The sequence below is a fragment of the Aeromonas sp. Y293-4 genome (assembly GCF_027705905.1).
Lineage (GTDB): Bacteria > Pseudomonadota > Gammaproteobacteria > Enterobacterales > Aeromonadaceae > Aeromonas > Aeromonas veronii.
The window spans coordinates 15,690-72,746 of record NZ_JAPDCI010000012.1 but is presented as its reverse complement, the minus strand read 5'-3'; the positions used below and the strand labels follow the sequence as shown (position 1 = coordinate 72,746).

The window sequence follows — 57,057 nt, the reverse complement described above, 5'->3', positions numbered from 1 at the left end:
CGACGTGGAGAACGAGATCCAGCGGGCGCTGGAGCGCAAGGTAGAGCTGAAATCCGGCGGCTACCTCATCATCGACCAGACCGAAGCCATGACTACGGTGGATATCAACACCGGCGCCTTTGTCGGCCATCGCAATCTGGAAGAGACCATCTTCAACACCAACGTCGAGGCGACTGCGGCCATCGCCCGCCATCTGCGCCTGCGCAACCTCGGTGGCATCATCATCATCGACTTCATCGACATGCAGTCGGAAGATCACCGCCGTCGGGTGCTGCACAGCCTGGAGCAGGCGCTCTCAAAAGATCGCGCCAAGACCAACGTCAATGGCTTCTCCCAGCTCGGTCTGGTGGAGATGACCCGCAAACGCACCCGCGAGAGTCTGGAGCATGTGCTCTGCTCCGAGTGCCCCGAGTGCAAGGGACGCGGCCGGGTCAAGACGGTGGAGTCGGTCTGCTTCGAGATCCTGCGGGAGATCATCCGGGTCAATCGCGCCTATGATGCGGATCAGTTCACCGTCTACGCTGCCCCGGCCGTGGCCGACTACCTCCATGGCGAGGAGTCCCACAGTCTGGCGGAGCTGGAAGTGTTCATCGGCAAGCAGGTGCGGGTAGTGAGCGAACCCCTCTGTGGTCAGGAGCAGTTCGACGTGGTGATGATGTAATTGGTCTATCGCTGGCTGAGTCGGGGCTGGTTGGCCCTGGGGGTCCTGTTCGTACTGATGGCCATGCTGGTCACGCTGGTACGGGTCGGGGGCCCTTTGCTGAATCAATACCGGGAGAGTCTGATCCACACTCTGCTGGGTGATTCACAACTCAAGGTCAGCGTGGAGCAAGTGGGGCTGGACTGGACACAGTCCGGGCCCGCCCTCGAACTGCAGCAACTCGCCATCGCCCCGGATTCGGGGCGTTTTGCCGTACAGCTCGGCAAAGCCTGGGTGCATCTCGACTTCTGGCGCACTATTAACGAGCTAAAGCCGGTGTTTGGCGAGCTGATCCTGAGCGATGGCGATATCACCATCGACTTGCGCCAACCGGCTGACGACAGCCCCTCCGGCGATCCCCAGCAGGGCGCCCTGCTGCGCTTTCTGCTGACCCAGCTATCTACCTTCGATGTGCACAATACCCGCCTCAGCGTCACCACCTCCCTCGGTGATCTGCGTGCCCTCGACATCGCCCAACTACGCTGGCAGAACCGTGGCAAGCGCCATCAGGGGGTCGGCAAGGCTTACCTCATCAACGGGGTGGGCGAGAGCACCCTCGATCTGATTCTGGATGTGGACGCCCCGACTGCCCGGCTCGATCGCCTCAAGGGTCAGCTCTATCTGGGGGCCCGCCAGCTCGATATCACCCCGACCCTGGCCAGGATCCATGCGGGCGAACCCAAGGTTGCCGGTCAGCTCGACTTCCAGCTCTGGAGCGAGTTTGACAGCGGCAAACTGGGCAATACCCTGCTGGCGTTTGGCAACAATTACCTGATCTGGAAGGATCCCAAGAAAGGGGAGATGCACCGTTTCGGCCTCGATGGAGGCAAGATCCAGCTGCGCCGTGAGGGCACCGACTGGCAACTGGCGAGCCATAACGTCACCTTCAAGCTGGATGGCAAGCCCTGGTTGCAGAGCCGCTTGCAGCTGGAGCGGATCGGGGATCGGGTGCAGGGCTATCTGCCCAGCATAGAGTTCGACAAGATCACCCAGATCAGTCAGCTGGTCTCGGCGCTCTACCCCACACTCTGCGAGACCCTGCGCCAGACCAATCCGCAGGGTTCGGTGCAGGATCTGACGCTGCTGGCCAACGCCGACTGGCAGGATCTCTCCCTCAGTGGCCGCTTCAGCAAGGTGCGCCTCAAGGCGTGGCAGGATATACCCGGGATGCAGGATCTCAACGGCGAGTTCTGGCTTACCCCGACCGGTGGTAGCGCCAGACTGGCGCTGGCGAACGACAAGGTGGATCCCGCCCGTCACTTCAAGATGCCGATCCCGGTCGACAACTTCTCGGCCCGCCTCGACTGGTGGCGCGAGGAACAGGGCTGGGTGCTCTACGGTCAGGATATCGCGCTGGATAACCCGGATCTGACCCTGGCCAGCCGTTTCCGCCTCGATCTGTTCGAGCACCCTTTCCTGGCCCTGACCGGCCGCATCGATGTGAAGAATGCGGGCCATGCGGATCGCTACTTCCCGCTGCAGGCGATGGACAAGGGGTTGGTGGATTACCTGAGCGGCGCCATCAAGGGGGGCAAGGCCAAGGGGGCCGACCTGCTCTGGTATGGCGAGTTCAGGGACTTTCCCTACGACAACGGCAAGGGCATCTTCCAGGTGGCGGTGCCGCTGGAGCAGGCCACCTACGAGTTCTTCCCCGGTTGGCAACCGCTCACCGACCTGCAGATCGACCTGTTGTTCCAGAATGCCGGCCTCGATATGCGCAGCCGATCCACCAAACTCGGCAAGGCGAGCTCTGACTCGGTGCATGCCTGGATCCCGGATCTCTCCCCCGGCGCCCACCTCTATGTGGATGCCAAGGTGCAGGGGGAGGGCAAGGCCATCAGCGACTACCTGCAGGACTCCCCGCTGGGCAGTTCGGTAGGTCAGGCGCTGCGGGAGATCGAGATCCGCGGCCCGATGGCTGGTTCGGTCAAGCTCGATATTCCTCTCGATGGCGAAAGCGAGGTCAAGGCGAGCGGTGATGCCACCTTCAGCAACAACAAGGTGCGGGTCGCCAGTCTGGACCTGCCGCTGGAGAAGGTGCAGGGGCGCCTCGAATATGACAACGAACAGACCCGCTTCAGCAACCTCAAGGCGAGCCTGTGGAACCAGCCGCTGACCCTCGACTATCAGGGGCGCCAGCATCCGGATCACTATCAGGTCGACCTCGATTTCAAGGGGCAGTGGGATAGCCGCCGCCAGCCCGCAGCCATCTCCTCGTACGGTATCCTCAACGGTCGCAGCAACTGGGGCGGCAAGCTCGGGTTGACCCTGCCCGACAGCAAGCCGTTCAGCTTCCAGCTGGCGCTCGACTCCAACCTGCAGGGGATGGCGCTGGATCTGCCGCTGCCGCTGGCCAAGAGCAGCGCCAGCCGGCTGCCGCTCAAGGTGATCGCCCGTGGCCGGGATGGCAGCGCCGACATTCGCGCCGTGCTGGGGGCTGATGTGGATATGCAGACCCGACTGGTCTACGGCGAAGGGGTGCCTTATCTCAGTCGGGTGCGGGTCGATGTGGGTCAGCCGGGCGCCCGGGTAATGCGCGATGCCCCCATGCTGCTCGCCATCAACCAGCAGGAGGCCGATGTCGGTGGCTGGCTGGCGCGACTCAAGCAGTGGCTGCCAGCGCAGAACCAGACTGGCAATGCGGTGGTTGGCCCCGCCTTCCTGCCGCAGGAGTGGTGGGTGGATGGACAGCTGGCTCGCGCCTATATCGGCAGTGCCACCCTCAAGGCGGCGCGTTTCACCGTGGGGCCGACCAATCAGGCGACCGAGGTGATGATCGACAGTCCCGATGTGATGGGGGTGATCCGCCTGCCCGCAGTGGCCAATCGCCCGGTCGACGCCAAGTTTGCCCGCATCTACTGGTCTGGCAAGAGTTCGGATCTCAGCCCGGATCCCGATGCCAAACAGGACAACGCCATCATGGCATCCATCCCCTGGTTGAAGGTGAGCTGTGTCGATTGCCGCTTTGGCGAGCTACCTCTTGGTGAAGTGAAAGGGGAGCTGGTGCCCGGCGCCAACAAGGTGACACTCAAGGGGCTGGATGTGCGGCTGGCGGGGAGTCAGCTCACCGGCAGCGTCGACTGGCTGGCCGATGGCAACCGGATGCAGACCCGCACCCGTGGCAAGCTGACCAGCAACAACAGCGAGCTACTGCTCAAGCGGCTCGGCTACACCTCGCCCATCGGCGATGCCCCCGGCTCCCTCGCTTTTGATCTGAACTGGCAGGATGTGCCCTATCGCCCGAGCCTGCCGACCTTGGGGGGAAGTGCCAACTATCAGCTGGAGGGTGGCACCCTGCGGGAGGTCAACGACAAGGGGGCGCGACTGCTCTCCCTGCTCAGCCTCGATTCCCTGCTGCGCAAACTGCGGCTCGATTTTCGCGATGTGTTCGACAAGGGCTTCTACTTCGAATCCATGTCCGCCTCTGCCACCATCAAGCAGGGGCAGGTCAGCAACGATGATTTCTATATGAAGGGGGCGGCAGGCAACCTGCGCGGCGAGGGGATCGCCGATCTGGTGCGCTGGCGGCTCGACTACGAGCTGAGCTTCTCCCCCAATCTGGGGGGCACCCTGCCAGTGGTGGCAGCCTTCTCCATCACGCCGGTCACGGGTCTCTATGTGCTGGCCCTCTCCAAACTGCTGGAGCCGGTGGTGGATGTGGTGACCCGCATCGATTTTCGCATCTCGGGCCCGCTAGACGCACCCAAGCTGATCGAGGCGGGGCGAGATCGCGCGCGCATCAAGCTCAACCAGCAGCAGAAAGAGGCGGTTGACGCCGTTGCCCCCGGCCTGCCTACCCAAGAGGTGACCCCTTTCCTGCTGAGCCCCAAACACGCGGGGCCCGCTCAGCGTTGAACGAGCGGCCCGGCACCATCACAAGGAGTGAGCCATGATCCGACATATCCTGCTGATCGCCTTCAAGCCGGGCACCCAGCCTGCCCGGATAGATGCGGTGCGTACCGCCTTTCTCGCCATTCCCCATCAGGTCAGCGGCGTGACCGCCGTGGAGTGGGGGGAGAATGACAGCCCGGAGGGGAGGGATGATGGCTTTACCCACTGCGTGCTGATGACCTTCGCCGACGAAGCAGCCCGCCAGCGCTATCTGCCCCATCCTGATCACGATGCCCTCAAGGCCATTTTCCGTCCGGTGCTGGAGCGCATCATAGTGCTGGATTACACCCTGCAGGCGGGGGATCGGGTTGTGTCAGAGGGGCCGTTATGATGGTGGATGAGCACTGGGCTGCCATCCCGCCACTGCAGCGCGCACTGCTGGAATCGGTTATGAAACATGGCACATCCCATCCTGCGATTGATGCCGGGGTAGTGGTTGGGTCGCTCGCCAAGGGCAAGGCAGACCGGGTGTCCGATGTCGATCTCTTGCTGCTGGCCGAGCCCGGCTTCCATAAGCAGGGAGACGAACTGGTGCGCACCATTGTGGGGGATCGGCCCATCTTTCACTGCTGGCAGGGAAGACATGAAGAGGTCTGTTCATACTGGCGGTTCATCTTCCTCGACATGTCCAGCATAGAGATCCATATCCTTGATCGGGGGGCTGAGTTCCCCCTTGCCAAACCTTACTTGCCATTGTTCGATAAAACCTCCTCCCTTGGTGCGCTTGAGGTAGCTGGCCCCGCCCCAAGCCATTGGGACTTTCCTGCCTATATGGCCGAAGGGGATGGGCTGGTGTGGGAGTTGTTCGATTGCCTCAAATGGGCGGAACGGGGCCAGCGTGGCTTGGTCAGGCATCATCTTCGCAAGCTGCTGGCCGAGATGGATAAAGACCCGAATATTGTGGATCGCGATTAACGCGGACAAGGAGAACGTCATGTGGTTAGCCGCAATACAGCTGGTATCTGGCCGTCACTGGCAGGATAACCGGGAGCAGATCGCCGCCGAGCTGGCAGCCTTGCCAAAAGAGCGGCCGCTGCTGGTGCTGCTGCCGGAGAACTTTGCCCTGTTTGGCGAACGACAGGGCTATCTGGATGGTGCCGAGGCAATCGTCTCCGATCCCAGCGCCACTCTGAGCGGAGCAACGCCCATTCAACAACAACTGGCCGAATGGGCCCGCGATTACGGCATCTGGCTGGTGGCTGGGGCTATGCCGACCACCATCGCAGGTTCTGACCATATTCACACCAGCTCGCTGGTGTTTGACCCAAGTGGTGAGCTTAGGGGCCACTACCACAAGATCCACCTGTTCGACGTGGATGTGGCGGACAATCACGGTCGCTACCGTGAGTCGGAGACATTCAGCCCGGGGGAGGCGTCTGTGGTGGTGGAATCCCCCTTTGGTCCCCTCGGCCTCTCGATCTGTTATGATTTGCGCTTTCCCGAGCTTTACCGCCAGTTGGCCCGTGCCGGTGCCCGCGTGCTGCTGGTGCCTGCCGCCTTTACCGCCGTGACCGGCGAGGCGCACTGGGAGCCGCTGCTGCGGGCCCGCGCCATCGAAAACCAGTGCTATGTAGTCGCTGCCAATCAGGGCGGCACTCACGAAACGGGGCGCCAGACCTGGGGCCACAGCATGGTGATCGACCCCTGGGGTCGGGTGCTGGCGAGCAAAGAGTGCGGGCGCGGCACAGTGCTGGCGAAGATGGAGCCCGGGCTTATCGACGAATTGAAACGCACCATGCCAGTGTTGCAACACGCCCGCTTGCTCTGATGGTGTGGTGAAAAATTGAAACGCAGCCGTTTGCCCGTGCTGGAGCATGCCCGTTTGTTGTGATGGTGTGGCTTGTTGCCAACCCGTCGGCAAGACGATTTAAAACAGCTCGTTACGAGAGTGGAGAAGAAGATTGAGTCTATTGAGCCAGGTTAGTGCCTCCCTGTTGGCCCCGAACGATCTCGACGAAGGGCGCCTGCAGCAGCTGCTCGGCAGCCTGATGAGCCATCAGGTGGAGTTCGGCGATCTCTATTTCCAGCGCAGCTGGCACGAGTCCTGGATGCTGGAAGATGGCATCGTCAAGGATGGCAGCTACAACATCGATCAGGGTGTGGGGGTGCGCGCCGTCAGCGGCGAGAAGACCGGCTTCGCCTACTCGGACGAGCTGAGCCTGCTGGCGCTGCAACAGTCGGTGACTGCTGCTCGTGGCATCGCCGCTGCCGGTGCTCACGGCAAGGTGAAGGCGTGGGCGCGCACCGAAGCGAACCTGCTCTATCCCGCTATGGATCCGCTACAGACCCTCGACAAGCAGCAGAAGATCGCCCTGCTGGAGCAGATGGACAAGTTCGCCAGAAGTCTGGATCCCGCCATCAATCAGGTGATGGCTTCCATCAGCGGCGTCTATGAAGAGGTGCTGGTTGCTGCGACAGACGGTACCCTGGCTGCCGATATTCGCCCGCTGGTGCGTCTGTCGGTGACTGTGATCGCCGAGAAGGGCGATCGCCGCGAGCGTGGCAGTGCAGGTGGCGGCGGCCGCTTTGGTTACGACTGGTTCCTCGAACTGGACGGACTGGAGAGCCGCGCCTTTGGCTATGTGCGTGAAGCGGTGCGTCAGGCGCTGGTCAATCTGGAAGCCATCGACGCGCCAGCCGGCACCATGCCGGTGGTGCTGGGCTCCGGCTGGCCCGGCGTGCTGCTGCACGAGGCGGTGGGTCATGGTCTGGAGGGGGATTTCAACCGCAAGGGATCTTCCGCATTTGCTGGCCGCATCGGCGAGCAGGTGGCCTCCAAGCACTGCACCATCGTCGATGATGGCACCCTGCCGGGTCGGCGCGGCTCCGTCTCCATTGATGACGAGGGCACACCGGGTGGCTACAACGTGCTGATCGAGAACGGCATCCTCAAGGGTTACCTGCAGGACAAGCAGAACGCCCGCCTGATGGGGGTGCCACTCACCGGCAACGGGCGCCGCGAATCCTACGCCGCCATGCCGATGCCGCGCATGACCAACACCTACATGCTGGCGGGCCAGTATGATCCGGCCGAGATCATCGCCTCGGTGAAGAAGGGCATTTATGCCCCCAACTTCGGCGGCGGTCAGGTGGACATCACCTCCGGCAAGTTCGTCTTCTCCGCCTCCGAGGCTTACCTCATCGAGGATGGCAAGATCACCGCCCCCATCAAGGGGGCGACCCTGATCGGCAACGGCCCCGAAGCGATGAGCCAGGTCTCCATGGTGGGTAGCGACCTTGCGCTGGATCGCGGGGTTGGCATCTGCGGCAAGGAGGGGCAGAGCGTGCCGGTCGGTGTCGGCCAGCCCACCCTTAAACTGGATCAGCTCACCGTGGGTGGCACCCAGTAAGCCTCGACGCAGAACAAGAACAGAGAGAAACCATGCTTACCCTGTCGAAAATATCCAATATCAGGAGCCAGCTCTCCCCCAGCGAGCTCAAGATTGCCGATTACATCCTCTCCTGTCCGGAACAGGTGACCCACTTCTCCTCTCAGGAGCTGGCCCAGCAGGCGGAGGTGAGCCAGTCGAGCATAGTGAAGTTCACTCAGAAGATCGGGTTCAAGGGCTTTACCGCCTTCAAGCTGGCGGTCAGCGAGGATCTGGGGCGCAAGCATGCCATCAAGACCGACAATGTCGGTGATCTCTACAATGGCATCGGGCGAGACGATGACCTGGAGACCATGGCCAAGAAGCTGGCGCAGGAGAAGATAAATTCTATCATCGAGACCACTCAGGCTCTCGACAGTGCTCTGCTGAAGCAGGTACTCGACACCATAGATGGCGCTGGGCGGGTACAGCTGGTGGGGATTGGCGGTTCGGCACTGACCGCCAAGGATCTCTGGTACAAGTTGCTCAAGATCGGTGTAACTACCCTGTTTGCCCAGGATAGCCATGTGCAGATCTCCATCGCCCAGACCCTGGGACCGGGTGATGTGCAGCTGGTCATCTCCTATTCTGGCGCCAGCCGTGATGTGCTGGCGGCGGCCGAGCTGGCCAAGCGCAATGGTGCAACCCTGATTGCCGTGACTTCGTTCCGGCAAACCCAGTTGCGCCAGATGGCCGACATGGTGCTGGATACGGTGGCGGAGGAGAACGAACTGCGTATCTCTTCCATCTCCTCCCGTACCGCCCAGAACACCATTACCGACATCCTGTTCCTCGGCCTGGTGCAGCGCAGAGACGAGCGAGCCTGGGCCCTGATTGACGGTACCCGGGATGCCATCGACCGACTCAACAAGGAGTGATGCCTGCTCTCCCGCAGCATCATCCGTACAACAAAAAACCACCTGAACAGGTGGTTTTTTGTTGTCTGCTAGAGGTCAAGGGCCCAGCGGATAAAGGCTTTACGCCGCTTGGCATCGGCCGCCAGATAGAGTTCCCGCAGGGTGGCATCCGCCTGCTCCGGCGTAAGTGCCGAAGCTGTATGAGCGGTAGTTGCGGCTTGTGTTGCGAAAATGGGGGCCGGACTCACTGTTGGCGTATGGCTTGCCAGCAGGGCCTGGTAATCGGTGCCCAGACTATCCTGGTTGCGTGGCAGGGCTTGTAGTGCCAGCGGTTGTGAGGTGCCCTTGTCGTCACTCAGCAGCAGGGCCGGGCTGGCGGCAAACTGGCGGATAGCCGAGGAGCTGGTCAGCACCGGGGTGGTCAGTTGCAGCGTCCCTTGTGATGGTGCTGTAAGGGTGAGCAGCAGAGGAGCCGAGGTCACGCGTCCCTGGCTCTCGTTGGTGGAGCGAGGGTCACTTGGGCTGTCAAAGCGGACCAGCAGTCGGGACTCTCCCGCCGGGAGCTCAATGATCCGGGTGAAGGCCGAGGGTTTGCCCTGTGGCGAGGCGAGCAGGGTGAGGGTATCGGCCAGCTCCAGTCGGGCGGCCGTGGCCGGTACACTGAGCAGCAGGGCAAACAGGGGGGATAATAGTAGGGGAGAGAGCAGGGAGGATCGTGACATCATAAGACTCCATGAAGGAGCCGGCCCGCAGGCCGGCAACCAGATCAGAATTCGTAGCGCAGGCCGAGGTGGTAGAAGCTCTCGCTGTTGCTGCTGCCACCAAAGCTGGTGATGGTGCTACCAGCCAGACCATCTTCACCATTGCGGATCACATAGGCGCTGTAGAGGGAAGATCGCGGGGTGAGCTTGTATTGCAGCTCCAGCGTAGTATCGCGCAGTGCCATCTGGTCGCCACCCTCGTTGACGAGGTGACGATAGCCTGCGCGGGCCGCCCACTTCTGGTTGATGTCATACACCGCGGTCAGTTCCCACACCTTGTCTTCACTGTCGGCACGGCCATCGCGATAGGTCACCTGATCCTTGCTATAGAGGGCGCCCAACATCAGAGGGCCGAGATAGTAGCGGGTACCGATCCCGGCGAAGCGATACTCATCGGCATTGGGATCGACCTTGCTGTCACTGCTCTGGGCGGCTTTGGTCTGCTGATACGCCACGACCGGAGCCAGTTTGCCTGCATTGCCCAGATCGAAGGTGTAGCGCAGGGCGCCGTTGTAGCCGTAATCAAGATCCGAGGTGCCGTTACCAAGGATGTAGGCGAGCGAGAGATCCAGATTGCCGAGGGTGTTCTGGTACTGCAGAGTGCCATCCTGACGGAACACCTGCACGGCGGTGGAGTCCACCTTGCTGGCCTGACGAGCCATGGAGACATCAGAGGCGGCAAACACATCGCCAATATCGGTGAACATGATGAGGCCGGAAGAGACGCGCCCGCCGGTCACCTTGCCCCACTGGCCACCGTCGATCCCGGCCCAGACGTAACGGGCAGTGAGGTCGCTGCTGTTCTTCTGTACGTTGTTGGCGTATTCGGCTGCATTGACCTGATATTGTGCCATGCCGATCACTGCGACATCGTCATTGACGGTCTGGCGGGCGGTAAAGCCGATACGGCCATCGAAGTCACCCTGATCATTGCCGCTCTTCTTGTCGGAAATATTGAAGCCAAGACGGCCGTAGAGGTCGACGTTGGAGCCATCGTCAGCCTGATAGATGACGGCCGCATGAGCGGAACCTGTGCCGAGCAGTGCGGGAAGAACCAGAGCAAGCATGGATTTTTTCATTTTTTATCGTTCCTGTACGGGCTCTGTGCCAGAGCCGGGATGAGTTTGGCCATGACCCCGATTGCTCGGGGCCAGACCTTGGCTAGAAATCCGGAGGAGGGATTAACTCAGATCGACGTTCTTGCAGCCGAACATCAGGGTGAAGAGGTAGCCGCCGAGGTAGGCGACGGCGAGGCCGACCGCATAGACCATCATGCCGGGGAAGATCCCCTGGGCGGAGGTCATCAGCGGCAGGGCGACGATACCGGATGGTCCAAAGACGGTGTTGAGGCCGACCGGCAGACCCAGCCAGGAGATCAGGCCAACCACGAAGCCCCCCAGCGAACCACCGCAGCAGGCCGTGATAAAGGGTTTGACCCGCGGCAGGGTGACGCCGTAGATGAGCGGCTCACCGACCCCCAGAATGCCCGGAATGATGGTGCCCTTCACCTGAGTGCGCAGTAGGGAATCCTTGCCTGCCCGGCTGTAGAGCGCCAGCGCAGCCCCTACCTGTCCGGCACCGGCCAGCGCCAGGATAGGAAACAGGGAGTTGAAGCCCTGGGCATCCATCAGCGCAAAGTAGACGGGAACGAACCCCTGATGGATACCGAACATCACCGAGATGAGGAACAGGCCAGCCAGAATAGCGGTACCGAACGGGTTGCCATTGAGGTTGATGAAGAGCCAGGACATGCCGTTATAGAGCTGCACGCCGAGGGGCATGATCAGGATAAAGGTGACGGCTCCCATGATCAGCAGGGTGATGCAGGAAGTGAGGATCATATCCAGACTGTCCGGCATGAAACGGCGAACCTGGCGCTCAACCGAGGCGCCTATGATGCATGCGATCAGCACGCCTATGATGTTGCCGCGGGGATCGATCTGATGGCCGAAGAAGTCGGTGATACCGGAGTAGATGCCGCTGCTGGCCTGAGGGTCATAACCCATGACAAACAGAGAGGCGATGATGGCGCCATTGACCCCGGACCCGCCAAACGCCTTCTGGGCGTTGTAGCCGATCAGTATGCTGAGGAAGCTGAACAGTCCCTTGCTGAAGAGCTTCATGTAGCCGACAAATTCGGCCAGCATGCCTCCTGTCTGCTGCCCTTCCAGCAGCAGGGTTTGCTCGATCAGTGTGGCGCAGCCGAGCAGCAGACCCGCAGCGATAAAACCGGGGATCAGCGGAGTGAAAATGGTGGCAAACTTGGCCAGGAAGCGGTGTGCCGTACTGCTCTGCTTCTGCTTCAGCGCCTGCTTGTTGGCGGCGGCGATGTCGCCAAGATCCGCTGATTGCGGGCGGGGTGCTGTCAGTGTTCCCGCGTCTGCATTCAGCATGCCATTCATCATCTCGCAGGCAGTCTGGGCCTTGCCGGGGCCAAGCACTATCTGGAACTGGTTGTCACTTTCAATCACCCCCATCACCCCGGCGATCCGTTTGATGGTATCGCGATCGGCATGCAGGCTGTCCGCCAGGCTCAGCCGCAAGCGGGTCATGCAGTGGCCACAGTTGGTGATGTTATCCCGGCCGCCGATGGCCTGGATGATCTGGCCAATCATGGAATCAGTTATTTTTGCCATAAAGAACCCGGTCAGTCTGATGTGAGGGGGCGGATGCCCCCGCTTATGTTGTTATCCTGTCGCCATTGCTGGCGCGGCCAATGTGCGGTCGGCCGATTAATCTGTGCATTTGCTGATAAAGCCGCCGCTGCTTTTCAGCCGCTCTCGTGCTTCGCTGGCGGAGATATTTGCCAGGATCATTACGATGGCGGTCTTGCAGTGGTTATCTGCGGCGGCGAGAGCCTGCTCGGCCGTGCCACGGTCACATTCGGTTGCTTCCATGACGATGCGCTTCTGGCGCTCCACCAGTTTGGCGTTGGTCGCCTCCACATCCACCATCAGATTGCCGTAGACCTTGCCGGTACGGATCATGGCACCGGTCGAGAGCATATTGAGGATCAGCTTCTGGGCTGTGCCCGCTTTCATGCGGGAGGAGCCGGTCACAATCTCGGGGCCGACCACGGCGACCATGCTGATGTCGGCCGCTTTGGCGAGCGGGCTGCCCGGGTTGCAGCTGATGCTGCACACTGTGGCACCCAGGCTCCTGGCATATTGCATGGCACCCAGCACATAGGGGGTTCGCCCGCTGGCTGCGATACCCACCAGCACGTCGTGGGCACTGAAGTGGATATTTTTAAGATCGTTGGCACCGAGTTCTGCATCGTCTTCGGCATTCTCCACTGCCTGCAAGATGGCCTTGTGGCCCCCCGCAATCAGACCGATGACCAGTTCTGCAGAGACCCCGTAGGTGGGGGGACATTCGCTGGCGTCCAGAATGCCGAGACGTCCGGAGGTGCCTGCCCCGATGTAAATCAGGCGGCCACCTTTGCCAAACGCAGCAGCGATCGCATCTACAGCCTTGGCGATCTCGGGTAGCAGTTGGCTTACAGCGACTGCAACGTGTTGATCTTCTTGATTGATGATCCGCAGCATATCCAGTGTCGGGAGCTGATCGATCTCGATGCTGGCTGGATTGCGGGTTTCAGTAATCATGCTTGATAGGTCAATGGTCATCGTTTCCTCTACTTCAGGTCGTCGCCATTCCCGGCGTAAATCATCTTTTTTGATGTTGGCCATCATGATCGATTTTTGATTTTGATTGTGAGATCAATGTCGCATAATTAATTATTCCATCTTTTGTTGTTTTTATCGTGGTAAAATTCCTACAGAGAAGCATGGAGAGAGGAGGGGGGTGACAGCGGCATTGGCTATCTTGCCTGATAGGCAGACAACAAAAAGCCCCGGTCGTTGGACCGGGGCTGGCGGGTTATTCGGTATCAGTTGACGGATATGGCGCGGGCGTCGATGAAATAGCGAGCGTTACCCTGTTTGTCGATCTGGATTTTGGCAACCAGCTGCTCTTGATCTTTATATTCCCAGCGTTGCTCGATCTTGGCGAGGGATGGGCTCGCAATCCCAACCACGTTCAGGTACTCGTGAAACAGGCTATGACTGCCGATTTCGGTCAGCATCTTGGTCATATGGGCACTCTTCTGGAACAAGGGGGGCAGATACAAGATAGCCATGTCGAGCTGAATGAGTGCTGTACAAAAAACAAACAGAGCTTCTGGCGACAGCAGAGATAATGCGGGTCAGCGAGTGCGGGATCGCAGACAACAAAAAGCCCCGTTCGGTGGAGCGGGGCTGGCTGGTTATTCGGTATCAGTTGATGGATATTGCGCGAGCATCGATGAAGTAACGGGCATTGCCCTGTTTGTCGATCTGGATTTTGGCGACCAGCTGCTCCCGCTTTTTATATTCCCAGTGTTGCTCAATCTTGGCGAGGGATGGGCTCGCAATCCCAACCACGTTCAGGTACTCGTGAAACAGGCTATGGCTCCCTATTTCGGTCAGCATCTTGTCCATCTGCATACTCTCCTGAAGTTGAGTGGGTATTCATCAACAAACCTATCAGCGTCCATCTGAATACAGTCCGTATGAAAAACAAACTAACTCATTTGTGTGTCAATAACATGATCAGGGACAAGATCAGTGCAGATCGTCAGGGACTTTTTGATACCGTTTTCAATCAGAGCCGGTGGGCTTCTGCGGCAACTGATCAAACGTGCCGGAAGCCTTTGGTAGCGCCGGTGCGGTTTGCACGCTCTGGCCGCCGTGGAAGACCGGATCCTGTGCCACTTCCTTGATGCCGTTGATGCAAAACTGCATACCCATGCAGACCAGCAGGAAGCCCATGATGCGGGTCATGGCGTCGATGCCGGTGGCACCGAGGATCTTGCAGACCGGATCCGCCAGCTTCAATACTCCCCAGCTGATCAGGCTCATCAGGGCAAACGCCGTTACCACACCGGCGTAGATGGTGATGCGGTTGTACTCGTCAGGCAGCTCGGCAATCTGTGCTGCTCCGCTTATTACCAGCGCCATGGTGCCCGGCCCGCACATGCTGGGCATGGTGAGCGGTACGAAGGCAATGCTCTGGTTTATATCGACCCCGCTCTGCTGGCTGGGGGCGGGGAACAGCATGCGAAAGCCGATAAAGCCGATGATGAGGCCACCGGCCAGGCGCAAGCCCGGAATGGAGATCCCGAACAGATCCAGGATCGAGGATCCGATAAAGAAGGTGATGCAGAGGGTGCAGAACAGATAGATGGCGGCCAAATTGACCTGACGGCGCACGTGTTCGCGCGACATCCCCTTGCTCAGCCCCAGCAGCAGGGTGGCCGTGGTGGGCGGGTTGACCATGGGCAGCAGCGCCAGCAAGGTGAGTAATACGACCTGAAAGAACATCTTGAGCCTCGGATAAAGAGTTTGAAGTCATGGGGCGATGCGGGTGGCAGGCCCCAGAGGGAGGCTATCTTATGCTGGCGAAACTGAATATAAGCAGTACAAAAAAGCCCCGGCAGATACCGGGGCTTGTTGTTCGAGTCAGGCCGCTTGCGGCGCTTGCTGCTGCCGGATGGCCCGTTGCTGGAACCAGAGCCAGAGACCGATGGCGAAACCCAGCACCGACAGGCTCACCACATAGTGGGAGGGGGCCAGCATGTCGCTCTTCATCCAGAGGGTCACCGCCATCGGGGTGAGGCCGCCGAAGATGGCGTAGGCCACGTTGTAGGAGAACGACAGACCGGAGAAGCGCACCACCGGCGGGAAGGCATTGACCATCACGTAAGGCACGGCGCCGACAATCCCGACCGCAAAGCCTGCCAGCATGTAGAGCGGTACCAGCTGGCTCGTACCGGCCGCCAGACCGTGATAGAAGGCGTAGCTGGAGCCCGCCAGCAGCAGGGAGCCGAGCATGAAGGTGAGACCGCTGCCCAGCAGGTCGATCAGTCGACCATAGACGATGCAGCCGAGGGTCAGGGCAACGATCGCCAGCGAGTTGGCGGTCAGGGCGTCAGCCGGGCTGATGCCATAGACCTTCTGCAGATAGGTGGGGGTCATCAGGATCACCACCACGATACCGGCGGAGAGCAGCCAGGTGAGCAGCATGGAGACCACCACGCTGCTCTTGTGGTTGCGCAGTACCGACTTTAGGGGGAGCTCATCGGCCAGGGTCTTGTTGGCTTTCATCTCGGCGAAGACCGGGGTCTCGTGCAACCAGCGACGCAGGTACATGGCGACGATGCCGAAGATACCGCCCAGCAGGAAGGGCACTCGCCAGCCCCACTCGCTCACTTCGGCTGGTGTCAGGCTCTTGTTGACCGCAGTGGCGATGAGGGAGCCAAGCAGGATGCCGGCCGTCAATCCCGCCGTGAGCGTGCCGCAGGCGACCCCGACTCGACGGGCAGGGACGTGCTCGGCGACAAACACCCAAGCGCCCGGCACTTCACCGCCGATGGCGGCGCCTTGCAGGATCCGCAGTCCCAGCAGGGCGATGGGGGCGCCGATACCGAGCACCGCATAGGTGGGCAGCAGACCGATCAACAGGGTCGGCAGCGCCATCATGATGATGCTGAGGGTGAACATCCGCTTGCGACCGATGAGATCGCCAAAGTGTGCCATGATGATGCCGCCAAGCGGGCGGGCCAGATAACCGGCTGCGAAGATGCCGAAGGTCTGGAACTGGCGCAGCCACTCGGGAATATCTGCCGGGAAGAACAGCTCGCCGATGACCACGGCGAAGAAGACGAAGATGATGAAGTCGTAAAACTCCAGCGCGCCGCCGAGGGCAGCCAGGCTCAGGGTTTTGTAATCCTGTCGATTGAGGGGGCGGGCGTGATCGTGCTGTTGTGTGCTTGTGGTCATATCCGTATGTTTCCCATCGGTTTTTTTAGTTATTGTCACCCCGGACAAGGGGCATATACAGGTGATCGAGAGTATGCTGCCTGCCTCTTGTGTGTAAATCGCGCAATTCGCAACACTGTCTTGCATCTTTTTGGGGCAATCCGAGTGCCCCGCTGGCGGAGGAATGATGGAAAAGAAACGGGTACTGCTCTCCTGGAGCAGCGGCAAGGATTGCGCATGGGCACTGCATCAGTTGCGGCAAGATCCCGCCATCGAGGTGGTGGGGCTGTTTACCACCCTCAATCAGGCATTCGAGCGGGTGGCGATGCACGGGGTGCGCAAGCAGCTGTTGACCGAGCAGGCCGCCTGCGTCGGGCTGCCCCTCATCACCATCGATCTGCCCTGGCCCTGCAGCAACGAGGATTACGCCCGCATCATGACCGGCTTTATCGCCGATGTGGTGGCACAGGGGATCCGCCATATGGCCTTTGGCGACTTGTTTCTTGAGGATGTGCGCGCCTACCGTGAAAAGCAGCTGGCAGGCACCGGCATCGAACCACTGTTCCCGCTGTGGGGCAGCAATACCCGTGAACTGGCACCGCAGATGGTGGCCGCTGGGTTGAAGGCGCGGATCAGTGCTCTCGACCCGAACAAGCTGGATGCCAGCCTGGGGGGGCACAATTTTGACGAGGCACTGCTGGCGGCGCTGCCGGAGGGCGTTGACCCATGCGGCGAGAACGGCGAGTTTCACACCCTGGCCTATGATGGCCCCATGTTCTCCCGTCCGCTCGGCATTCGGGTCGGCGAGACAGTGGTGCGCGACGGCTTTGTCTTTACCGATCTGCTGCCAATCAAGGATTAATTATAGGGCGTCAAATGCTCCCTTTTGCAGGAGCATTCACAGATTTGAAGGGCGGGAAGGGGGCACTATTGGCCCCCTCTTTTGATTGAAGATGACAAACTGCCTTATGAAACACATCTCTCGTCCGGCGCTGCTTGCCTCCTTGCTGGCTGCTGCCCTCTCTCTGCCTGCTGTGGCGGGTCAAGCCGCTACCGTTCAGCCGATCCCTGCCGGTATCACCACCGTCACCTTGGCCCAGCAGGCGCCGATCCACTGGGTGTCGGTGGAGCAGATTGCCAAGAGTCTTGATGGATTGCCCCCGATGGCGGTCGGCTTCGACATCGACGATACCCTGCTCTTCTCCAGTCCGGGTTTTTATCGCGGCAAGCAGGAGTTCTCGCCCAACGACGAGAGCTATCTGAAGAACCCTGCCTTCTGGGAGAAGATGAACAATGGCTGGGATGCGTTCAGCATGCCGAAAGAGGTGGGCAAGGCGCTCATCGCCATGCACCTCAAACGCGGTGACCACATCTATTTCGTCACCGGCCGCTCGGCCACCAAGACCGAAACCGTGAGCCAGACCTTGCAGCAGACCATGAATATTCCGGCCGACCAGCTCAATCCGGTGATCTTCGCCGGTGATCAGCCGGGCCAGAACACCAAGGTGCAGTGGCTCAAGGATAAGCAGATGAAGCTGTTCTACGGCGACGCCGATGGGGATATCAAGGCAGCGCAGGAGGTCGGCATTCGCGGCATTCGTCTGCTGCGGGCCGCCAACTCCAGCTATCGGCCACTGCCGTTGGCAGGGGCGCTGGGGGAAGAGGTGATCATCAACTCCCAGTTCTGATCCGGAGTGGATCCATGCAAAAGGGCGGGGCCATTGGCACCCGCCCTTTTTGCATCCGTTATCCAGCTCGGGTCAGTCGTCTGCCCACGGCATCTCGGGCAGGCTGTCGAGGAACTCGCCGTAACGGGTCAGATTGAAGGGGCCCTGATCGGCCTCCATCGCCATCAGCTCGGCTCCGAGGGCGCAGGCAATATATTGCAGTGCCTCTTCCCTCGGGGTGCCCTTCATCACCAGCCGCATCAGAGTCGCCTTCACATGGGGCGGGTGACCGTCGTTGAGCTGGTTCTCCACCATCTCCAGCAGCGCGTCTTCGTCAAAAAATTCCTGAGTGTCGTTCATGGGATATCCGCAACAGTGAATGTGGCGGCCAGTATAGCCTGAATGTGACTAACACCTTGAATGACCAGCGAATAAACAATCTGATGGGGAGGCCATTTGTTACCCATAATTAGGAGGAGTTTGCCAAGGCAAACAGGTTGGAACACAGATAACATGGATGGACACGCCTATGCCCACGATAGATTCCCTGCTGGCCGAGCCCAAGCTACTGCCCCAGATCCCGGAAGTGATGCGCGATTTGATCCAGACCTTCAATGAAAAGGATCCGGATCTGCTCAAGATCAGCAAGTTGATCAACAAGGACCCTGTCATCTCCGCCAAGTTGCTGCGCCTGGCCAACTCGGCCAAATTCGGCAGCAGTCGTCAGATCGGCACCGTCAATGAAGCCGCGGTGCGGCTTGGATTGGCGATGGTGCGCAACATGGTGCTGGCCTGCGGGCTCACCGAATCGGTCACTGCGGTGCCCGGCATTGACCTCAAACATTTCTGGGGTTGCGTCTTCAACGTGGCCGAGCTGGCCCGTCGTCTGGCGGTGAAGAAGGGGATGAAGGGGGATGAGGTCTTTACCTGCGCCCTGCTCTACGATCTTGGCCGCTTGGTGATGCACGTAGGCCTGCCGGAAAACACCGTCCACCACATTCACGATCTGGAGCTGCACAAGGGACGGGCCAAGGCGGAAGAGCTGGTGGTCGGCTTCAACTATGCCCAGGTCGGGGCGGCCATGGCACGCTACTGGAAGTTCCCCGAGACCATCAGCAATGCGGTGGAGTATCACTACAACCCCATGCTGGCCAAGGAGTTCTCCGCCGAGGCCGGGTTGATCCATCTGGCGATCGTGCTGGCTGCGCAATCCGATGTGGGGGAAGAGGCGCCACCCGAGTGGCCCCACAAGGTGGCAGATGCGCTGGGGTTGAGCTGGGCCGATTGCGCCGCCCAGTTCACTGCGCTGCGCGAGCAGGGTAATGGCTACGCTGGGTTGCTGGCTGCCTGAGCCCGTTTATCCCATCTCATCAGGGGCCAACGCGGCCCCTTTTTCATGGCCGATGGTGCCACAGGCTTGCCAGCCCGGGAGTGACGGGGCACTCTTTGCCCTTCACTTTTTGTTTGAGAGCCCTTGCCATGATTGCCTCCTCCCGTCTGATCCTGCGCGAAATGATCGTCACCGACGCCCCCTTCATCCTTGAGCTGCTCAATGACGGCGACTTTTATCGTTACATCGGCGATCGGGGCATTCGCACCTTGGAGCAGGCGCAGGAGTATATCCAGCAGGGGCCGGCGGTCAGTTATGCCCGCTATGGTCACGGACTCTATCTGGTGGAGCGCAAAGAGGACGGTGTCAGCCTCGGTATCTGCGGTTTGATCAAGCGAGATACCCTGGAGCAGGTCGATATCGGTTATGCCTTCCTGCCGCAATATCGCGGTCAGGGCTACGCCATTGAAGCGGCGCAGGCCGCCCTTGCCGATGGCAAAAGCCGGTTGGGGATCGGGCAGGTAGTTGCCATCGTCACCCCGGGCAACGAGCGATCCATCGGCCTGTTGGCCAAGCTGGGGCTGGTGCGCAGTCGACTGCTCAAGTTGAGCGAAGATGCTGATGAGTGCCTGCTGCTGGAGCAGTGATCAAGGTCAGAGAGCTGAAAAGCAAATGGCGAGGTAGCTGTCAGGCTGAGTGACAAGCAAGAGGCTGGATCTGGCTAAAGGCGTGAGAGAAGCAAAGAGGCCGCCGTGAGTTGCGGCCTGTCTGCATCGGGCGCTGCCGGAGGGCAGGCAGGATCAGTTGAGGTCTTCGATGGAGAACTCGCCAGCGATACCATCACAGGAGATGGCGAAACCGCCGCTGAAGCGGGTGCTGAACTGGATCAGAAACGCATCATTGTCGTGCTCTTGCACAGGCAGGTTGATGGGTTTGCTGCGACGCAGGGGCTTGTGTGTTTGTACTGCTTTCATCATGGTATTTCTCTATATAAATTAAGTGTTTGCTCCTTGTATTGGCAAATGTCAGGTCAATGGGCGCGGTCGATTGGGTGAACGACAAGCGCGCAGGAATACCCAGCCCGGTTAAGGGGCGTCTGCACTTTCAAGGAATATGCTGATGCATAAATCAAATAGGGTGGGCAGATCGGGTCTGCACCGTGAGAGCCGGGCAACGCAGGCAGACAGCCTGACGGTTCTCAAGGCGAGTAAATCAGAAGAAGGTTATGCGGGTACTGGCAGGATTCATCGTGAGGTGAAGCATTGCAGGGCAAACATAAACAGGCTGATTAACTAGCCGACGCGCATTCTCTCCTCGAAATGAATAAAAAGCAAACAATAATTTGCCGATGTTGAAGTCCGTACGCTTTTTCCTCTGTGTAATCAAGGTGCTATCAGCAGCAAATATTCGCAACTATCCGCCATAACAAGAGGGCTCCCGACGGGAGCCCTCTCTCATTCTGCAATCAGCACAGTGGGCCGACTCAGTAGTCGCCACAGGCCTTTTTGGCAGCCGTGATCATCGGGGTGATGGTCATGCCTTGCACCACGATGGAGAACATCACCACCGAGTAGGTCATCACCAGGATGACCTGACGCAGGTCGACGCCATGTTCCGGGATCATCATGACGCCGGAGGGGAGTGCCAGTGCCATCGCCATGGCCAGACCACCGCGCAGGCCACCCCAGGTGAGGATCCGCACCGAGAAGGTGTTGTAATTGCGGAATCGGCGGAAAGCCACATAGGGCAGCGACACGCTGATAAAGCGGGCGCCCAGGCAGAGCGGCACCGCAATGACCAGCAGGATCCAGTCACGCCAGGCGAGATCCAGCAGTACCAGCGCCAGACCGATCAGCAGGAACAGCAGGGCGTTGAGGAACTGGTCCATCAACTCCCAGAAGTGATCCAGGTGATGGCTGCTCTGCTCGGAGAAGCCGGAGTGACGGGTCCAGTTGCCGATCATGATGCCGGTGACCACCATGGCCAGTGCGCCGGAGACGCCGATCATGTTGGCAAAGGCAAAACCGGCGGTCGGGATGCAGAGGGTCAGCAGCAGCTCCAATGAACCGTCGTCGGTGGCGCTGATCATCACGTGGGCGATGAGGCCCAGCACGGCGCCGAACAGGATGCCGCCGAGGGCTTCGTGCAGGAACAGACCTGCCACGCTACCGAAGGTGGGCTCGACCCCGCCAAAGGCGACGGCAAACACGGTGGCGAAGATGACGAGGCCAACACCGTCGTTGAACAGGGATTCCCCTTCGATCTGGATGGCGATCTGGGGTGGCGCTTTCATCTTCTTGACGATGGCCAGTACGGCAATCGGGTCAGTGGGGGAGATCAGCGCGCCGAACAGCATGCAGTAGACCAGCGGCAACTCCCAGCCCAGCAGCTTGGCGATAAACCAGAAGCCGTAGCCGATGAGGAAGGTGGAGAGCAGGGTGGCAATGATGGCCAGAATGGTGATCTCCCACTTCTGGCTACGCAGCGCCTTGAGGTTGATGCCAAGGCCACCGGCGAACAGCAGGAAGCCCAGAATCCCCTTCAGCAGGAAGTTCTGGAAGTCGATGCTCTCCATGGTCTTGACGGCAAGAGGTTCCAGGTTGAACCAGCCCAGTTTGCCAAACAGCACCAGCAGTGCGGAGATCAGCATGGAGCCCGCAGTAATGGCGATGGTGGTCTGGATCTTCACAACATACTGGTTGGCAAAGGCGATAAAAATCGCCAACGCTGCCAGAAAACAGAGTGTGTAGTAGACGCTCATAGTTATTTTTTTCTCGTTGGTAGACAGCAAGCACGTATCCCTATGCAGGACGGGCATAGGTTACTCTCGGGCCCTATGTTACTCATTACCCATAAATGAGTATATGGTGGCGCATTTGGACTGATAGACGGCTAGATTTCCATTTTATTTGTTTGCTGTTAGGATGCTGTTTACGCAGTTGCATGGATGTAAGAGGAACACGCGGTGTCGAACGTAATGTCGAGCAGAGAGCCGAGCAAGCAGTCGGACGTAACAAAGAAGCTGGAAGCCTGCCTCAGGGAGCGGATCCTGATCATCGACGGGGCCATGGGCACCATGATCCAGGGCTACAAACTCGGTGAGGCGGATTATCGGGGTGAGCGGTTTGCCAACTGGCATACCGACATCAAGGGCAACAACGATCTGCTGGTGCTGACCCGTCCGGCGGTGATCCGCGAGATCCACGAGCAGTATTGCGCTGCCGGGGCCGACATTCTCGAGACCAACACCTTCAACGCCACTCGCATCGCCATGGCCGATTACGAGATGGAAGAGTTCTCGGCCGAGATCAACCGTGAAGCCGCCCGTCTGGCCCGCGCCGTGGCAGACGAGTGGACGGCAAAAGATCCCGCCAAGCCGCGCTTTGTGGCAGGGGTTCTGGGTCCCACCAACCGCACTGCCTCCATCTCGCCGGATGTGAACGATCCCGGCAAGCGCAACGTCACCTATGACCAGCTGGTGGCCGCTTACACCGAATCGACCCACGCCCTGATCGAGGGCGGCGCCGACATCATACTGATCGAGACCATCTTCGATACCCTCAACGCCAAGGCCGCCGCCTTCGCGGTGGAAGGGGTGTTCGAGGCGCTGGGCTACAGCCTGCCGGTGATGATCTCCGGCACCATTACCGATGCCTCCGGTCGTACCCTCTCCGGCCAGACCACCGAAGCCTTCTACCACTCCCTGCGCCACGTAAAACCGGTGTCGTTCGGCCTCAACTGTGCGTTGGGACCCGATGAGCTTCGCCAGTATGTGGAGGAGCTGTCGCGCATCAGCGAGACCCATGTCAGTGCCCACCCCAACGCCGGTCTGCCCAATGCGTTCGGCGAGTACGACCTCGATGCGGGTGAGATGGCGGAGCATATCCGCGAGTGGGCCCAAAGCGGCTTTCTCAACCTGGTCGGTGGCTGTTGCGGTACCACCCCGACCCATATCCGCGCCATGGCGGACGCTGTGGCGGGCATCAAGCCGCGTGTGCTGCCCGAGCTGCCGGTGGCCTGCCGCCTGTCGGGCCTCGAGCCCCTGAGCATCACCCCCGAGTCCATGTTCGTGAACGTGGGGGAGCGCACCAACGTCACCGGTTCGGCCAAGTTCAAGCGGCTGATCAAGGAGGGGCTCTACGACGAGGCGCTCGATGTTGCCAAGCAGCAGGTAGAGAACGGCGCCCAGATCATCGACATCAACATGGACGAAGGGATGCTGGACGCCGAAGCGGCCATGGTGCGCTTCCTGAACCTCATCGCCGGTGAGCCGGATATCGCCCGGGTGCCGGTGATGATCGACTCCTCCAAGTGGGAGGTGCTGGAAGCGGGCCTCAAGTGCGTGCAGGGCAAGCCGGTGGTCAACTCCATCTCCATGAAGGAGGGGGAGGAGAAGTTTATCCAGCAGGCGAAACTGCTGCGCCGTTACGGCGCAGCCGTCATCGTGATGGCGTTCGATGAGGTGGGTCAGGCCGACACCCGCGCCCGCAAGTTCGAGATCTGCCAGCGTGCCTACCGGATCCTGGTGGATCAGGTCGGTTTCCCGCCGGAAGACATCATCTTCGACCCCAATATCTTCGCGGTAGCGACCGGCATTGATGAGCACAACAACTACGCGGTGGACTTCATCGAGGCGGTGAAGGACATCAAAACGCACCTGCCCCACGCCATGATCTCCGGCGGCGTCTCCAACGTCTCGTTTTCGTTTCGCGGCAACGAGCCGGTGCGCGAAGCCATTCACGCCGTCTTCCTCTACCACGCCATCAGGAACGGTATGGACATGGGGATCGTCAACGCCGGCCAGCTCGCCATCTATGAAGACATTCCGGCGGAGCTGAAAGAGAAGGTCGAGGCGGTGGTGCTCAACCTAAATGACAACGCTACCGAAGAGCTGCTGGCCATCGCTGAGAAGTATCGCGGTGCCGGTGCCCAGGCTGAGGATCCGCGGGATCAGGAGTGGCGCAGCTGGCCGGTGGGCAAGCGGCTGGAGCACGCGCTGGTCAAGGGGATCACCGACTTTATCGAAGAGGATACCGAAGAGGCACGCGCTGGTGCCGAGAAGCCGCTGCACGTCATCGAAGGGCCGCTGATGGATGGCATGAACGTGGTGGGCGACCTGTTCGGAGCGGGCAAGATGTTCCTGCCGCAGGTGGTGAAATCGGCGCGGGTGATGAAGCGGGCAGTGGCCTATCTGCAGCCCTATATCGAGGCGGAAAAGTCGGGCGGCTCCAGCAACGGCAAAATCGTGCTGGCCACCGTGAAGGGGGACGTGCACGACATCGGCAAGAACATCGTCGGGGTGGTGCTGCAGTGCAACAACTTCGAGATTGTCGACCTCGGGGTCATGGTCTCCTGCGAGACCATTCTCAAGACTGCGCGGGAGGTCGGCGCTGATATCATCGGGTTGTCGGGTCTCATCACCCCGTCGCTGGACGAGATGGTGCACGTGGCCAAGGAGATGGAGCGTCAGGGCTTCAAGCTGCCGCTGCTGATCGGCGGTGCCACCACCTCCAAGGCCCACACTGCGGTGAAGATCGAGCAGAACTACTCGGAGCCTGTGGTCTATGTCTCCAATGCCTCCCGCGCGGTGGGGGTGGCCCAGAGCCTGCTCAGCCCGGATCTGAAGGAGGCATTTGTCGCCCGTATCGACAAGGAGTACGAGATCGCCCGGGATCAGCATGCCCGCAAGCAGCCGCGCTCCCGCCCGGTCAGTCTGGCCCATGCTCGCGCCAACCGACACCAGCTGGATTGGGTTGGCTACCAGCCCCCCAAGCCCCGCGAGCTCGGGGTGCAGAAGTTCGAAGATGTGGCCATTTCGGTGCTGCGCCCCTACATCGACTGGACGCCGTTCTTCCTCAGCTGGGAGCTGGCGGGCAAGTATCCGCGCATCCTCGAGGACGAGATCATTGGCGAGGAGGCGACCAAGCTGTTTGCCGACGCCAACGCCATGCTGGATCAACTGGAAAAGGATCAGAGTGTGCGCTGCGCCGGGGTGATCGGCCTGTTCCCAGCCAACGCGGTAGGGGACAGCATCGAGGTCTACAGCGACGAGTCGCGCACCGAGGTCATCAAGGTGCTGCATCACCTGCGCCAGCAGAGCGAGAAGCAGGGCTTCCCCAACTACTGTCTGGCGGACTATGTGGCGCCGAAAGAGAGCGGCAAGCCCGACTGGATCGGCGCCTTCGCGGTGACCGGCGGTATCGGTGAGGAGGCCATCGCCAAGGCCTACAAGGCGCAGCACGATGACTACAACGCCATCCTTATTCAGGCGGTGTGCGACCGTCTGGCCGAAGCCTTTGCCGAGTATCTGCACGAGCAGGTGCGCAAGGTTCATTGGGGTTATGCTCCCGACGAGGCCCTCAGCAACGAGGAGCTGATCCGCGAAAACTATCAGGGCATCCGCCCGGCCCCCGGTTATCCGGCCTGCCCGGAGCACACCGAGAAGGGGAGCATCTGGGAGCTGCTGCAGGTGGAGCAGGCCATCGGCATGCAGCTCACCGAATCCTACGCCATGTGGCCGGGGGCGGCGGTGTCGGGCTGGTACTTCTCCCATCCCGAGAGCAAATACTTCGCGGTGGCGCAGATCCAGCAAGATCAGGTGGAAGATTACGCCGTTCGCAAGGGGATGACGCTGGCCGAGGCCGAGCGCTGGTTGGGGCCAAACTTGAACTGATTTCCGCGTGACATCGGTTGATCTTTAACGAGAAACGGCGGCATCCTTGCTCGGGTTGAACAACCTGCACAGAGCCGCCGTTTAACCTGTTGGCCACAGTGATGTGGTAGCGTGCGGTTTGGTGTGGTTTGTCTTGTTGTCAGGATAAACAATTGGCGTTGTCTTGGCGCTGTGGCACCTTATACTCTCCCGCCCCATCCTGCCCAGGCACAGCCTTCTAGCGGAATTGTCATGAAGATCGCCATTTTATCCCGTGAGCCGAAAAACTACTCCACCCGCCGTCTGGTCGAGGTGGCACAGGCGCGCGGTCATCAGGTAGAGGTGCTCGACACCCTGCGCTGCTATATGAACATCGCTTCCCACAACCCCTCCATTCACTACGAGGGTGGGGAGCTGGGAAGCTATGACGCCGTGATCCCCCGGATCGGGGCCAGCATTACCGCCTACGGCACCGCCGTGCTGCGCCAGTTCGAGATGATGAACACCATGGCCCTCAACAGCTCGGTGGCCATCAGCCGTTCCCGCGACAAGCTGCGGGCGATGCAGCTGCTCTCCCGCCACGGCATCGGCCTGCCCATCACCGGCTATGCCCACAGCACCCACGACGTACCCGACCTCATCACCATGGTGGGCGGGGCGCCGCTGGTGGTGAAGCTGCTGGAGGGAACCCAGGGGATAGGCGTGGTGCTCTGCGAGACTCAGAAGGCCGCCGAGAGCGTGATCGAGGCTTTCATCCAGACCAACAACAACATTCTGGTGCAGGAGTATATCCGCGAGGCCAACGGCGCCGACATCCGCTGTCTGGTGGTCAACGGCAAGGTGGTGGCGGCGATGCGCCGTCAGGCCCAGCCCGGCGAGTTTCGCTCCAACCTGCATCGTGGCGGCACCGCCGAGGCGATCAGGATCACTCCGGAAGAGCGCGCAACCGCCGTACAGGCCGCCAAGATCATGGGGCTGGATGTGGCGGGGGTGGATATCCTGCGCAGCGCCCGTGGCCCGCTGGTGCTGGAGGTCAACTCCTCCCCCGGCCTGCAAGGGGTGGAAGCCGCCTCCGGCAAGGATGTGGCCGGCAAGATCATCGAGTTTCTCGAACTCAAGGCGAGCCGCAAGAACAAACCGGCGGAGTGAGCCGCGGGCTTGCATCCGTCAGATAAAAACAGGGCGCCCTCGGGCGCCTTGTTGCTATCTGGCTGGTGCCGAAGTTCCCTCACCCTAGCCCTCTCCCAAAGGGAGAGGGAACTGTTCGGCGGCGATCATCGCCAGCCTTGCGCTAAATACGCCATCCTCGAGCCGGGTGTCGATCTGCCAGCCCAGCTTCTCGCAGATACGCTGGATGATGGTGAGGCCACAGCCGTAGCCGAGGATCTGATCCGGCGCCGCTGCCGTCGGGTTGCTGATGGTGAGCACCGGGCCACACAGCTCGATGTCGATATGTCCCTCGGCATAGCTCAGGGCATTTTTCAGCAGGTTGCCGAGGGCGATGGCGAGCAGGGAGAGGGGGGCGTTTACTTCGCTGCTCTCGTCCAGATTAAGCCGGATATCGAGGGCCTCCCGCTGCAACAGCGGAGCGAGGCGGGCCAGCTCCTGACGGATCAGCGGGGTGACCTGCTGCAGCGGGCGCTCCACCGCCTCCTTGCGGCCCAGCAGCAGGAAGGTCTCGGTGAGCAGCGCCATCTCGTCGGCGGCGGCGCGGATACGGGTGGTGGCGCGGGCGGCCGGTGCGGGCAGATCCGTCACCTTGCCGAGCAGGGCCGCCGAGCCCTGGATCACCATGTTGGGGGTGCGCAGCTCGTGGCTGGCGAAGCGGCTGAACTCCTGCTCGCGGGCAAATACCGCGGCCACCTCCTGTTTGCCGGCCAGCAGCGCCAGCTCGATATCTCGCAGCTCCTGCCAGGGGGCATCGGGCTCGAAATCCGCCTGATCCGGGGTGAGGTGGGCGACCCTCTGTTGCAGCCGTTGCAGCGGTCCTGTGATATGGCGCACCAGCCAGATGCCGAAGCCGAGGCAGCCCAGCAGCAGCGCCAGCCCGATCAGCCGGGTCGCCAGATGCAGCTTGTCTTCGTAGGGGTCGAGGTAGTCGTCAGCGTCGTCGTTGAACACCAGATAGAGCAGTCCCTCGCCGGAGGGGTGACGGGCCACCAGAAAGTGTTTGTCCTCCTTGCCCAGCTGGTGCTCGAAAAAGCCGGGAGTCTGGTAGGGCTTCAACCACTTAGGCAGGCGGCCCGCCTCGGTCCAGTAGCTGGAGAACTGTCTGGGGCTCGGCGCGGCCGCCGCCGGGCCGAGTCGCAGCCAGTCATCGCTGTAGCGGGTCACTTCGGCTTCCAGCCAGTGGCGCAGGCTCAGCTCTTCCATCTTGTCTTCGGCCACCAGCATCAGGCCGGAGAGCAGGATCAGCAGCACCACCCCGGCGCCGCCGAGCGCCATGATCAGGCGGCGGCGCAGGCTCGGCAGGCTCATGCGCTCACCAGTCGGTAGCCCTGACCGTGCAGGGTTTCCAGCATGGGAGTGGGGAAGGGCTTGTCGAGCGCGTTGCGCAGGGCGTAGATATGGCTGCGCAGGGCATCGGAGTCGGGCTCCTCATCCCCCCAGACGGTGTCGAGTACCTCCTGGCGGCTGACGATGGCGGGGGCGCGGCGGGCCAGCAGAGCGAGGATTTGGAACGGGATCTTGCCGAGCTTGAGGGGCTCACCGGCACGGGTGGCGCGGCCGCTGGCGACATCGACCGTCAGATCGCCAAAGCTGATGGCCCCCACATCGCCGCGCGGGCCGCGCAGGCTCAGAGCTTGCAGCCGTACCTCCAGCTCCTCCATGGCGAAGGGCTTGACCAGATAGTCATCTCCTCCCGCCTTGAAGCCTGCCAGCTTGTCCTCCAGGCTGTCGCGGGCGGTGAGAAACAGCACGGGAGTGGCAATCCCCTGCTCGCGCAGGCGCGCCACCGTGCTGAGGCCATCGAGGCGCGGCATCATCACATCCATGATGATGACGTCGAAACGCTGCTCCTCCAGCAGTTGCAGCGCCGCCTGACCGTGATAGGCACAATCGAGGCGGTGACCGGCCAGCTCCAGATAATCCATGATGGTTTCCGCCACCTGAGGATTGTCTTCCACTACCAAAATCTTCATGCTTTGCTCTCCTGGTTGGTGAGCGTTTCACGCTCTTTTCACACCGGATTCGGCATCCTGTTTGCCAGTGTAACCCCGAGGATCCCTGATGAAGAAGTCTCTCTGCGCCCTCCTGCTGTTGATCTTGTTGCCACTTGGCACCGCACAGGCGACCGAATTCAAACTGACCGGCCGCACTACCTGGCAGCTTGGTCAGTTGATGGTCAACGGCATGCCGTTCGTGATCGACGACCAGACCCGCTTCAAGGATTGGCTCAACGAGGATGATCTCGGCGGCACCTGGGTCGAGATGAAGGGGGTGGTGGAGAACGGCGTGCGCTATGTACGCAAGGTCGAAGCCCTCGACGAAGATGACAAGGACGAGATGGATCTGGAGGGGCCGGTCGAAGGGGGGCGGATCTGGGGCTACACCACTTCGGATAACAGTCTGGCGCCGTTTGAAGGGCGCTGGCTTGAGCTGGAGTGCAAGTTTGACGGCATGCGCCTGAGCCGCTGCCGTGAGGATGACTGATCCGATCTCTGCGTTCCGATTAGAAATGCTCCCGAATGAAGCCCATGCTTGTCCAGCATGGGCTTTTTGTTCAGGGACGAACGAAGATGGAACAATCGAGAAAGTGGTGTGCATGGATGCTGGGTGTACCGCTCTGGGCGGTGCAGGCGGGAGCCGACGAATTGTGGCTGGTGGAGCTGGAGCACAGCGACGGCATCCGCCTGCAATTTCAGGGGGCCGAGGTGGAGCAGGGCAGTGCCGCCGTCTGGCGGCAGGGGGAGATTTGGCCACAGCCACTCAAACCCGGCGACCTGCTCGCCCTGCTGGTGGCCGATGGCGTTGCCACCCGCATTGAGCTGCTGGCCGCAAGAGCTCCGCTGGCCAATCAGCCATGGCAGCGGGCGCAAGATCGCCTGCAATCCTTCGATGACCGGCAGCTCACGCTGGCAACCCTGGGCACAGTGCCACTCAATCCACAGGTGCGCTGGGTCAACGGTTCGGCCGCCGATCTGCATGCCGGGAGCGAGCTGATATTGATCCGTTCGGCGGATGGAATATTGCAGGGAATTGAAGTGATCAATCCGGAAGATTAATTCAGCATCTTCTTATTTAATATGGTTTCACCATATTGTGGCAGCCATTAAATAATGACTGTCACAATATTTATGATTTATTCCTCAATAAAGTCATCGCTCTAATTATTTTCCTGTATCACCATTATTTTGTTTGTCATGGATGTTTTTTGGTGGTTTATTTTATTTGTGTCAGGTTTTGTCGGAGTCCATACCTGTCAAATGAAAAAGGATATTTCTACACAATAACAATTATCGTATGTCTGAAAGAGGGATAAATGATGAATAGAATAATTACCGCCAATCTGGCGTTTTTGGCGTCTTCATTGATGCTCGCTCAGGTGCAGGCGGCTGAACCTGTCTACCCTGATCAGGTCCAGTGGGCGGGTCTTGGCACGGGCGTCTGTGCCAGTGGCTACCGTCCTCTGACCCGCGATGAAGCCATGAGTATCAAGGGTAATCTGGTCAGCCGCATGGGGCAGTGGCAGATCACCGGGCTGGCGGATCGCTGGGTGATTATGGGGCCTGGATATAATGGCGAAATCAAACAGGGCACTGCCGGAGAAACCTGGTGTTATCCCAATTCACCGGTTTCCGGAGAAATACCAACACTCTCTGATTGGAATATTCCGGCGGGTGATGAGGTCGATGTGCAATGGCGTCTTGTCCACGACAATGATTATTTTATCAAACCAGTCAGCTATCTCGCTCATTATTTGGGATACGCCTGGGTGGGTGGAAATCATAGCCCCTATGTCGGGGAGGATATGGATGTTACCCGGGTTGGCGATGGCTGGCTGATAAAGGGAAATAATGACGGCGGCTGCTCCGGATATCGTTGCGGGGAGAAGAGCTCTATCAAGGTAAGCAACTTCTCATATACCCTGGAACCCGACTCCTTCAGCCATGGTCAGGTCACCGAGAGCGGCAAGCAGCTGGTCAAGACCATCACGGCCAATGCGACCAACTACACCGACCTGCCCCAGCAGGTGGTGGTGACCCTGAAGTACGACAAGGCCACCAACTGGTCGAAGACCGACACCTACAGCCTGAGCGAGAAGGTGACCACCAAGAACAAGTTTCAGTGGCCGCTGGTGGGGGAAACCGAACTGGCTATCGAGATCGCAGCGAGCCAGAGCTGGGCCTCCCAGAAAGGGGGTTCGACGACCGAGACCGTCTCGGTTGAAGCACGCCCCACGGTGCCGCCTCACTCCAGCCTGCCGGTGCGGGTTGCCCTCTACAAGTCCAACATCTCCTACCCCTACGAGTTCAAGGCCGAGGTCAATTATGACCTGACCATGAAGGGCTTCCTGCGTTGGGGCGGCAATGCCTGGTATACCCATCCTGAGAATCGCCCCACCTGGGAGCACACCTTTGCCGTCGGCCCGTTCCGCGACAAGGCGAGCAGCATCCGCTATCAGTGGGACAAGCGTTATATCCCGGGTGAAGTGAAGTGGTGGGACTGGAACTGGACCATCAGCGAGTATGGTTTGTCGACCATGCAGAATAACCTGGGTCGTGTGCTGCGCCCGATCCGTTCGGCGGTGACCGGTGACTTCTATGCCGAGAGCCAGTTTGCCGGCGATATCGAGATTGGTCAGCCCCAGACTCGGTCCGCGAAGGCTGCCCAGCTGCGCAGTGCCTCTGCCGATGAAGTGGCGCTTACCGGTGTGGATCTGGACAGCGAGGCCCTTGCCAACGAAGGGTTTGGCAATGTATCCCTGACCATAGTTCCGGTTCAATAACCTCCCTCGCAGGCCCCTTTCATAGGGGCCTGTTTCTGCTCTGCGCAAGACGATGCATTTGCCCTGCGCCCCTCGATTTTCCCTCTTTTTCTCCTCTTGTCCCTGCATGATCACAGCGGGAATCTGTGGCTTGCCAAGGGGATGCCAACGCAGGTTTGACCTCTGTTTGGGGTGGCCCCGTGAGCGAGGCATTGTTCACTCATTTGTTGAAAGAGGTGTGTTGGCCAGATTGTTAACGGCTTGTGCTTTAAATTTTCCCCCTTATACTGGCGCCATCTTGTCGGAGTGCTGACCGTCGAACGACGCGAAGCTGAGACCGTTAATTCGGGATCCGTGGAACCTGATCAGGTTAAAACCTGCGAAGGGAACAAGGGTAACTTGCGGGTTACCGCGCCGGAGGAGGAACAAGCCTCTTCCGCTCATCGAAGGGAGCACCCTTGATGAGTCAGGGCGCACAGGAGGGAGTCTGTCCCGTCCGGTTGTCCAGCACGTGGGGCGCCTTGCCCACAGCATGCAGAGAGCAGGAAGTGGTAGAACAGCTGCGCGGAGATCCATCCCACGCGCACTCCCTCCCGAGATAAACACCCCGCCGCAAGTTCATCTTCTCCTCGAACTCCAGACAAGCAAACACCCATAACTTCAACCAGTTAATGTGAGTTTTGCTATGTCTACCAATGTTTCTGATACCACCAAATCCAGCCGTCGCGAGCAGCGCTCCAGCGCTCAGGCCTTTATCGACAGCCTCAAGGGGATGGCTCATCCCAACTCCCGTCGCATTTTTATCGAAGGCTCCCGCCCCGATATTCGTGTTCCCCTGCGGGAGATCCAGCTGGCCGACACCTTCGTCGGTGGCACCAAAGAAGATCCCCGGTTCGAGCCCAACGAGCCGGTGCCGGTCTACGACACCTCGGGCCGTTACGGGGAGGAGGGGGTCGCCATCGACGTGCGCCGCGGTCTGCCGCGCCTGCGGGAGAACTGGGTGCTGGAGCGGGATGACACCGACGAACTGCCGGGGCTCAGCTCCACCTTCACTCAGGAGCGGCTGGCCGACGAGGGGCTGGATCACCTGCGCTTCGAGCATCTGCCAAAGCCGCGCCGCGCCAAGCCAGGTCGTCGGGTTACCCAGCTCCACTATGCACGTGCCGGCATCGTTACTCCCGAGATGGAATTTATCGCCATTCGCGAGAACATGGGTCGCGAGCGGGTGCGCTCCGAACTGTTGCGCACCCAGCATCCGGGCCGCGATTTCGGTGCCCGTTTGCCCCAGAGCATCACCCCCGAATTCGTGCGCGATGAGGTGGCAGCCGGTCGCGCCATCATCCCCAGCAACATCAACCACCCGGAAGCGGAGCCGATGATCATCGGCCGCAATTTTCTGGTGAAGATCAACGCCAACATCGGCAACTCGGCGGTCACCTCCAGCATCGAAGAAGAGGTGGAGAAGCTGGTCTGGTCGACCCGCTGGGGCGCCGACACCGTCATGGATCTCTCCACCGGCCGCTACATCCACGAGACCCGCGAGTGGATCCTGCGCAACAGCCCGGTGCCCATCGGTACCGTGCCCATCTATCAGGCGCTGGAAAAGACCAACGGCATTGCCGAAGACCTCACCTGGGAGCTGTTCCGCGACACCCTGCTGGAGCAGGCCGAGCAGGGGGTGGACTACTTCACTATCCATGCCGGCGTCTTGCTGCGCTTCGTGCCGATGACCGCCAAGCGCCTCACCGGCATCGTGTCGCGCGGCGGCAGCATTATGGCCAAGTGGTGCCTGTCTCACCACAAGGAGAACTTCCTCTACCAGCACTTCCGCGAAATCTGCGAGATCTGCGCCGCCTATGACGTGGCCCTGTCGCTGGGCGACGGTCTGCGTCCGGGCTCCGTCTATGACGCCAACGACGAGGCCCAGTTCGCCGAGCTGCGCACTCTGGGCGAGCTGACCAAGATTGCGTGGGAGTACGACGTGCAGGTGATGATCGAGGGCCCCGGCCACGTGCCGATGCACATGATCGAGCGCAACATGACTGAGCAGCTGGAGCACTGCCACGAGGCGCCTTTCTATACGCTGGGCCCGCTCACCACCGACATCGCGCCGGGTTACGATCACTTCACCTCCGGCATCGGTGCGGCGCTCATCGGCTGGTACGGCTGCGCCATGCTCTGCTACGTCACCCCCAAGGAGCATCTGGGGCTGCCCAACAAGGAGGATGTGAAGCAGGGGTTGATCACCTACAAGATCGCCGCCCACGCCGCCGATCTGGCCAAGGGTCACCCGGGGGCCCAGATCCGCGACAACGCCATGTCCAAGGCGCGCTTCGAGTTCCGCTGGGAGGATCAGTTCAATCTGGCCCTCGACCCCGACACCGCTCGCGCCTACCACGACGAGACCCTGCCGCAGGAGTCCGGCAAGGTGGCCCACTTCTGCTCCATGTGCGGGCCCAAGTTCTGCTCCATGAAGATCACTCAGGATGTGCGTGACTATGCCGCAAAGCTTGAAGCGGTGGAGATCAAGCTGGTCGGTATGGATGGCCAGCAGGAGCAGGTGGTGGCCGAGGTGGAGAGCGGCATGGCCCGCATGGCCGAAACCTTCAAGGAGACTGGCGGCGAGATCTACCATCAGGCTGCGGCGCTGAAACAGGCCGCAGGGGAGGAGGCGTGAGCAGCGCAAGCGGGGCTGTCAGCCCCGCCGATCAGCTGCCTGTGACGGACTCGCGTCCTGTGGTCTGGACTATTGCGGGTTCAGACTCCGGCGGTGGCGCCGGCATTCAGGCCGACTTGCACACATTGCACGACCTTGGCGTGCACGGCTGTTCGGTTATCTCCGCCATTACCGCCCAGAACTCGGTGGCGGTGAAGATGGTTGACCCCGTACTGATGCAGACCTTCACCGCCCAGATCGATGCCCTCGGCGTCGATCTGCCGCCCGCCGCCATCAAGATCGGTCTGCTGCCGACCCGGCTTCACGTTGAGGTGCTGGCCCGCCGACTGGCGGCCATCGAGGCCCCCTTCGTGGTCTACGACCCGGTGGCCATCGCCAGCACCGGCACCCCGATGGCGGAGCCCAATATGCTGGAGGCGGTGCGCGAGCAGCTGTTACCGCGCCTCTCCTTAATCACCCCCAACGGCCCCGAGCTGGAAGCCCTGACCGGCTTGCCGGTCAGCAGCCCCGAGCTGGTGCGCCTCGCCGCCCGCCGTCTGCGCGAACTCGGTGCCCGCGCCGTGCTGGTCAAGGGCGGCCATCTGGAGTGGAGCGGCGATCTCTGCCTCGACTACTACCAGGATGAGACCCGCGAATTCTGGCTGGCGGCGCCGCGCCTCGATACCCGCCATGGCCACGGCACCGGCTGCTGCTACGCCAGCGCCATCGCCGCCGTGGTGGCGCAGGATTATCCGGTAGAGGACGCCATTACCCTCGCTCGTGCCTACTTGCAACAGGGGCTGGCGGCGGCGCAGGGGGTGGGCGCAGGCCCGGGCCCCATCGCCCATCTCGGCTGGCCCGCCGATCTTGCCCATTTCCCCCGCGCCGTGTTGGCAGGCTCAACCCTCGATCGCCGCTTCGGGCTTTATGAAGCGAGCAGCGCCCGCCTGCCGCAGGGCCCCTTCGCGCCGACTGAACACAACCTCGGTCTCTATCCGGTGGTCGATTCGGTCAAGTGGCTGCGCCGCCTGCTGGGGCAGGGGGTCAAGACCATCCAGCTGCGGATCAAGAATCTGCCTGCCGCTCAGGTGGCACCGGCCATTCGCGATGCGGTAGCGCTCGGTCGCCGCCATGGGGCGCGGCTCTTTATCAACGACTACTGGCAGCAGGCCATCGAGGCGGGCGCCTGGGGCGTGCATCTGGGGCAGGAGGATATGGAGACCGCCGATCTCGTCGCCATTCAGGCGGCCGGGCTGCGCCTTGGCATCTCCACCCACGGCTACTTCGAGCTGATGCGAGCGCGCGAGCTGGCCCCCTCCTACATAGCGCTCGGCCATATCTTCCCGACCAACACCAAGGCGATGCCTTCGCGCCCGCAGGGGCTGGTGCGGCTGCATCGCTACCGCGCCCTGATGTGCGACTGGCCGACGGTGGCCATCGGCGGCATCAGCGAGGAGCGGGTGGCGGCGGTCAAGGCAAGCGGGGTCGGCAGCATTGCGCTGGTCTCGGCCATCACTGCCAGCGACGACTGGCAGGGGGCGACCGAGCGGCTGCTGGCGGCCGTGGGGGCAGGGGATGAGCCGCGTTCGGCCACTGTTATACGGGAGGCTGAACATGCGCTCTGATGCTGCTTCTCTTAGTGACAAAGAGTATCTGAGATACGGCCGCCAGCTGATGCTGGCGGAAGTGGGTGAGGCGGGGCAGGCACGGCTCAAGGATAAATCCGTGCTGATCGTGGGCTTGGGCGGGCTTGGCTCGCCGCTCGCCCTCTATCTGGCCGGGGCCGGGGTGGGCACCTTGTGGCTGGCCGATGGCGATACAGTCGATTCCAGCAACTTGCCGCGCCAGATCCTGTTCGATAGCGAGGCAGTCAACCACTCCAAGGCGGAGCTGGCCCGCGAGCGCTTGGCCGCCCACAACCCGCTGGTGGAGCTGATTGCCATCAACCAGCGGCTCGATGCCGCCAGCCTGCCGGAGTTTGTGGCCGAGGTAGATCTGGTGATCGACTGCTGCGACAACCTCGTCACCCGCCAAGCCATCAACGCCGCCTGCGTGGAGCAGGACAAACCCTGGATCTCCGCCGCCGCGGTGGGCTGGCAGGGGCAGCTGATGGCGCGTACCAGCAGTGAGCACGCCTGCTACACCTGCCTCTATCCGCTGGATACCAAGCTCGCCCAGAGCTGCGAGACCAGCGGAGTCACCGGCCCGCTGGTCGGAGTGATGGGCTCTTTGCAGGCGCTGGAGGCATTGAAGCTGCTGCTCGGAATGCCAAGCCCGGCCGCAGGCACATTGCGCCGTTTCGATGCGCTGGCCCATCAGTGGCAGACCCTCACTCTGGCCCCCGACCCCGATTGCCCGGTTTGCGGGCAGCGCCGATGCCCGACACACGATAAGGAGATCACCCCATGACCCTCACCATCCGACTCAACGATAAAGCCCAGTCGCTGACGGCAGGGCAGAGCGTGGCCGACCTGTTGGCGGCGCAAGACGTTAATCCACAGGGGGTGGCGGTGGCCCTCAACGGCGCCGTGCTGCCCCGAGGCCGCTGGGCCGAGACCCGTCTCAATGACGGGGACGAACTTCACCTCTTTACCGCCATTGCAGGAGGCTGATCCATGATGCTTGCGTTCCCAACTTCGAGTGCTCTGCCTTGCGGCGAAACTTCATCTCTTCTTACCACTGTGGCGGGAGGCTGACATGCTCAAGATTGCCGATCACACCTTCTCATCGCGCCTCTTTACCGGCACCGGCAAGTTTGCCCGCCCGGAACTGATGGCCGCCGCCATCGAGGCGAGTGGCTCCCGGCTGGTCACCATGGCTATCAAGCGGCTTGAACCGGGCAAGGCCCACGACGATATCCTGAGCCCCTTGTTGCAGCTCGGGGTCAAGCTTCTGCCCAACACCTCAGGCGCCAAGACCGCCGCCGAGGCGGTATTTGCCGCCCACCTCGCCCGCGAGGCGCTGGGGACGAACTGGCTGAAGCTGGAGATCCACCCCGATCCGCGCTATCTGCTGCCCGATCCCATCGAGACGCTGAAAGCCGCCGAGCAGCTGGTGAAAGAGGGCTTTGTGGTGCTGCCCTACTGCGGCGCCGACCCGGTGCTCTGCAAACGGCTCGAAGAGGTGGGCTGCGCCGCCGTGATGCCGCTCGGTGCGCCCATCGGTTCCAATCAGGGGCTGGTGACCCGGGAGTTTCTCTCCATCATCGTCGAGCAGGCCAATGTGCCTGTGGTGGTGGATGCGGGGATCGGTGCGCCGAGTCATGCCGCCGCCGCCTTTGAGCTGGGCGCCGATGCCGTGCTGGTCAACACAGCCATCGCGGTGAGCGGCGATCCGGTCGCCATGGGCCGCGCCTTTGCACTGGCCTGCAGCGCCGGTCGCAGCGCTTATGAGGCAGGCCTTGGCACCCGCGCCCTGCAGGCGCAAGCCTCCAGCCCGCTCACCGATTTTCTGGGGGCGTTATGAGTCATGATGCTGGCTCGGGGCAAGAGCCAATCGCCATGTCCTCTGTCGCCACGTCCCCCGCTCCTGCGGCACTGCGCCCCCCTCTCCCTCTGGGAGAGGGGCTGGGGGTGAGGGCGCCGGGGGTGAGGGCTAAGGAGCCTTCCTTTATCGACCGATGGCAGGAGCTTGATTGGGACGATATCGGCATGCAGATCCGCGCCAAAACTGCCGCCGATGTGGCACGCGCCCTGAGCGCACCACGCCGCACCCTGGCGGATTTTATGGCGCTGATCTCCCCAGCCGCCGAGGCGTATCTGCCGCAGATGGCGGCCGAGGCCGAGCGGCTGACCCGCCAGCGCTTTGGCAACACCATCGGCTTCTATGTGCCGCTCTATCTGTCGAACCTCTGCGCCAACGACTGCACTTACTGCGGCTTCTCCATGAGCAACCGCCTCAAGCGCAAGACCTTGAATACAGAGGAGATTGAGCGCGAGTGTCTGGCCATCAAGGCGCGCGGTTTTGACAGCGTGCTGCTGGTGACCGGCGAGCACGAGCACAAGGTGGGGCTCGCCTATTTTCGCGAGGTGATGCCCATCATCCGCCGCCACTTCAGCACGGTGGGGATGGAGGTTCAGCCCCTCTCGCAGGCTGACTATGCCGAACTGAAGAGCCTCGGCCTCGATGCCGTCATGGTTTATCAGGAGACCTACCACGCCCCCACCTACGCCCGCCACCATCTGCGTGGCAACAAGCGGGATATCGCATGGCGCCTCGCCACGCCGGATCGGCTGGGCCGCGCCGGTATCGACAAAATCGGGTTGGGGGCGCTGATCGGTCTCTCCTCGGACTGGCGCACCGACAGCTACTTTGTCGCCGAGCATCTGAGCTGGCTTGAGCGCCACCACTGGCAGAGCCGCTACTCGCTCTCCTTCCCGCGCCTGCGCCCCTGCACCGGTGGGCTGGAGCCTTCCGTGGTCATGTCGGATCGCCAATTGGCCCAACTTATCTGCGCCTGGCGCCTCTTCTCACCGACGCTGGACTTGTCGCTCTCGACCCGCGAGTCGGCCGCGTTTCGCAACGGCGCGGTGCGCCTTGGCATTACCCAGATGTCGGCCGAATCGCGCACCCAGCCGGGGGGCTATGCCGAAGGGGATAAAGAGGAGCTGGAGCAGTTCGCCATCCACGACGACCGCCCGGTGGGGGAAGTGGCCGCTGCCGTGCGGCAGGCGGGTTTGCAGCCGGTGTTTAAAGATTGGGAACCGTTTTTGGGTCGTTAACGACGTTTACACCTGTGGTAACAGACTGCGGCAAGCAGATCGGAGGGGCAGACCCCGCCACTGCTTGCCGCTTTGCTTTGTTTGCTCCAACAGGATTGTTTCGTTGGTACGACGATGATTCTTGATATCGTTTCGCCAGTGCAAAAATCGTGGCTGCTACTCAGCTTATCGAATTGGTCATTGCGCCCATAAGCAGTGGCCGATTTGGGGGAAAGGGGTGGCCGGTGGCGGCTATGTAGCCTGCGTAGGGTGCAATAAGCGGAGCGCATTGCACCGCGATTGTGACGAGAGGTGCAATTCACTTCGTTCATTGCACCCTACGTCTACGTTGTTGAGCATGAGTGGTAGGTTTCTTCAAAAATCAAGGCGAATTGATGCTTGCTTAAACTAGCTTGATAACAAGGTATTCTGTTAAATAATGTATTTTCGCAAGCTACTTCACGTAGCGTTGACTTGTCTGATTCCGTTAATCTACAGCCTAAAAATATTCCAGTGATACATTCTATTGGTATATCAAAAAGAAAAATGGAGGTTGGTGCTGCTGCGATAAAAGAAAGTAGTTCGTTTAATATAGTGTTGCTTGGAGAAAATCGCATCTCTTCCATATCGTCAGTGGAGCTGCCATCTTTTTCTTGCTGATCCATTAAGTGGCATGCTTGATGATTGATGGAAATCTTTATCATCCCTTTGTATTTCTCGACATTAAGCAGTTCAAGGTAGCTTTCATCATAGAAATCAATAATATATTCATAGGCTTCTTTATTAATGACAAAGTAATCTGCATTCGATACTTTAGTTATTACTCGATGTTCTTTTTCATAAATCCAATCATCACTCTTAGTTAATAAGTTTCTTTTGGGTGAAGTTGTACATGGTAGTACCTCATGTCTTTCTCTATTATACAATACACGTTCAATAGAGTTACTCACAGATAGTATTTTATTGAAGTGAGTCTTCAAAGCATGGTAGTCAAACTCAATAACAATACCCTTATGCTCGTCAGCGTAGTGAGACCACATCAATAAGTTATTATAACTTTCCGTGAAAGAGATGATCCCTGTATCATCAAACCCTTCATCACTTGCATATTCAGAAATTTGTTGGAAGAAATCCTCTCGATGAGCATCTTCTAATATTTTATCTAGCGTATCTTGGTCCGGGCTGAGCTCAAAAGGGTCATTCAATGCACAGCGTTGACTTAACCTAAGACTAGGTTTTTTAAAAAAATCAGGTCTGAATTTCATGTATTTGTAAATTTTATTCATTACAAATGCCTTGCTTCTTCAAAAAATAACTCACATGCCCCGGCGGCATATCGGGCAGCTGGCCAAAGACTTCGTAACCCTGCTTCTGGTAGAAGGGAAGAGCCTGAAAACTGGTGGTTTCCAGATGGTAGTTGCTGATGCCCTTGCTTTGGGCGTACTGCTCCATGGCGCCGAGCAGGCGGCCGCCCCAGCCATCACGGCGAATGCTTTCGTCGATCCAGAGCCAGTCGACATGCAGCCAGCCCCACTTGATGTCGGCGATGATGCCGCCGTGTACCTTGCCCTCTTTATCCTTGATAAAGCTGGCGATCCGCTCGCGCCGAAGTTCGTACAGTTGAGGGCCTGCCTGGCTTACGTTGTAGCCCGTCAGGCCAATGCGCAGCGCTTCAACATCATCGTCCTGAGGCGGTTGGGGTGGGGTTAGTTGCATATGGGCTCCTGCGGTATGGGTTGTGGCGGCGTCAAAGGGTTAAAGCAATACCCGTTTGGACTCTGTTTGGTCAAGTGTTCTGGTCGTTCGCCGCCAGCGTGCATGGCATGGCGGCCAGTCAATGGCCCTTGCAACTTCCATCCCCCTCTTGCATCACCCCAGAGTGAGGAGCAGACTGTTTGGCCTTGTTTTTATGCGATTCGATTCAAGGCAACCATCATGACTCCTGCCATCAACCTGCTGAAGAAGCTCAAAATTCCCCACAAGCTCTACCCCTACGAGTGCGAAGCCCACGACGATTTCGGCAAGCATGCCGCGACCCAGCTCGGGCTGCCGGAGGCGCAGGTGTTCAAGACCCTGGTCGCCCATCACGACAAGCAGGCGGTGGTGGCCATCGTTCCCTCATCCGGTATGTGCAGCCTGAAGCAGCTGGCCAAGGCGACCGGTCTCAAGAAGGTGGAGATGATGAAACCGGCGGAAGCGGAGAAGCTGACCGGTTACAAGGTGGGTGGCATCAGCCCGCTGGCCCAGAAGAAATTGTTGCCTACCGTGCTCGATGAGTCGGCGCTGCAGTTTGACGAGATCCTGGTGAGCGGCGGCAAGCGCGGCCTCTCGGTCGGCGTGGCGCCGCAGGATATGCTGACGCTGATGAAGTGGATCGCCGCTCCCATCGGCGAAGAGTAGTGCCGGGCACGGTGTGAACCTGCTCTCCGGGCCTGTGGCGGCCCGGAGGCGATGTGACTCGTGAGGATATCTGCCCGCGTCCCCCTGTTTGTCGTGTTGCTTATCCTCGCACAGGCCGCGCCAGGGTGGGGTGCCCACGCTCAGGGCTACACTGAAAGTAACCCTTCAACCAAGGCGCGGTTTATGTCACCCCTGCATCTGCTGGCTGCCGCTCTGTTCTGCATGTTGTCGCTGACCGGGCAGGCGGCCACCCGGTTTACCTATATCAGCCCGGAGAGCGAGCGGGATCCGCGCACCACTTATGATCGGGAGCTGCTGCGGCTCGCCCTCGACAAGACCCGCGACCAGTTTGGCGACTATCTGCTGGAGCCTGCGCCGCCCATGACCAAGGCGCGTGAGCGGCTCAGCATGCAGCTCGACAGCTATCCCAACCTCTTTGTAATGGACAGCTACAGCATCACCCGCGAGGATCTGGGGCTCGCCTATGTCCGTTTTCCCATCCATCTGGGGATCGTCAGCTACCGCATCTGTTTTGTCAGCCCGCAGCAAAAGGCGGCGGTGAGCAAAGTGACCGACCTCAAGGGGCTGCGCCAGTTCACCTTCGGTCAGGGCAAGGGGTGGCTGGATGTGGATATCCTGCGTTACGCCGGGATGGAGGTGGTGGAAGTGGAGGGGTACGAGAAGTTGTTCAAGATGGTGGCGCGGGGTCGCTTCGATCTCTTCTGCCGCGGGGTGAGCGAGCTGCGCAGCGAGCAGCTTACCCACAAGGAGATGACGGATCTGCTGGTGGATGACGCACTGTTGATCTACTACCCGCTGCCCCGGGTTTTCTACACCCATCCCAACAATCGCGAGGCGCTGCAGCGGGTCGAGCGGGGGTTGCAGCTGGCATGGCAGGATGGCTCGCTACAGGCGCTGTGGCGCAAGAGCTTTGGCCCGGCCATCGCCTTTGCCAAGCTATCCCAGCGCCGACTGCTGCGACTGGATAACCCCTTCCTCGACGGGATCAGCTTCGATTACCGCCCCTACTTCTACAATCCGCAGACTAATCGCTTCGGTGATTACTGAGGTGCCTGCCGCTGGCGGCAGAGGGTCAGCCAGGCCTCGGCGGTGCGGGAGAGATAGCGCTCGCTCGGCCAGATCACCCCGAGTCGCCAGCTCAATTCGGGCTCCAGCGGCCGCAGCACCAGACCATCCGGGGTCAGCCGGTGGCAGACCGGCTCCGGCAAGAAGGCGACCCCCATGCCGCTGCGCACCATGGCGGTAAGAAAATCCCACTGGCTGCTGCGCGCTGCCACCTGCGGCACAAAGCCCGCCTCCTGACACGCCTGCTCCAGCCGCTCGCTCAGGGTAAACGCTTGGGTATAGAGCAGGAAGGGCTCCTCCTGCAGGGACTCGAGCCGCAGCGGCGCTTCGCCATGCCAGCGGGGTTGATCCGGCAGCACTACCCGGATCGGGTATTGATTCAGCTCCAGCGCGCTGAGGGCGCCCCCCTCTTTGGTCGGCAGCATGGTGATGGCGAGATCCAGCTCCCCCTCCAGCACCGCCTGTTCGATGCGGCGACCGCCGTACTCCACCAAGGTCAGCTCCACCTTGGGATAGCGGGTGCGGTAGGCGCGGATCAGATCTGCATAGACGTGACCCACCATGGGGGGAATGCCGAGGGTGAGGCGACCGTGTTGCAGGCTCTGCAGATCCGCCAGTTCGGCCTCCAGCTGCTGCATCTCCGCCAAGATGGTCTGGGCCCGGTTGAACAGCACCTGGCCGCTGTCGGTCAGGGTGAAGCGGCGTCCTTCCCGGTTGAGCAGGGGTTGGCCCAGCTCCTCTTCGATATTGCGGATCATCTTGCTGATGGTGGGCTGGGTGACGAACAGTTTTTCAGAGGCGCGGGTGAAGCTTTTTTCCCGCACCAGTTCGACAAAATAGCGCAGGGCGCGAATATCCATGGACTCTCTCGACTCGTGTTGGCGGGTACGGGATGAAGTATGCCTATGCGGCATGAATTTGATAATTTTAATTCATTTCTGGCAGGTTTTGCTCAACTCTATACTGTGAGCCGGTTCACAGAAAGATGATGATCATGAAAGCCCTCTGCTTGCGCTGGTTACAGACTCCCTTCCAGATTGTGTTGCTGGCAGCCATCTGGCTGCTGGCCGATACCGCGGTGCGTACCCTCCATCTGCCGCTGCCCGCCAACCTCACCGGCATGCTGTTGCTGCTGGCCTGCATCCTGCTCGGGGTGGTTAAGGCCGAGTGGTTCAGCGCGGGTGCTCGCTGGCTGCTGGCCGAGATGCTGCTCTTCTTCGTGCCCGCTGTGGTGGCGGTGGTCAACTATCAGGAGCTGCTGTTGCAGGAGGGGTGGCGCATCATGGTGGTGCTGCTGGTGAGCACCACGCTGGTACTCGGCACCACGGCGCTGGTGGTGGACCGGGTCTACCGCCTCGAACTGAAACTGGCCCGCCGGAGTCGCCGTCATGTCTGATACCCTGCTCGGGCTGATCTGCTTCGCCCTCACCCTGCTCTTCTACTACGCCAGCAAATGGCTCTACGGCAAAAAACGCATCCTGCCGCTGATGCCGCTGCTGCTGGCGCCGACCCTGCTGGTGGCTGTGGTGCTGCTGTTCCACATCCCCTATCAGGATTACATGGCTGAATCCCACTGGCTGCTCTGGCTGCTGGGCCCCGCCACCGTCGCCTTCGCGGTGCCGGTCTACGAGAACCGCCAGCTCATTCGTCGCCACTGGTTGTCGCTGTCGGTGGGGGTGGTCGCCTCGGTCATCATGGCGGTGGGGAGTACCGTGCTGCTGGCTCGCTGGCTGGATCTCTCCGACATGTTGCAGCGCAGTCTGGCGATGCGTTCCATCACCACGCCGTTTGCGGTGGAGGCGACCCGCGCCATCGGCGGTCAGAGCGATCTTACCGCGCTGTTTGTGGTGCTGACCGGCGTCATCGGTATGGCGGTGGGGGAGAGCGTGCTGACCGTGCTGGCCATTCGCAGTCGCCTCGGCAAGGGGGCGGGGTTTGGTGCCTCGGCCCACGGCGCCGGTACCGCCAGGGCCTATCAGATGGGCAACGAAGAAGGGGTGGTCTCCAGCATGGTGATGATGATCGCCGGTATGGTGACCGTGCTGCTGGCACCCCTGCTGGGCCGGATGTTCTGGTAGGCCAGGCTTCCCTTTAGAAGGCGGCTCGTCCCGGCGCTACACTCTAGTGAGCGTGTATTTCCGGGATGAGCAGTATGACCTTTCATCGCCTCGCTTCCTGCTTGCTGCTGTGCAGTCTTTCCCTCCTTGCCAGTCCCCTACGGGCGAGCGACGTCATCACTCATATCAGCCCCGAGAGCGATCGGGACTTGCGTACCCTCTATTTTCGCGATCTGTTGCAGCTGGCGCTGGAGAAGACCCGCGACAGCTTCGGTGACTACGAGCTGCGGACCGCACCGCCGATGAACCGTATCCGGATGCGACAGATAGTGCAGACTCAGCAATACCCGAATCTGTTTGTGGCCGACAGTCTGCGTCCGGCTGCGGAGAGCGGAGTGCTGGATTACGTTCGTTTTCCGGTGGAGCTGGGCATCCTCGGTTATCGCATCTGTTTTGTCAGCCCGCAGCAGGCCGACGCAGTGGCAAGGGTCAATACCCTGACCGAGCTGCAGCAATTTCTGCACGGGCAGGGGCGTGGCTGGCAGGATGCGGAGATCCTGCGTCATGGGGGATTCAAGGTGCAGGAGATCGACGGTTACGAGCGGCTGTTCAAGCTGGTGGCTCGCGGTCGCATCGACCTCTTCTGCCGCGGGGCCAACGAGCTCTTTATCGAGCAGGAGCAGCACAGTGATCTGCCCGGCCTCACCGTGGATCGGCGAGTGGCGCTGCACTATCCCTTCCTCCACCTCTTCTACACCCACAAGGATAATCAGGCCGCCATCCGCCGCCTCTCGGTCGGCCTCAAGCTGGCGTGGCGGGATGGCTCGTTGCAACAGCTCTGGCTGCGCCACTTCAAACCTTCCCTCGAGCAGGCGCAGCTCCCCGGACGCCTGTTATTCGAGTTGGCCAATCCGCGCTTGGATAAGGTGGACTTTGATTATCGGGCCTACCACTACAACCCCGTCGACGGGACGTTCGGGCCCGGGCTGCCTTGATCCTGATGGTGCTGTTCCCGGATAAAGGGCCGTATCTGCCGATGTGCTCATACATGCCAAAAAGGCATGTTCTTTATTATTTAAATTCATTTTTTGAAGGTTGTTGCGCTGCATATACTGGGGGTCGCTTCACGGTTCAGGTTTGCTCCTGCCCGCTTCTGGCTTGTGCGAGTGAGCCTGAATCGTCCTGCTGCGGCGTCTTGATGTTCTGCATGAAGGCGTCCATCACTGGGCCGGGATCGATCCCGGCAGGTATTACAGCTGACGGAGCCTTGTTATGTTTAATCCCCACTCTTGCGCCCTGATTGTCGAAGGGGGCGCGATGCGCGGCATCTTTGCCAGCGGCGTGCTCGATGCCTTCGTGGAAAGCCATCACTATCCGTTCGATTTCGTCATGGGCGTCTCGGCCGGTGCCACCAATCTGGTCTCCTACCTGAGCGAGCAGCCGCGCCGCAGTCACCACATCATCACCGAGCTGGCTTGCAGCTCCCGGTTTCTCGATCCCCTGCGTTTCGTCAAAGGGGGCGATCTGGTGGACATCGGCTGGCTGTGGCAGGCCAGTCGCCATCACTTCCCGCTCGATCTCGAGACTTTCTGCGCCCGCGACATTCCCTTCTACGCGGTGGCGACCGATGTGGCGAGCGGCAAGGCCATCTATCTGTTGGTGCGGCCCGACAACATGGATGAGGTGCTGACTGCCACCTGCGCTCTGCCGGTGGTGCAGCACGATACCCCCTGCATCGATGGTCGCCCGATGGCCGATGGCGGCATCAGCGACTCCATTCCGGTGATCGAGGCCTATCGTCGTGGGGCGCGGCGGATGACGGTGGTGCTGTCGGAGCCCTGGGGATATCGCAAGAAGCCGGCCCGTTTCTGCTGGATGGTCAAAGCCTTGCTGAAAACCCAGCCTGCGCTGGCGCAAGCCATGCTGGAGCGGGATCGCGCCTACAACCGGGCGCTCGATTTCATTGCCAATCCCCCTGCCGATTGCGAGATCGAGGTGATCGCGCCACCGGCCGATTTCATGGTCTCCCGTTTTACCCAGGATCCGGTCAAGCTGGAGTCCGGTTATCTGCAGGGTTACTGGCAGGGGCGTCAGAGTCTGTTGCGGGCCCGTGGAGAGGTACGGGCGGTGGCCTGACTGGTTTGCCGGGTGATGAATATAAAAAGGGGAACCTCGCGGTTCCCCTTTTGCATGCTTGCGCTGTAGTCGCTGATTACAGCATCTGCTTGAGGCGATAGAGCAGGTCCAGCGCCTGGCGCGGGGTGAGCTCGTCGGGGCGCACCGTTTCCAGCTCTTCCACCACCGGATGAGGCTGCGGGGCGAGGGCCACCGGAGCCGGACGGCTTTCACCGGCGGCGACCGGGGTGGCGCTCTCCAGCTCATGCAGTTTGTGACGGGCCTGCTGGATCACCGATTTCGGCACCCCGGCCAACGCCGCCACTTGCAGGCCGTAGGAGCGGCTGGCCGCGCCTTCCTGCACTGCGTGCATAAAGGCGATGGTGTCGCCGTGCTCCACCGCATCGAGGTGGACGTTGGCCAGCCCGCTCATCAGCTCGGGCAGGCGGGTCAGCTCGAAGTAGTGGGTGGCAAACAGGGTGTAGGCGCCAATCTTGCTCGCCAGCTGTTCGGCGCAGGCCCACGCCAGCGAGAGGCCGTCGTAGGTGCTGGTGCCGCGGCCAATCTCGTCCATCAGCACCAGACTGCGGGCGGTGGCGTTGTTGAGGATATTGGCGGTCTCGGTCATCTCCACCATAAAGGTGGAGCGGCCGGAGGCGAGATCGTCCGATGCCCCGATACGGGTGAAGATGCGGTCGATGGGGCCGATGCGGGCGCTGTCGGCGGGCACGAAGGCGCCGATATGGGCCAGCAGCACGATCAGCGCCGTCTGGCGCATGTAAGTGGATTTACCGCCCATGTTGGGGCCGGTGATGATCAGCATCCGTCGCTCCCGCTCCAGCCGGATAGGGTTGGCGATAAAGGGATCTGTCATCACCTGCTCAACCACCGGATGGCGGCCCGCTTCGATCAGGATCTGATCCTCATCGATAAGCGTCGGGCAGCGGTAGTCGAGGGTCTCGGCCCGCTCGGCCAGGTTGGCCAGCACGTCCAGCTCCGCAAGTGCGGCGGCGGAATCCTGCAGATCGCCGAGGTGGGGCAGCAGGGCATCGAGCAGCTCTTCGTAGAGCCGTTTCTCCAGCGCCAGCGCTTGGGACTGGGCGGTGAGTACCTTGTCCTCGTACTTCTTCAGCTCATCGATGATGTAGCGTTCGTTGTTCTTGAGGGTTTGACGGCGGATGTAGTGGGCCGGCACCAGATGGCTGTTGGCGCGGCTCACCTCGATATAGAAGCCGTGCACCTTGTTGTAACCCACCTTGAGGGTGTTGATGCCGGTCAGCAGCTTCTCCCGCTCCTCGATGCGGGCGAGGCTGGCGGTGGCGCCGTTGGCCAGATCCCGCAGCTCGTCAAGCTCCTGATTGAAGCCGTCACGGATCACGCCACCATCGCGGATCAGCACCGGCGGCACCTCCATCACCGCGCGCTCCAGCAGGTCGAGCAGCTCGGGGAAGGTGCTGGCCCGCTCGGCCAGCTGTTGCACCGCTTCGTGCTCGTTATCCGCCAGCAGGCGCTGCAATTCGGGCAACTGGGCGAAGGCCTGACGCAGGCGGGTGAGGTCGCGCGGGCGGGCCGAGCGCAGGGCGAGGCGCGCCAGCACCCGCTCCACATCACCCACCTGACGCAGCAGGTTGCCCAGCTCGTCGTAGAGGTTCTGCTCGATAAGCGTATGGATGGTGCTCTGGCGACCTTTCAGGATCACCCGATCGCGGATCGGCTGGTGGATCCAGCGCTTGAGCAGGCGGCTGCCCATGGGGGTGGCGGTGCGATCCAGCACCTCGGCCAGGGTATTTTCATAGCCACCGGCCAGATTCTGGGTCAGCTCCAGATTGCGGCGGGTGGCGGCATCCATGATGACGGCGTGATCCGGCTGTTCAAGGCGTACGTTGCGGATGTGGGGCAGGGCGGTGCGCTGGGTGTCCTTGACGTACTGCATCAGACAACCAGCGGCGCACAGGGCGGTCTCGCTCTTGTCGACGCCAAAGCCCACCAGATCCTGGGTGCCGAATTGCTGGCAGAGCAGCTTGCGGGCGGTGCCCAGCTCAAACTCCCACTCCGGGCGGCGACGCAGGCCGCGGCGACCCTCGATATGGTGCAGGAATTCGAAGGATTCCGGGTAGAGCAGTTCGGCCGGATTGGTGCGCTGCAGCTCTGCCAGCAAGGTCTCTTCTTTCTCGAACTGGTTGATGAAGAAGCGGCCGGAGCCGATGTCCATGGTGCCATAGCCGAAGCGGCGGCCATCGTGATAGACGGCGGCGATCAGGTTGTCCTGCCGCTCGCTGAGCAGCGCCTCGTCGGAGACGGTCCCAGGGGTGATGATGCGAATAACCTTGCGCTCCACCGGCCCCTTGCTGGTGGCGGGATCCCCCACCTGTTCGCAGATGGCGGCCGACTCGCCGAGCTGCACCAGCTTGGCAAGATAGCCCTCGATGGCGTGATAAGGCACCCCCGCCATCGGGATGGGGCTACCCGCCGACTGGCCGCGTTTGGTCAGGGAGATATCGAGCAGCTGGGAGGCCTTGCGGGCATCGTCATAGAACAACTCGTAGAAGTCGCCCATCCGGTAGAACAGCAGGATCTCCGGGTTCTCGGCCTTGAGGCCAAGGTACTGCTGCATCATGGGCGTGTGGGCGCTCAGATTGGCGCCGGGAGCGGAGCTTGTGGCGCCGCTGGCTTGGTGTTGTGCGGTCATGTTCTGTTCCAGAAGGGGCCTCTGCGGGCCAGTGTCTGCGGTGATTAGCCTTGAGCTTGATGGCGCCATTCTACACATAAGCGCCGCGGCGGGGGAGCGGGTGTTCCGGGCGCGGTTGTTCTGCACTATTGAAGGCATGACACCGGTGCGGCACCTCACATTGCTGCAGGCAAGGGCGGTCTGCCGTGGTTGCGGGCGGCGCTAGCGGGATCGCATAATGTGCCTCTTGAGCGGATCAGAAGGAGTCGTGATGAAACTGGATGCAGAGATAGAGCACCTTGCCATCGAGCTGGGACGGGCCCTTGGCCAGCGGGGCTGGCTGGCAGCGACCGCCGAATCCTGTACCGGCGGTGGGGTGGCTACGGCTATTACCGACATCGCGGGCAGCTCCGGCTGGTTCGATCGCGGATTTGTCACCTACACCAACGAGGCCAAGCAGCAGATGTTGGGGGTGAGCAGCGATAGCCTTGAACAGCACGGTGCAGTGAGCGAAGCGGTGGTGCTGGAGATGGCCCGCGGCGCGCTGGCGTACTCGTCTGCCTCCATCAGCGTTGCTATCAGTGGCATCGCCGGCCCCGGCGGCGCCACAGAGGGCAAGCCGGTCGGCACCGTCTGGTTCGCCTGGGCCGATCGCAACGGTCGTCACCACTCCCTGCTCGCCCGCTTCGACGGGGATCGCCGACAGGTACGCCAGCAGGCGGTGAGACAGGCCTTGTCGGGTCTGTTGGCTCTGCTCAGATAAATTGGGCTTGATACTGTATGAATAGACAGTATACTTAGCCCAACTTCACTTCTTACTCACGATTTCCAGCGGAGATTGGCATGGATCAGAACAAACAGAAGGCACTGGCGGCTGCGCTGGGTCAGATTGAAAAGCAGTTCGGCAAAGGTTCCATCATGCGTCTGGGCGACAGCAAGACCATGGATATCGAAGCCATCTCTACCGGTTCCCTCTCGCTGGACGTGGCGCTGGGGATCGGCGGTCTGCCGTGTGGCCGTATCGTCGAAATCTACGGCCCGGAATCTTCCGGTAAAACTACCCTCACCCTGCAGGTGATCGCCGAAGCCCAGAAGAAGGGCAAGACCTGTGCCTTCGTCGATGCGGAACACGCTCTCGACCCTATCTATGCTGCCAAGCTGGGCGTCAACGTCGACGACCTGCTGATCTCCCAGCCGGATACCGGTGAGCAGGCGCTGGAGATCTGCGACATGCTGGTGCGCTCCAACGCGGTTGACGTCATCATCGTCGACTCCGTGGCGGCCCTGACGCCGAAAGCGGAAATCGAAGGGGAGATGGGTGATTCCCACGTTGGCCTGCAGGCTCGTCTGATGTCCCAGGCACTGCGCAAGCTGACTGCCAACATCAAGAACGCCAACTGCTTGTGCATCTTCATCAACCAGATCCGGATGAAGATCGGCGTCATGTTCGGTAGCCCGGAGACCACTACCGGTGGTAACGCGCTCAAGTTCTACGCCTCCGTGCGTCTGGATATCCGTCGTATCGGCGCCATCAAGGAAGGCGACGAAGTGGTCGGTAACGAGACCCGCGTCAAAGTGGTCAAGAACAAGGTGGCCCCGCCCTTCAAGCAGGCTGAATTCCAGATCTTCTACGGCGCCGGTATCTCCAAAGAGGGCGAGCTGGTGGATCTCGGTGTCAAGCACAAGCTGATCGACAAGGCGGGTGCCTGGTACAGCTACAACGGTGAGAAGATCGGTCAGGGCAAGGCCAACGTGATGAAGCTGTTCGCCGAGAACAAGGTGATGGCTGGTGAAGTGGAGGCTCGTCTGCGCGAGCTGCTGCTCTCCGGCGCAGTGCCTGTCGATGACAAGGCTGCACCGGTTGAGGCAGAAGAGTTCGATGCCGAAAGCGAACAAGAGTTCGAATAAGGAACAAAGGAAGGCCGGGTAGATACCCGGCCTTGTTATTTATGATGGTTGATGAATCCGTTACCGAACCGGTCGAACCTGCCGAGCCGACCTTTGAAGAGCAGCTTACCGCCGCCCGCGCCTTTGCCATGCGCAGTCTGGCCCGTCGCGAGAGTGCCGAGTCAGAGCTGGCCAACCGGCTGCGCCAGCAGGGCTTCAATGAAGAGGTGATCGAGGCGGTGGTCGACTACTGCCGCGGTTACAACTGGGTCAATGACGAACGTTACGGCGGTATGGCAGTAAGGGCCGGCGCCGCCAAGGGGCATGGCCCCATCAAGATCCGCTTCGATCTGCGCCGCAAGGGGCTCGACGATATGCAGATTGATGCCGCATTCGATCAGCCGGAGCTGGACTGGTTCGAACTGGCGTTTGCCCTGCTCGAACGGCGCGCCCGGGTGGCCGATCTGGCGGATTTCAAGCTGCGGATGAAGTGGCTCAAGTATCTGCTGGGGCGCGGTTTTACCCAGGATCAGGCCCGTTATGCCATCTCTGCCCTGCAGGAGCGGGAGGAGTAACGTCACTGCGTGGCAAACGTCGTTTTACCTCTCCTTATGGCAGGTTTTTCCTGCCCGTTCAGTAGCTTGCGTACACAATCCCGAAAAAGCGGCCTTTTGTTCATCTCATCCCTCTTTCTGCGCTGCTTTTTTGCCTCTCGACAGTGAAAAAAGCCACTGTGGGCAGCGGCGCTCTTATCTGGCCCGTTTATGTGCGCTTTTTCGCCCGTGGCGGCCCTGTCCGTTTTACTTTACCCCGCAGAAAACTTACATTAATGCGGTTAAAAGTCCGTATTCGAATCAAGCAGGATTTTCCATGTATATGTCCACGTCAGAGATTCGCGCTGCGTTTCTCGAGTATTTCCGTTCCCAGGGGCACCAGGTTGTCTCCTCCAGCTCGCTGGTACCGCATAACGACCCGACCCTGTTGTTTACCAACGCGGGTATGAACCAGTTCAAGGACGTGTTCCTTGGCGCAGACAAGCGTGCCTACAATCGCGCGACGACTTCCCAGCGTTGCGTGCGTGCCGGTGGTAAGCACAACGATCTGGAAAACGTCGGCTATACCGCTCGTCACCACACCTTCTTTGAAATGCTGGGTAACTTCAGCTTCGGTGACTACTTCAAGCAGGATGCCATCAAGTTTGCATGGGGCTTCCTGACCGAGGTGCTGCAGCTGCCGAAAGATCGCCTGCTGGTGACCGTCTACGCGACTGACGATGAAGCTTTCGATATCTGGGAAAAAGAGGTCGGTGTCCCGGCCGATCGCATCGTGCGCATCGGTGACAACAAGGGTGCCCCTTACGCTTCCGACAACTTCTGGGCCATGGGCGATACCGGCCCGTGCGGTCCCTGCACCGAGATCTTCTATGACCACGGCGATCACATCTGGGGCGGCCGTCCCGGCTCACCGGAAGAGGATGGTGACCGTTTCATCGAGATCTGGAACGTGGTGTTCATGCAGTTCAACCGTCAGGCTGACGGCACCATGGAGCCGCTGCCGCGTCCGTCCGTGGATACCGGCATGGGTCTGGAGCGTATCTCCGCCATCATGCAGGGTGTCCACTCCAACTACGAAATCGACATCTTCCAGGCGCTGATCAAGAAAGCTGCCGAGATTGTCGGCACCACCGATCTGAGCAACCAGTCCCTGCGCGTCATCGCTGACCACATCCGCTCCTGCGCCTTCCTGGTGGCAGATGGCGTGATGCCGTCCAACGAAGGTCGTGGCTATGTGTTGCGTCGCATCATCCGCCGCGCCGTGCGTCACGGTCGCAAGCTGGGCGCGACCGATGTCTTCTTCTACAAACTGGCTGCCGAGCTGGCAGTGCAGATGAAGGATGTCGCTGCCGAGCTGATCGCCCAGCTGCCGCTGGTCGAGCGAGTGCTGCGCATCGAAGAGGAGCAGTTTGTCCGCACCTTGGATCGCGGTCTGCTGCTGCTGGAAGATGCTCTGGCCAACCTGGGCGATGCCAAGGTTATTCCGGGTGAGGTGGTGTTCAAGCTCTATGACACTTACGGCTTCCCGGCCGACCTGACTGCCGACGTGGTGCGCGAGCGCGAGATCGGCATCGACGAAGAGGGCTTCAAGGCCGAGATGGAGAAGCAGCGTGCTCGTGCCAAGGAGGCCTCCAGCTTCGGCGTGAACTACAACGAGATGCTCAAGCTCGACTTCGAGACTCCCTTCACCGGTTACAAGACCCTGACCGAGCGCACTCGCGTGGTCGGTATCTACAAGGGTGTGGAAGAGGTGAGCGGTCTTATCGCCGGTGACGAAGCGGTCATCGTGCTGGAAGAGACCCCCTTCTACGCCGAGTCCGGCGGCCAGATCGGCGACAGCGGTACCCTGAAAGTGGACGACGGCATCTTTGCCGTGACCGACACCCTGAAAGCGGGCAAGGCGATCATCCACAAGGGCTACATGGAGCTGGGCACTCTGGAGAAGGGCGCCGAAGTGGAAGCCGTGGTTGATGGCGATCGTCGTCAGGCCATCGCCCTGAACCACTCCGTGACTCACCTGCTGCACGCTGCCCTGCGTCAGGCACTGGGCGAGCATGTCACCCAGAAAGGTTCTCTGGTTGGGGCCGAGCGCATGCGTTTCGACTTCTCCCACTTCGAGGGGCTGACCATGGCGACCATTCGCCGGGTCGAGGAGCTGGTCAACAACCAGATCCGCGCCAACCACGAAATCACCACCCAGCTGATGGATCTGGAAGCGGCCAAGTCCGCCGGTGCCATGGCGCTGTTTGGTGAAAAATATGAAGACGACGTGCGTGTCGTGCGCATGGGCGATTACTCCACCGAGCTGTGCGGCGGTACTCACGCCAAGCGCACCGGTGATATCGGCTTCTTCAAGATCATCGCCGAGAGCGGTATCGCAGCTGGCGTGCGCCGTATCGAAGCGGTGACCGGCAAAGCGGCCATCGACTTCATGCATCAGGTCGGCGAGCAGATCGAAGAGGCTGCTGCACTGGTGAAAGGTGACCAGTTCTGCATCGCCGACAAGGTTCGCCAGATGCTGGACAAGGCCAAGATGATGGAGCGCGAGCTGGAGCAGCTCAAGGCCAAGCTGGCCGCTCAGGCCGGTAACGACCTGCTGGGTCAGGTGATCGAGATCAACGGTCAGAAGGTGCTGGTTGCAGCGCTGGAAGGGGCCGATCCGAAATCCCTGCGCGGCATGCTGGACGAGCTGAAGAACCAGATGAAGTCCGGTGTTGTGCTGCTGGCAACCTGTGCCGACGGCAAGGTCAACCTGATCGCCGGCGTCACCAACGACCTGACCGGCAAGGTCAAGGCCGGTGAGCTGGTCAATCTGGTTGCCCAGCAGGTGGGTGGCAAGGGCGGTGGCCGTCCGGACATGGCACAGGCGGGTGGTACCCAGCCTGAGGCGGTGCCGGCAGCGCTGCAATCCGTTCACTCCTGGCTGGAAGAGCGCCTGTAATCGGGCGAGGTGATCTGTGGCACTCTATGTACAGAAGTACGGCGGCACCTCGGTCGGCACACTGGAGCGGATCGAGGCGGTAGCTGAGCGGGTCGAGCAGACCCGCGCCCAGGGACACGACGTGGTGGTGGTTGTCTCCGCCATGTCGGGCGAAACCAACCGGCTGCTGGGCATGGCCCAGCAGCTGGATCCTGATGCCAACCGGCGGGAGATGGATGTACTGGTCTCCACCGGTGAGCAGGTCACCATAGCGCTGCTGGCGATCGCGTTGAACAAACGCGGTTGTCCTGCGGTCTCAATGACCGGTGATCAGGTGCGGATTCATACCGATTCCGCCTATGGCAAGGCGCGCATCACCCACATCGACACCGAGCTGGTTCATGCCGAACTGGCTGCGGGCAAGGTGGTGGTGATCGCCGGTTTCCAGGGCCGTGACGAGCATAACGCCATCACGACGCTGGGCCGCGGCGGTTCGGATACCACGGCGGTTGCTGTGGCGGCGGCCATCAAGGCCGATGAGTGCCAGATCTTTACCGATGTGGATGGGGTATACACCACGGATCCGCGCATCGAGCCCAAGGCGCGTCGTCTCGACACCATCACCTTCGAGGAGATGCTGGAGATGGCAAGTCTCGGCGCCAAGGTGCTGCAGATCCGCTCGGTGGAGTTTGCGGGCAAGTACCGCGTCCCGCTGCGGGTGCTGTCGAGCTTTATCGATGGAGAGGGAACCTTAATCACATATGGAGGTGATAGGATGGAAGCTCCCCTGGTATCCGGGATCGCTTTTAACCGCAACGAGGCCAGCCTGACCATTCTGGGCGTGCCGGACAGACCAACCGTTGCCGCGCAGATCCTGAATCCGATCAGCGACGCCAACATTGATGTCGACATGATTGTGCAGAACACCTTGGGAGATGGCACCGCCGACTTCACTTTCACGGTGAATCGTGACGACTATCGCCGTGCCCGGGCACTGCTGGAGGAGACCGCCACCGAACTTGGCGCCTCCTGCGTGCAGGGAAATGGCGAAATTGCCAAGGTTTCCATTGTCGGTGTCGGCATGTGGAACCATCCCGGTGTTGCGCGCACCATGTTCAAGGTATTGGGCGAGGAGGGGATCAACATGCAGTTGATCTCGACCTCTGAAATCAAAATCTCTGTGGTGATTGACGAGAAGTATCTGGAGCTGGCGGTGCGAGCCCTGCACGCGGCTTTCGGGTTGGATCAGGCACCGCAAGAGCAGCCCTTGGGCTAACAATCTCTGATTGATTTAGTTTCAACCATTTACCATATCGGTATCTTTGTTAGATAATGTCGCATATCGATATAAAAACAAAACAGGATACAGGAGCAAGCGAATGCTTATTTTGACTCGTCGTGTTGGGGAAACCCTGATGATTGGTGATGAAGTGACTGTCACCGTACTGGGCGTTAAAGGCAACCAGGTCCGTATCGGTGTTAACGCGCCGAAAGAGGTCTCCGTACACCGCGAAGAGATCTACCAGCGCATCCAGGCCGAGAAAGTTCCGGGCCAACCGGGCTTCTAAGCCACTTTCATGGCTGTGACAAGGCGACACCTCATGTGTCGCCTTTTGTTTTTCCGGCCCCCTGAAATTGCCCTGCAGGGCGCGAAACTGCGGGATAAGTGCCGATATTGTTTGAATATTCCACGCTTTGACCAAATGCTGAGCGAACGCACTTTTTTCTCCAAAAAAGTGTTTGACTAAAAATCCCTGTGAAGTATTATCAGCCCCGCAAACGGAGAGGTGGCCGAGAGGCTGAAGGCGCTCCCCTGCTAAGGGAGTATGCGGCTTATACCCGCATCGGGGGTTCGAATCCCCCCTTCTCCGCCATTTGCGCCCGTAGCTCAGCTGGATAGAGTACCTGGCTACGAACCAGGTGGTCAGAGGTTCGAATCCTCTCGGGCGCACCATATTTCAAGCAGTACCAAAAGTCTATGAGCGCCCGTAGCTCAGCTGGATAGAGTACCTGGCTACGAACCAGGTGGTCAGAGGTTCGAATCCTCTCGGGCGCACCA

Annotated in this window: 51 protein-coding genes, 3 tRNA genes and 1 riboswitch (1 of these 55 cut by a window edge); of the genes, 37 read left to right on the top strand and 17 right to left on the bottom strand. The window is 60.6% G+C overall.

Annotated elements, in window-relative coordinates:
* The 7 genes from rng to OKC31_RS14260 all read left to right on the top strand — a co-directional run.
* Window positions 1–661, top strand: the final stretch of a protein-coding gene (gene rng / locus OKC31_RS14290; RefSeq protein WP_005340056.1) for a ribonuclease G. 809 nt of this gene lie to the left of the window's left edge; only the last 661 of its 1,470 coding nucleotides appear in the window; its start codon lies beyond the left edge, outside the window; its stop codon occupies window positions 659–661.
* Window positions 662–4,555, top strand: coding sequence for a YhdP family protein (locus OKC31_RS14285; RefSeq protein WP_270657092.1), 3,894 nt, complete (start codon window positions 662–664; stop codon window positions 4,553–4,555). It abuts the gene before it with no gap.
* Between the two features lie 34 nt (window positions 4,556–4,589).
* Window positions 4,590–4,922 carry a Dabb family protein gene (locus OKC31_RS14280; protein ID WP_270657091.1) on the top strand — a complete coding sequence of 111 codons (333 nt, stop codon included), beginning with the start codon at window positions 4,590–4,592 and terminating at the stop codon, window positions 4,920–4,922.
* Window positions 4,919–5,506 carry a nucleotidyltransferase domain-containing protein gene (locus OKC31_RS14275; RefSeq protein WP_247823835.1) on the top strand — a complete coding sequence of 196 codons (588 nt, stop codon included), beginning with the start codon at window positions 4,919–4,921 and terminating at the stop codon, window positions 5,504–5,506. The genes OKC31_RS14280 and OKC31_RS14275 overlap by 4 nt, the downstream gene beginning before the upstream one ends.
* A gap of 19 nt (window positions 5,507–5,525) precedes the next feature.
* Window positions 5,526–6,359: a carbon-nitrogen hydrolase family protein gene (locus OKC31_RS14270; RefSeq protein WP_247823836.1), complete on the top strand. Its 834-nt coding sequence runs from the start codon at window positions 5,526–5,528 to the stop codon at window positions 6,357–6,359.
* Between the two features lie 133 nt (window positions 6,360–6,492).
* Entirely contained in the window at window positions 6,493–7,941 is a 1,449-nt protein-coding gene (gene tldD / locus OKC31_RS14265; RefSeq protein WP_270657090.1) for a metalloprotease TldD, read from the top strand.
* A gap of 32 nt (window positions 7,942–7,973) precedes the next feature.
* Window positions 7,974–8,837, top strand: coding sequence for an SIS domain-containing protein (locus OKC31_RS14260; RefSeq protein ID WP_108588468.1), 864 nt, complete (start codon window positions 7,974–7,976; stop codon window positions 8,835–8,837).
* A gap of 68 nt (window positions 8,838–8,905) precedes the next feature.
* Here the strand turns inward: OKC31_RS14260 and OKC31_RS14255 are convergent, their stop codons facing one another.
* From OKC31_RS14255 to OKC31_RS14220, 8 genes are all read right to left on the bottom strand, one after another.
* Window positions 8,906–9,541: a DUF2057 family protein gene (locus tag OKC31_RS14255; RefSeq protein WP_247823838.1), complete on the bottom strand. Its 636-nt coding sequence runs from the start codon at window positions 9,539–9,541 to the stop codon at window positions 8,906–8,908.
* 41 nt (window positions 9,542–9,582) lie between these two features.
* Window positions 9,583–10,656, bottom strand: coding sequence for a porin (locus tag OKC31_RS14250; protein WP_139405103.1), 1,074 nt, complete (start codon window positions 10,654–10,656; stop codon window positions 9,583–9,585).
* Window positions 10,657–10,758: 102 nt separating this feature from the next.
* Window positions 10,759–12,213: a PTS N-acetylmuramic acid transporter subunit IIBC gene (gene murP, locus OKC31_RS14245; protein WP_247823839.1), complete on the bottom strand. Its 1,455-nt coding sequence runs from the start codon at window positions 12,211–12,213 to the stop codon at window positions 10,759–10,761.
* A gap of 96 nt (window positions 12,214–12,309) precedes the next feature.
* Entirely contained in the window at window positions 12,310–13,206 is an 897-nt protein-coding gene (gene murQ, locus OKC31_RS14240; RefSeq protein ID WP_247823840.1) for an N-acetylmuramic acid 6-phosphate etherase, read from the bottom strand.
* A 263-nt stretch (window positions 13,207–13,469) separates the two neighbouring features.
* The gene (locus OKC31_RS14235) at window positions 13,470–13,673 is read right to left on the bottom strand and encodes a hypothetical protein (protein ID WP_139405137.1); all 204 of its coding nucleotides are present in this window, start codon (window positions 13,671–13,673) and stop codon (window positions 13,470–13,472) included.
* 181 nt (window positions 13,674–13,854) lie between these two features.
* Complete coding sequence (locus tag OKC31_RS14230) at window positions 13,855–14,058, bottom strand: hypothetical protein (RefSeq protein WP_005342922.1); 204 nt, start codon at window positions 14,056–14,058, stop codon at window positions 13,855–13,857.
* 159 nt (window positions 14,059–14,217) lie between these two features.
* On the bottom strand, window positions 14,218–14,940 hold the full coding sequence (locus OKC31_RS14225) for a MarC family NAAT transporter (protein WP_247823841.1): 723 nt from the start codon (window positions 14,938–14,940) through the stop codon (window positions 14,218–14,220).
* A 138-nt stretch (window positions 14,941–15,078) separates the two neighbouring features.
* On the bottom strand, window positions 15,079–16,398 hold the full coding sequence (locus tag OKC31_RS14220; protein WP_247823842.1) for an MFS transporter: 1,320 nt from the start codon (window positions 16,396–16,398) through the stop codon (window positions 15,079–15,081).
* Window positions 16,399–16,564: 166 nt separating this feature from the next.
* Here OKC31_RS14220 and OKC31_RS14215 point away from each other — a divergent pair, with 166 nt between their 5' ends.
* Together OKC31_RS14215 and aphA are read left to right on the top strand one after the other, a co-directional pair.
* Window positions 16,565–17,239 carry an ATP-binding protein gene (locus OKC31_RS14215; protein WP_113740387.1) on the top strand — a complete coding sequence of 225 codons (675 nt, stop codon included), beginning with the start codon at window positions 16,565–16,567 and terminating at the stop codon, window positions 17,237–17,239.
* Window positions 17,240–17,345: 106 nt separating this feature from the next.
* Window positions 17,346–18,065, top strand: a complete 720-nt coding sequence (aphA, locus tag OKC31_RS14210) for an acid phosphatase AphA (RefSeq protein WP_247823843.1) — start codon at window positions 17,346–17,348, stop codon at window positions 18,063–18,065.
* A 72-nt stretch (window positions 18,066–18,137) separates the two neighbouring features.
* On the opposite strand, the gene OKC31_RS14205 is transcribed toward aphA, so the two are convergent.
* Window positions 18,138–18,404, bottom strand: coding sequence for a hypothetical protein (locus OKC31_RS14205; protein WP_005348674.1), 267 nt, complete (start codon window positions 18,402–18,404; stop codon window positions 18,138–18,140).
* Between the two features lie 169 nt (window positions 18,405–18,573).
* Between OKC31_RS14205 and OKC31_RS14200 the strand changes: the two genes are divergently transcribed.
* Entirely contained in the window at window positions 18,574–19,395 is an 822-nt protein-coding gene (locus tag OKC31_RS14200; protein WP_005357745.1) for an HDOD domain-containing protein, read from the top strand.
* A 128-nt stretch (window positions 19,396–19,523) separates the two neighbouring features.
* A complete protein-coding gene (locus tag OKC31_RS14195) occupies window positions 19,524–20,021 on the top strand; it encodes a GNAT family N-acetyltransferase (RefSeq protein WP_201992872.1) in 498 nt (165 codons plus the stop codon).
* 153 nt (window positions 20,022–20,174) lie between these two features.
* Here OKC31_RS14195 and OKC31_RS14190 read toward each other — a convergent pair whose 3' ends face one another.
* Both OKC31_RS14190 and OKC31_RS14185 read right to left on the bottom strand, forming a co-directional pair.
* On the bottom strand, window positions 20,175–20,351 hold the full coding sequence (locus OKC31_RS14190) for a hypothetical protein (protein WP_005340085.1): 177 nt from the start codon (window positions 20,349–20,351) through the stop codon (window positions 20,175–20,177).
* A 506-nt stretch (window positions 20,352–20,857) separates the two neighbouring features.
* Window positions 20,858–22,135 carry a cation:proton antiporter gene (locus tag OKC31_RS14185; RefSeq protein ID WP_021231596.1) on the bottom strand — a complete coding sequence of 426 codons (1,278 nt, stop codon included), beginning with the start codon at window positions 22,133–22,135 and terminating at the stop codon, window positions 20,858–20,860.
* A 216-nt stretch (window positions 22,136–22,351) separates the two neighbouring features.
* Here OKC31_RS14185 and metH point away from each other — a divergent pair, with 216 nt between their 5' ends.
* Together metH and rimK are read left to right on the top strand one after the other, a co-directional pair.
* Window positions 22,352–26,047, top strand: a complete 3,696-nt coding sequence (gene metH / locus OKC31_RS14180; protein ID WP_270657107.1) for a methionine synthase — start codon at window positions 22,352–22,354, stop codon at window positions 26,045–26,047.
* A gap of 231 nt (window positions 26,048–26,278) precedes the next feature.
* Window positions 26,279–27,175: a 30S ribosomal protein S6--L-glutamate ligase gene (gene rimK / locus OKC31_RS14175; protein WP_270657089.1), complete on the top strand. Its 897-nt coding sequence runs from the start codon at window positions 26,279–26,281 to the stop codon at window positions 27,173–27,175.
* 84 nt (window positions 27,176–27,259) lie between these two features.
* On the opposite strand, the gene OKC31_RS14170 is transcribed toward rimK, so the two are convergent.
* Together OKC31_RS14170 and OKC31_RS14165 are read right to left on the bottom strand one after the other, a co-directional pair.
* Entirely contained in the window at window positions 27,260–28,504 is a 1,245-nt protein-coding gene (locus tag OKC31_RS14170; protein WP_247823845.1) for a sensor histidine kinase, read from the bottom strand.
* The gene (locus OKC31_RS14165; protein ID WP_019446511.1) at window positions 28,501–29,169 is read right to left on the bottom strand and encodes a response regulator transcription factor; all 669 of its coding nucleotides are present in this window, start codon (window positions 29,167–29,169) and stop codon (window positions 28,501–28,503) included. The genes OKC31_RS14170 and OKC31_RS14165 overlap by 4 nt, the downstream gene beginning before the upstream one ends.
* Before the next feature lie 88 nt (window positions 29,170–29,257).
* Here OKC31_RS14165 and OKC31_RS14160 point away from each other — a divergent pair, with 88 nt between their 5' ends.
* From OKC31_RS14160 to thiH, 9 genes are all read left to right on the top strand, one after another.
* Entirely contained in the window at window positions 29,258–29,680 is a 423-nt protein-coding gene (locus OKC31_RS14160) for a hypothetical protein (protein ID WP_005340092.1), read from the top strand.
* A gap of 86 nt (window positions 29,681–29,766) precedes the next feature.
* A complete protein-coding gene (locus OKC31_RS14155; protein WP_247823846.1) occupies window positions 29,767–30,252 on the top strand; it encodes a hypothetical protein in 486 nt (161 codons plus the stop codon).
* Window positions 30,253–30,512: 260 nt separating this feature from the next.
* Window positions 30,513–31,976, top strand: coding sequence for an aerolysin AerA (gene aerA, locus OKC31_RS14150; RefSeq protein ID WP_247824162.1), 1,464 nt, complete (start codon window positions 30,513–30,515; stop codon window positions 31,974–31,976).
* A gap of 271 nt (window positions 31,977–32,247) precedes the next feature.
* Window positions 32,248–32,360: riboswitch (TPP riboswitch) on the top strand.
* Between the two features lie 280 nt (window positions 32,361–32,640).
* On the top strand, window positions 32,641–34,632 hold the full coding sequence (gene thiC, locus OKC31_RS14145) for a phosphomethylpyrimidine synthase ThiC (protein WP_270657088.1): 1,992 nt from the start codon (window positions 32,641–32,643) through the stop codon (window positions 34,630–34,632).
* Window positions 34,629–36,236 carry a thiamine phosphate synthase gene (thiE, locus tag OKC31_RS14140; RefSeq protein WP_247823847.1) on the top strand — a complete coding sequence of 536 codons (1,608 nt, stop codon included), beginning with the start codon at window positions 34,629–34,631 and terminating at the stop codon, window positions 36,234–36,236. The genes thiC and thiE overlap by 4 nt, the downstream gene beginning before the upstream one ends.
* The gene (locus tag OKC31_RS14135) at window positions 36,226–37,020 is read left to right on the top strand and encodes a HesA/MoeB/ThiF family protein (RefSeq protein ID WP_247823848.1); all 795 of its coding nucleotides are present in this window, start codon (window positions 36,226–36,228) and stop codon (window positions 37,018–37,020) included. Before thiE ends, OKC31_RS14135 begins: the two co-directional genes overlap by 11 nt.
* Window positions 37,017–37,223, top strand: coding sequence for a sulfur carrier protein ThiS (gene thiS, locus OKC31_RS14130; protein WP_045790803.1), 207 nt, complete (start codon window positions 37,017–37,019; stop codon window positions 37,221–37,223). The genes OKC31_RS14135 and thiS overlap by 4 nt, the downstream gene beginning before the upstream one ends.
* Before the next feature lie 85 nt (window positions 37,224–37,308).
* The gene (locus OKC31_RS14125; protein ID WP_247823849.1) at window positions 37,309–38,076 is read left to right on the top strand and encodes a thiazole synthase; all 768 of its coding nucleotides are present in this window, start codon (window positions 37,309–37,311) and stop codon (window positions 38,074–38,076) included.
* A gap of 35 nt (window positions 38,077–38,111) precedes the next feature.
* On the top strand, window positions 38,112–39,332 hold the full coding sequence (gene thiH / locus OKC31_RS14120; RefSeq protein WP_247824164.1) for a 2-iminoacetate synthase ThiH: 1,221 nt from the start codon (window positions 38,112–38,114) through the stop codon (window positions 39,330–39,332).
* A gap of 323 nt (window positions 39,333–39,655) precedes the next feature.
* Here thiH and OKC31_RS14115 read toward each other — a convergent pair whose 3' ends face one another.
* Window positions 39,656–40,597, bottom strand: a complete 942-nt coding sequence (locus tag OKC31_RS14115) for a DUF2971 domain-containing protein (protein ID WP_270657087.1) — start codon at window positions 40,595–40,597, stop codon at window positions 39,656–39,658.
* Window positions 40,590–41,027, bottom strand: coding sequence for a GNAT family N-acetyltransferase (locus OKC31_RS14110; RefSeq protein WP_115522148.1), 438 nt, complete (start codon window positions 41,025–41,027; stop codon window positions 40,590–40,592). The genes OKC31_RS14115 and OKC31_RS14110 overlap by 8 nt, the downstream gene beginning before the upstream one ends.
* A gap of 219 nt (window positions 41,028–41,246) precedes the next feature.
* Here OKC31_RS14110 and ybaK point away from each other — a divergent pair, with 219 nt between their 5' ends.
* Complete coding sequence (gene ybaK / locus OKC31_RS14105; RefSeq protein WP_005336092.1) at window positions 41,247–41,711, top strand: Cys-tRNA(Pro) deacylase; 465 nt, start codon at window positions 41,247–41,249, stop codon at window positions 41,709–41,711.
* A gap of 183 nt (window positions 41,712–41,894) precedes the next feature.
* Window positions 41,895–42,779 (top strand): transporter substrate-binding domain-containing protein, encoded by an 885-nt coding sequence (locus tag OKC31_RS14100; RefSeq protein WP_247823851.1) that lies wholly within the window; start codon window positions 41,895–41,897, stop codon window positions 42,777–42,779.
* Here the strand turns inward: OKC31_RS14100 and OKC31_RS14095 are convergent.
* The gene (locus tag OKC31_RS14095) at window positions 42,773–43,657 is read right to left on the bottom strand and encodes a LysR family transcriptional regulator (protein WP_247823852.1); all 885 of its coding nucleotides are present in this window, start codon (window positions 43,655–43,657) and stop codon (window positions 42,773–42,775) included. The two genes, OKC31_RS14100 and OKC31_RS14095, sit on opposite strands and share 7 nt — an antisense overlap.
* Window positions 43,658–43,791: 134 nt before the next feature.
* On the opposite strand from OKC31_RS14095, the gene OKC31_RS14090 reads away from it, so the two are divergent.
* The 4 genes from OKC31_RS14090 to OKC31_RS14075 all read left to right on the top strand — a co-directional run bounded on the left by OKC31_RS14090 (window position 43,792) and on the right by OKC31_RS14075 (window position 46,990).
* Window positions 43,792–44,193: a CidA/LrgA family protein gene (locus OKC31_RS14090; RefSeq protein WP_041202734.1), complete on the top strand. Its 402-nt coding sequence runs from the start codon at window positions 43,792–43,794 to the stop codon at window positions 44,191–44,193.
* The gene (locus OKC31_RS14085) at window positions 44,186–44,875 is read left to right on the top strand and encodes an LrgB family protein (RefSeq protein ID WP_005341581.1); all 690 of its coding nucleotides are present in this window, start codon (window positions 44,186–44,188) and stop codon (window positions 44,873–44,875) included. The genes OKC31_RS14090 and OKC31_RS14085 overlap by 8 nt, the downstream gene beginning before the upstream one ends.
* Before the next feature lie 74 nt (window positions 44,876–44,949).
* Window positions 44,950–45,849 carry a hypothetical protein gene (locus tag OKC31_RS14080; protein ID WP_247823853.1) on the top strand — a complete coding sequence of 300 codons (900 nt, stop codon included), beginning with the start codon at window positions 44,950–44,952 and terminating at the stop codon, window positions 45,847–45,849.
* A 277-nt stretch (window positions 45,850–46,126) separates the two neighbouring features.
* Window positions 46,127–46,990 carry a patatin-like phospholipase family protein gene (locus OKC31_RS14075; RefSeq protein ID WP_247823854.1) on the top strand — a complete coding sequence of 288 codons (864 nt, stop codon included), beginning with the start codon at window positions 46,127–46,129 and terminating at the stop codon, window positions 46,988–46,990.
* Window positions 46,991–47,066: 76 nt separating this feature from the next.
* Here the strand turns inward: OKC31_RS14075 and mutS are convergent, their stop codons facing one another.
* The gene (mutS, locus tag OKC31_RS14070; RefSeq protein WP_425600907.1) at window positions 47,067–49,658 is read right to left on the bottom strand and encodes a DNA mismatch repair protein MutS; all 2,592 of its coding nucleotides are present in this window, start codon (window positions 49,656–49,658) and stop codon (window positions 47,067–47,069) included.
* 250 nt (window positions 49,659–49,908) lie between these two features.
* Here mutS and pncC point away from each other — a divergent pair, with 250 nt between their 5' ends.
* From pncC to OKC31_RS14025, 9 genes are all read left to right on the top strand, one after another.
* Complete coding sequence (gene pncC / locus OKC31_RS14065; protein WP_040068991.1) at window positions 49,909–50,400, top strand: nicotinamide-nucleotide amidase; 492 nt, start codon at window positions 49,909–49,911, stop codon at window positions 50,398–50,400.
* 80 nt (window positions 50,401–50,480) lie between these two features.
* Window positions 50,481–51,545 (top strand): recombinase RecA, encoded by a 1,065-nt coding sequence (recA, locus tag OKC31_RS14060; protein ID WP_040068994.1) that lies wholly within the window; start codon window positions 50,481–50,483, stop codon window positions 51,543–51,545.
* Window positions 51,546–51,589: 44 nt separating this feature from the next.
* The gene (locus OKC31_RS14055; RefSeq protein WP_124928421.1) at window positions 51,590–52,099 is read left to right on the top strand and encodes a regulatory protein RecX; all 510 of its coding nucleotides are present in this window, start codon (window positions 51,590–51,592) and stop codon (window positions 52,097–52,099) included.
* 295 nt (window positions 52,100–52,394) lie between these two features.
* Entirely contained in the window at window positions 52,395–55,019 is a 2,625-nt protein-coding gene (gene alaS / locus OKC31_RS14050) for an alanine--tRNA ligase (RefSeq protein WP_005343004.1), read from the top strand.
* Between the two features lie 16 nt (window positions 55,020–55,035).
* Window positions 55,036–56,274 carry an aspartate kinase gene (locus tag OKC31_RS14045; protein WP_005336054.1) on the top strand — a complete coding sequence of 413 codons (1,239 nt, stop codon included), beginning with the start codon at window positions 55,036–55,038 and terminating at the stop codon, window positions 56,272–56,274.
* Between the two features lie 103 nt (window positions 56,275–56,377).
* Window positions 56,378–56,566 carry a carbon storage regulator CsrA gene (gene csrA / locus OKC31_RS14040; protein ID WP_005336053.1) on the top strand — a complete coding sequence of 63 codons (189 nt, stop codon included), beginning with the start codon at window positions 56,378–56,380 and terminating at the stop codon, window positions 56,564–56,566.
* A gap of 213 nt (window positions 56,567–56,779) precedes the next feature.
* Window positions 56,780–56,872 (top strand) — tRNA-Ser (locus OKC31_RS14035).
* Between the two features lie 3 nt (window positions 56,873–56,875).
* Window positions 56,876–56,952 (top strand) — tRNA-Arg (locus OKC31_RS14030).
* 28 nt (window positions 56,953–56,980) lie between these two features.
* Window positions 56,981–57,057, top strand: a tRNA-Arg gene (locus OKC31_RS14025).

Bases quoted from the DNA above. Each gene is read 5' to 3' on its own strand.
- ybaK (WP_005336092.1), top strand. From the start codon at position 41,247: ATGACTCCTGCCATCAACCTGCTGAAGAAGCTCAAAATTCCCCACAAG.
- OKC31_RS14125 (WP_247823849.1), top strand. From the start codon at position 37,309: ATGCTCAAGATTGCCGATCACACCTTCTCATCGCGCCTCTTTACCGGC.
- OKC31_RS14095 (WP_247823852.1), bottom strand. From the start codon at position 43,657: ATGGATATTCGCGCCCTGCGCTATTTTGTCGAACTGGTGCGGGAAAAA.
- OKC31_RS14100 (WP_247823851.1), top strand. From the start codon at position 41,895: ATGTCACCCCTGCATCTGCTGGCTGCCGCTCTGTTCTGCATGTTGTCG.
- OKC31_RS14165 (WP_019446511.1), bottom strand. From the start codon at position 29,169: ATGAAGATTTTGGTAGTGGAAGACAATCCTCAGGTGGCGGAAACCATC.
- thiC (WP_270657088.1), top strand. From the start codon at position 32,641: ATGTCTACCAATGTTTCTGATACCACCAAATCCAGCCGTCGCGAGCAG.
- OKC31_RS14200 (WP_005357745.1), top strand. From the start codon at position 18,574: ATGCCCACGATAGATTCCCTGCTGGCCGAGCCCAAGCTACTGCCCCAG.
- OKC31_RS14235 (WP_139405137.1), bottom strand. From the start codon at position 13,673: ATGACCAAGATGCTGACCGAAATCGGCAGTCATAGCCTGTTTCACGAG.
- OKC31_RS14160 (WP_005340092.1), top strand. From the start codon at position 29,258: ATGAAGAAGTCTCTCTGCGCCCTCCTGCTGTTGATCTTGTTGCCACTT.
- OKC31_RS14135 (WP_247823848.1), top strand. From the start codon at position 36,226: ATGCGCTCTGATGCTGCTTCTCTTAGTGACAAAGAGTATCTGAGATAC.
- OKC31_RS14205 (WP_005348674.1), bottom strand. From the start codon at position 18,404: ATGAACGACACTCAGGAATTTTTTGACGAAGACGCGCTGCTGGAGATG.
- csrA (WP_005336053.1), top strand. From the start codon at position 56,378: ATGCTTATTTTGACTCGTCGTGTTGGGGAAACCCTGATGATTGGTGAT.
- aerA (WP_247824162.1), top strand. From the start codon at position 30,513: ATGAATAGAATAATTACCGCCAATCTGGCGTTTTTGGCGTCTTCATTG.
- OKC31_RS14195 (WP_201992872.1), top strand. From the start codon at position 19,524: ATGATTGCCTCCTCCCGTCTGATCCTGCGCGAAATGATCGTCACCGAC.
- OKC31_RS14280 (WP_270657091.1), top strand. From the start codon at position 4,590: ATGATCCGACATATCCTGCTGATCGCCTTCAAGCCGGGCACCCAGCCT.
- OKC31_RS14250 (WP_139405103.1), bottom strand. From the start codon at position 10,656: ATGAAAAAATCCATGCTTGCTCTGGTTCTTCCCGCACTGCTCGGCACA.
- OKC31_RS14225 (WP_247823841.1), bottom strand. From the start codon at position 14,940: ATGTTCTTTCAGGTCGTATTACTCACCTTGCTGGCGCTGCTGCCCATG.
- OKC31_RS14110 (WP_115522148.1), bottom strand. From the start codon at position 41,027: ATGCAACTAACCCCACCCCAACCGCCTCAGGACGATGATGTTGAAGCG.
- pncC (WP_040068991.1), top strand. From the start codon at position 49,909: ATGAAACTGGATGCAGAGATAGAGCACCTTGCCATCGAGCTGGGACGG.
- OKC31_RS14275 (WP_247823835.1), top strand. From the start codon at position 4,919: ATGATGGTGGATGAGCACTGGGCTGCCATCCCGCCACTGCAGCGCGCA.
- OKC31_RS14260 (WP_108588468.1), top strand. From the start codon at position 7,974: ATGCTTACCCTGTCGAAAATATCCAATATCAGGAGCCAGCTCTCCCCC.
- OKC31_RS14055 (WP_124928421.1), top strand. From the start codon at position 51,590: ATGGTTGATGAATCCGTTACCGAACCGGTCGAACCTGCCGAGCCGACC.
- murP (WP_247823839.1), bottom strand. From the start codon at position 12,213: ATGGCAAAAATAACTGATTCCATGATTGGCCAGATCATCCAGGCCATC.
- recA (WP_040068994.1), top strand. From the start codon at position 50,481: ATGGATCAGAACAAACAGAAGGCACTGGCGGCTGCGCTGGGTCAGATT.
- OKC31_RS14185 (WP_021231596.1), bottom strand. From the start codon at position 22,135: ATGAGCGTCTACTACACACTCTGTTTTCTGGCAGCGTTGGCGATTTTT.
- thiH (WP_247824164.1), top strand. From the start codon at position 38,112: ATGTCCTCTGTCGCCACGTCCCCCGCTCCTGCGGCACTGCGCCCCCCT.
- OKC31_RS14255 (WP_247823838.1), bottom strand. From the start codon at position 9,541: ATGATGTCACGATCCTCCCTGCTCTCTCCCCTACTATTATCCCCCCTG.
- OKC31_RS14190 (WP_005340085.1), bottom strand. From the start codon at position 20,351: ATGATGAAAGCAGTACAAACACACAAGCCCCTGCGTCGCAGCAAACCC.
- rimK (WP_270657089.1), top strand. From the start codon at position 26,279: ATGAAGATCGCCATTTTATCCCGTGAGCCGAAAAACTACTCCACCCGC.
- OKC31_RS14220 (WP_247823842.1), bottom strand. From the start codon at position 16,398: ATGACCACAAGCACACAACAGCACGATCACGCCCGCCCCCTCAATCGA.
- OKC31_RS14230 (WP_005342922.1), bottom strand. From the start codon at position 14,058: ATGGACAAGATGCTGACCGAAATAGGGAGCCATAGCCTGTTTCACGAG.
- OKC31_RS14270 (WP_247823836.1), top strand. From the start codon at position 5,526: ATGTGGTTAGCCGCAATACAGCTGGTATCTGGCCGTCACTGGCAGGAT.
- OKC31_RS14085 (WP_005341581.1), top strand. From the start codon at position 44,186: ATGTCTGATACCCTGCTCGGGCTGATCTGCTTCGCCCTCACCCTGCTC.
- OKC31_RS14080 (WP_247823853.1), top strand. From the start codon at position 44,950: ATGACCTTTCATCGCCTCGCTTCCTGCTTGCTGCTGTGCAGTCTTTCC.
- OKC31_RS14215 (WP_113740387.1), top strand. From the start codon at position 16,565: ATGGAAAAGAAACGGGTACTGCTCTCCTGGAGCAGCGGCAAGGATTGC.
- OKC31_RS14170 (WP_247823845.1), bottom strand. From the start codon at position 28,504: ATGAGCCTGCCGAGCCTGCGCCGCCGCCTGATCATGGCGCTCGGCGGC.
- OKC31_RS14090 (WP_041202734.1), top strand. From the start codon at position 43,792: ATGAAAGCCCTCTGCTTGCGCTGGTTACAGACTCCCTTCCAGATTGTG.
- murQ (WP_247823840.1), bottom strand. From the start codon at position 13,206: ATGACCATTGACCTATCAAGCATGATTACTGAAACCCGCAATCCAGCC.
- metH (WP_270657107.1), top strand. From the start codon at position 22,352: ATGTCGAGCAGAGAGCCGAGCAAGCAGTCGGACGTAACAAAGAAGCTG.
- aphA (WP_247823843.1), top strand. From the start codon at position 17,346: ATGAAACACATCTCTCGTCCGGCGCTGCTTGCCTCCTTGCTGGCTGCT.
- OKC31_RS14075 (WP_247823854.1), top strand. From the start codon at position 46,127: ATGTTTAATCCCCACTCTTGCGCCCTGATTGTCGAAGGGGGCGCGATG.
- OKC31_RS14155 (WP_247823846.1), top strand. From the start codon at position 29,767: ATGGAACAATCGAGAAAGTGGTGTGCATGGATGCTGGGTGTACCGCTC.
- mutS (WP_425600907.1), bottom strand. From the start codon at position 49,658: ATGACCGCACAACACCAAGCCAGCGGCGCCACAAGCTCCGCTCCCGGC.
- thiS (WP_045790803.1), top strand. From the start codon at position 37,017: ATGACCCTCACCATCCGACTCAACGATAAAGCCCAGTCGCTGACGGCA.
- OKC31_RS14115 (WP_270657087.1), bottom strand. From the start codon at position 40,597: ATGAATAAAATTTACAAATACATGAAATTCAGACCTGATTTTTTTAAA.
- alaS (WP_005343004.1), top strand. From the start codon at position 52,395: ATGTATATGTCCACGTCAGAGATTCGCGCTGCGTTTCTCGAGTATTTC.